Origin of the sequence: Propionispora vibrioides, assembly GCF_900110485.1 — a bacterium.
Taxonomy (GTDB): Bacteria; Bacillota; Negativicutes; order Propionisporales; family Propionisporaceae; genus Propionispora; species Propionispora vibrioides.
Genome location: NZ_FODY01000015.1, coordinates 1 through 57,671, shown reverse-complemented (window position 1 = coordinate 57,671; position 57,671 = coordinate 1). Strand labels below are relative to the sequence as shown.

Below are 57,671 nucleotides of genomic sequence, written 5' to 3'. Positions count from 1 at the left end.
AGGAAACCGGTTTAAGCGATTATATCGAATCGGGTATCAAAGTGGATGGCCTGGTATCCAATGAATTTCTGATCAATATTTTTATTCCCAATACCCCGATGCATGATGGCGCCGCTATCTTGCGCGGCGACCGCATCATTGCTGTCGGCTGTCTTTTGCCGCTTACGGAAGACCGCAGCCTCAACAAGGAACTGGGGACACGGCACCGGGCGGCTATCGGCATATCGGAGCAAACCGACGCGGTAGTCATCGTAGTCAGCGAGGAAACGGGCATTATTTCACTGGCCAGAGGCGGCCGGCTGCTGCGCCATCTGGATATGGAGAGCCTGCGGGAGCATTTGCGCCCGCTATTTACCATCAAGAAACATGTTAAGATCACCGATTATTTAAACTGGAGGCAGTCGTCATAATGGATAGAATGCCAGGTAAGCACATTATCCCCAAAATACTGGCCCTGATTATGGCCGCTGTTCTTTGGATTTATGTAATGAACGAGCAAAACCCCCCGATTGAAACCAGCTTGCAAGTGCCGTTGGAAATTCGCAGCCTGAGTACTACACTGGCGGCGATGGATGTTCCCGATGAGGTCAAGGTTAAGGTCCGAGGGTCACGGAGCCTGATTTATGGTTTGCGGCCCCAGGATGTGAAAGCCTATCTGGATCTGAAAAACGCCACCGAAGGTAAATATACCGCCCAGGTCAGCGCTACGCTGCCTAACGGGCTGGAGCTTCTGGAGATTACACCGGATACGGTGACCATCACGCTGGACCCGATTTCCAGCAAAAAGATGCCTGTGGAAATCCGCTTTACCGGCTCGCTGCCGCCTGGTATGGTCGTCGGGAAGGTGACGGCCGATACCGATCTGATCACCATTCAGGGGCCGCGCAGCCTGATTAACGCGGTGGACCGGCTGGTGGCTACAGTGGATGTGGACGGGCAAACGACCGATTTTACTGCCAGCGTTCCGGTAACGCCGCTTAATAAGGAAAGCAAAAAGCAGGAAGGGGTGCTGTTAAACCCCTCCAATGTGACGGTCAATATGAATCTGGTGCAAAATGTAACGAAAAAGATGGTGGATATAAAAACCATTCTGTCCGGAGAACTGGGGCCAGGCATTGTCTTAAAGAGCATTACGAGCGAACCGGATAAAGTGGAAATTTCCGGTGATCCGAAAGAAGTCGGTAAAATTGATGCGGTTTATACCGAGCCGGTCAATTTGTCCGGCATTGATAAAAATGTCGATCGTGAAGTCAAGCTGCAGTTGGGTGAAAATATCACTGCCGCCCGCAGCAGCATCCTCCTTCATATTGAGGTAGGACGCAGCGTTGAGCCGGCCAAGCCGAAGCTTCCCTAAGAAACTGCTGATTAATTTGCATTACGCGGCCTGAATGAACTTTTGTCGTCAGGCCGACAAGCTTATTGTGTCAGCGGTTCCCTAAATACGGATTGACCACAACTAAATAACATACTTTTCCTATAACCGGCGATAGTATATAATAGATGAGGTGCAGTCATGCTATACATGCTATACAGCCGGTTTTTTTCATGTGTTTTGCCAAATCGCCGGTACCCGGTTCACGGGGCCGGCACAACAGTAATACAATACTATTATCCCCTGAAAAACGTGATGAGCTTTGCGAGGCTTTTTTGTTCGCCACAAGGCGGAGGAATGAGGTGTAGTGGTTCCTGCACCGATTGACGACAACGAAGTGGTGAGCAAAAAGACCGCAAAGATGGTCGTGATTTTCATGGAATAATAGTATAAGGTGGTTGAAACCATTTGTTACGTATAACCAATCTCAGGGTGTCCATTGACAGTACCAGGTCATTAGCCGAGCTGGCGGCAAAAAAGCTGCGAATCCCGGTGGAGGCCGTGAGCGAAACGGTCATTAGCCGCCGGGCGCTGGATGCCAGAAGAAAAAATAATATTACCTTTGTCTATTCACTGGAAGTGAAAACCCGTTTGCCCGAAGGACAGGTGCTGTCCCGGCTGCGGGGGGACAAGGACGTTGCTCTGCTGCAGGAAGAGGCTAAAATGCCGCTTGTGTCGGGACCGGAAGTGCTGGCCGCACGTCCTGTCGTTGTGGGACTGGGGCCGGCCGGTATGCTGGCGGCGCTGACCTTAGCCGAATACGGTTACCGCCCGCTGGTTCTGGAACGGGGGCAGGATGTGGAAACCCGTAGCCGCGATGTGGCTCATTTCTGGCAAACCGGTCAGTTTAACGGGCTATCCAATGTACAGTTTGGCGAAGGCGGGGCCGGTACATTTTCCGACGGAAAATTGACGACCCGGGTACAGGACCCGTATATGCGGGAAGTACTCGATATTTTTGTTGAAGCCGGAGCGGACCCGGAGATCCGCTATCTTCATAAGCCCCATATCGGGACAGACAAGCTGCGGCAAATTGTGAAGCATATCCGCCAACGCATTATCGCGCTGGGCGGCGAGGTGGAGTTCGGCGCCTGCGTCACCGACATGGTGATCAAAGACGGCCGTCTGGATGGACTGATGGTAAATGAAACCCGCTTGATTCCCTGTTCGGTAGCGTTGTTTGGCATTGGTCATAGTGCTCGCGACACCTATCATATGCTGTATGGTAAGGGCGTGGCTATGGAGGCGAAACCGTTTGCCATCGGCGTGCGTATTGAACACCCCCAGTTGCTGATCGATCAGGCCCAATATGGGCCTATGGCCGGGCATCCGGCCCTGGGGGCGGCCGACTATGCCTTGGTGTACCACCATAAGGCTATTGGACGTACGGCCTATTCGTTTTGCATGTGCCCCGGCGGATTGGTGGTGGCTGCCGCCTCGGAAGAGGGCGGTGTGGTTACTAACGGCATGAGCCATTACAGCCGTGCTTCGGGGATTGCAAACAGCGCTTTGGTGGTCAATGTCAATCCCGAGGATTGCGGCAGTGAAGTATTGAGCGGGATTGCGTTTCAGCGCCACTATGAGCAATTGGCTTTTCAGTGTGGCGGGGCTAATTACCAGGCTCCTGTTCAAACGGTGGGACATTTCCTGACCGGTATGGCGCCGGCGGCCTATCTGACCGTTCCCAGCTACCGGCCTGGGGTCAGGGACGCCGAGCTTAAGAAATGCCTGCCCGATTTTGTTACCGCTACGCTAGCTCAGGCCCTGCCGGATTTTGACCGGAAGATCAGGGGCTTTGGCCAGCCCGGCGCGGTTATGACCGGTGTGGAGACCAGAACGTCGGCGCCGGTGCGGCTTAAACGGGACGAGAATTACCTGTCTGCCAATGTGGGCGGTTTATACCCTATCGGGGAAGGTGCCGGCTATGCGGGCGGGATTATGAGCGCTGCTTTGGACGGACTGCATGCGGCAGCCGCGGTCATCAGAAAATATACATCACGGTAAAGTGCAGGAAGGGAGAATCATCATTTATGGGGAAACTTTTTGGAACAGACGGTGTGCGCGGGGTTGCCAATACGCAGCTTACGGCAGAGCTGGCATTTAAACTGGGGCGGGCGGCCACGACTCTTTTCGGGCAGGAACATGCCGAGCCTGTCTTCTATATCGGCCGGGATACCCGTATTTCCGGTCAGATGCTGGAAGCGGCCTTGGCGGCGGGAATTTGTTCGGCCGGCGGCAAAGCGGTCCTGCTGGGTGTTGTACCGACACCGGCGGTAGCCTATCTGACCAGCAAATACAGCGGTCAGGCGGGAGTCGTTATTTCTGCCTCGCACAATCCCTATCCCGATAACGGCATCAAATTTTTTGCCGGCACCGGCTATAAACTGCCTGATGCTGTTGAGGAAAAGCTGGAAGAGCTGGTGTTGGCTGAAACCGATACCATGCCGCGCCCGACGGGTGAGGCGATTGGTACCATTCTGCACCATCACGACTTGATTAAAGAATATATTGATTATGTGGTGAGCACGGTCGATTGCCGTTTTGAAGGTCTGAAAATCGTACTTGACTGTGCTGAGGGAGCTGCCTATGAAGTGGCGCCGGTTGCCTTGAAGCGCCTGGGGGCACAGGTTGTCGTGCTGCACAATAAACCGAACGGAACCAATATTAACGCCAACTGCGGTTCGACCCACATGGAAGGACTGCAGCAGGCAGTCAGGGAGCACCAGGCCGATCTGGGCATCGCCCATGACGGTGATGCCGACCGCTGCCTGGCTGTGGATGAGACCGGTACCCTAGTGGACGGTGACCAGATGATGGTTATCTGTGCATTGAAACTGATGAGGCAAGGCAGGCTGAAAGATAATACGCTGGTGGCTACGGTCATGAGCAACATCGGCCTGCACCAGGCCATTAAAAAGGCCGGCGGCAAAGTACTGATCACCCAAGTGGGCGACCGCTATGTGCTGGAAGCTATGCGCGAACAGTGCTATGCGTTAGGCGGCGAACAGTCGGGCCACATTATTTTTGGTGATCACAGTACCACCGGTGACGGTGTGCTGACGGCGCTGCAACTGATCAGTGCCCTGACGGAAAGCGGCAAGAAGATGTCTGAACTGGCTAAGGTGATGACCCGGTTCCCGCAGATGCTGGTCAATATCCGGGTAGCGACCAAAGACGGCTGGCAGGACAATGCCAGGATTGCCGGTGCCATTGCTGACGGTGAGCAGGAACTGGGGGAAGACGGCCGGATTCTGGTTCGCCCCTCCGGTACGGAGCCTTTGATCCGGGTTATGGCGGAAGGACCGGTCTTGCCTGAACTGGAACGTATTGTAAAGCAAATTGCTGATGTAGTGAAGAAAGAACAGGGTTGATATCCCGGAATGATCGGTAGTATTGGTTGACCGCTGAGAAAAATTATATTACAATGTATATGCAAAAGGAGCACTGCGGTGCTCCTTTGCATATACATTGATAAGGGGAGGTGAGATATGGATAGTGTAAAATCATTTGGTTAAAACTAAACAAGAGCGCTGGTGCTTGCCGAAGATGCGGAATGATCAGGCAAGCAGACGAGGTAGAGGTTTATCGATATTGTCAGCGGATGCCTCTCGGCCACTGCAGGTCGTTATGTAATCTACAAAACCATAAGGCAACTTGTGGGACAAAAAGATTCGTGCAGGGACAACTGAATACAATTATTATGTCTATTTGCGTATGTAGGAGGATAAATATACATGTGTGGTATTGTTGGATATATAGGCCCTAAACAGGCGGCACCTTTTTTGATTGAAGGGCTGACCAAACTGGAGTATCGCGGTTACGATTCGGCCGGCATTGCGGTATTTGACGGTAAGGAAATCAATGTGGAAAAAAGTGTTGGCCGGTTAGGCGTCCTCAAGAAGAAGGTAGAAAGTGATTCTCCTATCGGTTGCATCGGCATTGGGCATACCCGTTGGGCGACACATGGGCGTCCTTCCGATGTAAATTCCCATCCCCACACCGATTGCTCGGGGAAATTCGTGGTGGTTCACAACGGGATTATTGAGAACTACCTGCATCTCAAAGAGAAGCTGATCACCAAAGGCCATGTGTTTAGCTCGGAAACCGACACCGAAGTCGTGGCTCATCTGGTAGAAGAGTACTATGAGGGCGATTTTGAAGCTGCCGTACGGAAAGTTCTGACCGAGATTGAAGGCTCCTATGCGCTGGTATTCATGACGGAACATGAACCGGACAAAATTATCTGCACCAAGCAGGATAATCCGCTGGTTATTGGTCTCGGCAACGGGGAGAATTTTGTGGCCTCCGATATTCCGGCCATCATTAGCCGTACCCGCAAGACCTATATCCTGAGCGATGGTGAAATGGCCATTGTGACCAAGGATTCGGTCTGGGTCATGAACCGTCAGGGCGTACCGATTACCAAGAAAGTATTTGAAGTTAACTGGGATGCCGAAGCAGCCGAAAAGGGCGGCTACGAACATTTCATGATCAAGGAAATATATGAACAGCCGAAAGCTGTACGCGAAACCATGTCGGGACGTCTGGCAAAAGACGATAGCCACATTATCTTTGACGAGCTGAAATGGACACCGGAAGAAGTGGCCGGTATTAACAAGATTGCTATTGTTGCCTGCGGTACGGCCTATCATGCCGGCATTGTCGGTAAATATTATCTGGAAAACCTGGCGCGTATTCCGGTCGAGGTGGATGTGGCCTCTGAGTTTCGCTACCGTTCGCCACTGGTGGATGATAAAACCCTGGTTATTGTCATCAGTCAGTCCGGCGAAACGCTGGATACGCTGGCCGGCTTGAAAGAAGCTAAACGGCTGGGTGCCAGAACACTGGCTATTACCAACGTTGTCGGTTCTTCTATTGCCCGTGAAGCCGATCATGTGATCTACACCTGGGCCGGTCCGGAAATCGCTGTGGCCTCCACGAAAGCCTATACCACCCAGTTGGTAACCTTATGCATGCTGTCCATTTATGTTGCTGCTTTACGCGAAACCTTGGCGGCGGCAAAGGTGAAGGAACTGATTCAAGGTTTGCGCGATCTGCCGGCACAGGCCCATGAAATTCTCGAGGATGTGGAACCAATCAAAACCTTTGCCCAGCAGTACGGCTTTAACGAAGATGTATTCTTTATTGGCCGCGCCCTGGACTATTGTGTGGCGCTGGAAGGTTCCCTGAAACTTAAGGAAATATCATACATTCACGCTGAAGCTTATGCGGCCGGTGAACTGAAACACGGCACCCTGGCGCTGATTATTGAAGGCGTACCGGTCATTGCGCTGGCGACACAGCCGGATGTGTATGAAAAGATGCTCAGTAACATCAAGGAAGTTAAGGCACGCGATGCGGTGGTTATCGGGATTGCCATGAAAGGCGACGACCATATCAGAAATTATGTGGATCATGCCATCTATATCCCGGATGCCCACAAGTACCTGGCACCGCTGCTGGCCGTTATCCCGCTGCAGCTTCTCGCCTACTATGCCGCCATTACCCGTGGCTGCGATGTAGATAAACCGAGAAATCTGGCCAAGAGCGTAACGGTAGAATAATTCAGTAATGAAATAAAAGCACACAATCACTGCAGCTTTATGCTGCGGGGTTGTGTGCTTTTTTTGCTAAAGTATCAGCCAACTCAATATCTTCTGGCCTGCCTGATTCCGGCGGATAAGAATGGAATATAGGTAAATACCTGATACTGCTATTTTGTTTAATTAGATTTTTCTGCAGTTGGATATCAACAATCAGCAGCGTTGACGTACTTTACTGCATCAAAACAGAGCTTAGTGACAGCGTGGAAAATCCGGGATAATATCAACAAGAAAGAAGTAAAACAGTTAATAGTCTAAAATTGCAACGGGACATATCTCCTTAGTTTTGCTCCTATCTCGGTTAATAGCCGGGTAGGAGCTTTTTCTTGTAACAATATGTTTTTAGTTTACATAATATAAGAATGGTGAAAAGGAAGCCCGTTTAATATTACGCGCTGCGTGAATGTATCCCCATGAAAGCCGACGTACAGGAAACACAGAGTAGGGCACAAGAGTTCCTTGGCTATGTTGACTTTCAAAATATAAATTAATTGGAGGAATTGTGAAATGGCTTATGAAGTGGATCAGAATACAGTTTCCCTGCTTCATTTTGATGATGGAATTAATGATGCATGCGGAAATACATGGACCGCGTATGGCGGCGCTGCAATTAGCAACTTGAAAAGTGAATTTGGAAACAGCTCATTATATTTAAGTGGTTCAGGGCAATATTTAACTACACCGTCTTTAACAGGTTTTGGAACTGATGACTGGACCATTGATTTCTGGGTGTACCCTATAACAAATAGTAGCTCAAATGGATTATTTTGTTCGGGAGGGAAAAGTTCTCCTAACTGGACATCTACTCTCTACACTTTTCAGATAAATTGTCCCAATAGCACTCACATGCGTTTAGTGTATACAAGCACACTAAATCAAACCCCTATACTCTTATTGGAATTTTCCATTACTCAGAATGTAATGCAGCATGTTGCTTTTGCTAGAAATGGAACAAATCTATTAGCATTTGTTAATGGAAAACTAGTAGCAAGTAAGACTATTGCTGCAACTATGCAGTTTATTTCTGACGGGGTATATGTGTTAGGAAAACAGGATATTCGGAATATGTATTACTTCAACGGCTATGTTGACGAATTTCGTATTTCTAATGTAGCCCGATGGACATCTGATTTTACACCGCCAGGAACCGTTGCAGTGCCTAATGCACCAGCCAATCTTACCGCCAACCCAGGTGATTCTCAAGTAACTCTCAACTGGGATGCAGTTACCGACGTTACTAGCTACAATGTAAAACGCTCAACGACAGCAGGCGGTCCCTATGAAACGATTGCAACTACCATATCGGGGACCTCATATGTGGATACCAACGTAACAAATGGCACGACCTATTATTATGTGGTTGCCGCTGTAAATGGGGATGGCGAAGGTGTAATTTCTAATGAGGCTTCGGCTACCCCCCAGGCGGCACCTGTAGAAGAGGGCCAGGGCCTGCTCAGGGTTACGATGATTGATTCCAGTGAACGGGAGTATAAGTTGCCTATGAGAGAGATTAACGGGTTTATAGAGTGGCTGAACTCGCATAGTAACAGTGATACTTTTAGTTATCAGCTTACAACGGCATTTGGCAGTAAGGAATATTTATTGTTTGACAAAATCATCAGCTTTGAAGTGATTTCACTGCCGGCAGAATAACATTAATCCCTTCATTCTGGTTGATCGCCAGGGTGAAGGGATTCTTTGTTTTGTGGCTATAATTCTGACTGCTGCATAAACTAACTTATCATAACATTATTACGAAGGCGGTGCGGCGGGTGCTTACCTTAATTTATTTTATGATATTTTGCGGCGTTATGACGATAGGGATATTATCCTATAAGTTTTTTAAGTTGCCGTGAAAACACCTCTAACTTCGGTTAGAGGTGTTTTATTATAGACTTTAGTCGGTTGAGTGAGCGAAACAAAAACCATCCGGTCAGGTGCAAATAAAAGTTATATAAAGCCAGCGTCTTAAGCTGCCGCCTAGTAACAGAGGCTTATAACTTCAGTGTAAACCACCAATTTGACGGGTGGTTTTGATTATTTTGTGGTTAATTTTCGTCTGTCTGATTTTTTAAAATGAGTTTTTTGTAACAAAATTGTAATATTTAACTGGTATTATTTTCTTAAGAAAAATATGGGAGTGATTGAAATGAATGACATTGTAAGAAAGACTATTATTTATTCGTTGGCCGGTATCATGCAAATCGGCTTAGGTATTGCGGTAACCGAGGCATCGCCGGTGCCTGCCGGCAATTGGCAGCAGCAGACCATTCGGATGGACCAACCGCAGAATCAGCAGGGGGACCATGATAAGCGATTGCGTGAAGAGAAGCAACGGCATGAAAACGAAATGAAGAGACGTCCCAATGAAGGCGAAAAAGAATGGCACGAAAGACAGGAACGGGAAAACCAACGTCATGAACAGACGTTAAGGGAGATGCAGTAAGTGCAGACTTCTTAGACCGGAGGAAGTTTTATGGGAAGAAAGATTGAGGTTTTCACAATAGGATTAATCCTAGGGTCTATACTTGGGGTTATTATTAGTATCTGTTTCTTCTTATGGCCAACAAGCCGTCAGATACTCCTTAGCAATGGATGATGGTAATCAGCATTTGATAGTTTATCTTCAAGGGAGAATAGGTTAGAATTCTTCTATTTTGGTGATAGCCAGAGTAAGGAGATTTTAACTTTGCCTGGTGGGATTAGCTGTTGAACTATTGTAGATAGAACCCGCAACAAAAGGAAAACCGTAGAGAATTAAGGTCGCATATACTGTAATAGACCGAAAGAGAAGCTTGTCAAATGATAAATCAAAAGGGAAAGGCGGTCGAAACCAATGCCTAAGTATTTATTAAAGAAAGATTCTCCGGATTTACGGGATTATATTTTTTATTCATCAAAATATAAACTCATTGAGCATTTACCTGCTAAAATTGATTTGCGGTCTAATTGCAGTCCTGTTGTTGATCAGGGAGAATTGGGCTCCTGTACGGCGAATGCCATTGCTTCCGGTTTGCGGGAATATTGGGAATTGAAAAGTACCCAGTCTTTAATCACACTGTCAAGGTTGTTCCTATATTATAAAGAACGAGAGTTAGAAGGCCAGGTTAATGAGGACTCAGGTGCCGAAATCAGGGATGGTATGAAAGTTTTAAGCCAAATCGGTGTATGTCCTGAGACCGACTGGCCTTATGATATAGCAACCTTTAAGAATGCGCCGACAGATAAACAAACAACCGATGCCGCTATATACAAAGTCAATGAATATCACCGTATTATTTTATTCTCCCAGATAAAAGCAGCGCTTGCCGAAGAATTGCCGGTAGTGATAGGGATTAAGGTATATGATTCCTTTGAAAGTGATGAGGTAGCTCAGACTGGGTTGGTTCCTATGCCGAATCCGGGCAAAGAACAATATCTGGGTGGTCATGCTGTACTTATTGTGGGATACGATGATAGTAGTAAAGTGTTTATCGTCCGCAATAGCTGGGGCACATCCTGGGGAGATAAAGGGTACTGTTATTTGCCTTATCAATATTATACGCAAGGATATATCAGTGATTGCTGGACAAGCAAAGGTTAATAACGGCACAATCCTATAGCAATGTAAATTCCTCCGTTCTGGTTAAGCGTCAGGGGAGGGATTTACTTTTTACTGGGAGTCGGTTTTGATCAGACTATTTTGTAACGTAACCTATGCTTTGCCTACTTTAAGCAAAGTCATACCATACAAATAAAAATAGTCGCGATCCAATCATGGTCGCGACTATTTTTTTGTGGTTAACGCGTTAAGCTGTTGCTAGAGTTTGTGCAGGAATAGGCACCGGATGTGTTCAGCAGGCATACGCATAGGGAATCTCCCCAGTTGTGCTGAGCTGATACAACTGCTATACTAATCATAAAAGGGATGAAGTTCCCCTGCGGAATAATCCGGAATGCTGAAATCAGCTGATGACTTCTACTGTTGTAGGAATTGTCGGTTGTTTTTTTTATTTTCCTTTTTAAGTGTCTAATTGAAAAGATGCTTGTCATGAGTTTCTGCAGCGTAGCGCTTTTTTCAATAAGCAGATGTGTTAGGGATAAAAAGGAGCTGAAAAATGGAGTGCTTTTCGGGATTTGAATTTGTCCCCCAGCATGGTGAGAATTGTTGTTCCCGACAGCTAAGCCGGCAAATCAGTGACAACAGAATGACGAGAGGAGTGGTGAATGTGTTCGAACAAGAGTTGGATAAATCCAAAGCGCTAAAGTTTGTTTTGCTGATGGGAATTGTTAGCTTGTTTGCCGACATGACTCACGAAGGTGCCCGCAGCATTACGGGGCCTTTCCTGAGCAGCCTGGGAGCCAGCGCAGCAAATGTTGGCATCATTGCCGGTTTAGGAGAATTTGTCGGGTATGGCGTTCGGCTTTTTTCTGGTAAATTGAGTGATAAGACAGGGCAATACTGGCTGATTACCATATGGGGCTATATCATCAATCTGGTGGCAGTACCACTGCTTGCTTTGGCTGATAACTGGATGGCTGCAGCCGTATTAATGGTTTTGGAACGGATGGGCCGGGCCATTCGCAATCCAGCGCGTGATGTCATGCTATCCAACGTAGCAAAGCATATTGGCCGTGGTTGGGCTTTTGGCATGCACGAAGCGCTGGATCAAGTTGGTGCGATGACCGGTCCGCTGCTCGTTGCAGGCATTATGTACTTACGGGGTGATTACCGGCTGAGCTTTGCCTGGCTGGCGTTTCCGATGCTACTTTGCTTGCTGACGTTGGCCTATGCCCGGCTTACCTATCCCAAGCCCTATGTAGTTTTCGAACAAAGGGATGAATCTTCGCAAAAGCTATCCGCTAAGTTTTGGCTCTATCTCGCCGCCACTTCGCTGGTTGCTGTTGGTTATACTGATTTTCCTTTGGTTGCATATCATTTCGGGGTGACCTCTTCTGTGCCGGCTGTGGGCATTCCTATTTTTTATTCGGTGTCAATGGGGGTAGCCGCTCTGTCGGCTCTGATTTTCGGACGCTATTTCGACCGGAATGGGTTGAGCGTTCTTGCTTTTGCAACAGTATTGTCGGCTTTCTTTGCTCCTTGCGTATTTGGTGTCAATATTTATTTGGCCTTTGCCGGCATGATTTTCTGGGGAATTGGTATGGGAGCCCATGAGTCCATCATGCGTGCCGCCATAGCGGAAATGGTACCGATGGATCACCGCGGCTTTGCTTACGGCCTTTTCAATAGCATTTATGGCTTTGCCTGGTTTTTAGGCAGTGCGGGCATGGGGTATTTGTACGACCTGTCGGTGGGGATGTTGATTGTTTTTTCTGTTGCCGTTCAGCTAGTGTCTGTACCCTTGTTTATTATCGTAGGGAAAATGCGCTAACCGTTATGGTTAAGTCCGGATAAAGTCTCCTATTTGAAAAAACGGCTTGAAGACGGTTTTATGAACCTGGAGTCGCGGCAACTAAAAGGATTTTTCTTGCAGCAAAAGACTGTGGCGCCATAGCGGTCGGAGGTGCCCTTCCAGGCTATAATGCCTTTTATTTCGGTTGAAGTCTATCTTTAGATAATCGCTTGTACAAAAATAACTTGTGCGAAAGAAAAGATTGGAATTGACGTTTCTGCTAGATTAACAGTATAATTTTTACGTAACTAATACATAGTTTGGCGATGGAGTTCGCCATGAACTGCGCAGTTTCGAGTGCGCCGATGACTCCTACCTCTACGGTAGGAGTCTATTTTTATGGCCGAGGCTTAGCATGAAAGGAGAAGAGAGATGAAGTATTCAACAGAAGTCGAAGAAATGACCTGTGTAGCCAAAGGCGTCAATCATGGGGCGGCGCCGATCCCGCAAGAGGGTAAATGGGTAAAGGCCCGGGAGGTCAAGGATATTTGCGGTCTGACTCATGGTGTAGGTTGGTGTGCGCCGCAGCAGGGTGCCTGTAAGCTGACGCTTAACGTGAAAGAAGGTGTCATTGAGGAAGCGCTGGTCGAAACGATTGGCTGTTCCGGCATGACTCATTCGGCAGCAATGGCTTCGGAAATCCTGCCAGGCAAAACCATCCTGGAGGCGCTTAATACCGACCTTGTTTGCGACGCAATCAATACTGCTATGCGTGAACTTTTCCTGCAAATTGTTTATGGCCGCAGTCAGACTGCATTTTCCGAAGGCGGTTTGCCGATTGGCGCCGGACTGGAGGACCTTGGTAAAGGGCTGCGCAGTCAGACGGGTACCATGTATGGCACGTTGGCCAAAGGCCCGCGTTATATGGAGTTGGCGGAGGGGTATGTTACTTCGCTGGCGCTGGATGCTGACAACGAAATTATTGGCTATCGTTTTGTCCATTTAGGAAAAATGATGGAAATGATCAAGAAAGGCACCGACGCAAACGAAGCGTTGAAAAAGGCAACCGGTCAATATGGACGCTACGACGAAGGGGTCAAACACATCGACCCCCGGCATGAATAAGCGAGGGGGTAGACAAGGATGGCAAAATTTGAAGGATATGAACGGCGAATCGCCAAAATAGAAGCTTTCTTACAAGAACAGGGAATTGAGTCGTTGGAAGCGGCGAAAGAAATGTGTGAGCAAAAAGGGATGGATGTGCCCGGTATGGTCAGGGGAATTCAGCCAATTTGCTTTGAAAATGCCTGTTGGGCCTATACCTTGGGGGCTGCGGTCGCGCTGAAACGGGGCTGTACCAAGGCTGCCGATGCGGCAGAGGCAATCGGTGAAGGGCTTCAGGCGTTTTGTATTCCCGGCTCGGTAGCCGACGGCCGCAAGGTTGGACTGGGGCATGGCAATCTGGCCGCTATGCTGCTGCGGGAAGAAACGAAATGCTTTGCCTTTCTGGCCGGTCATGAATCGTTTGCCGCTGCTGAAGGGGCGATCGGCATTGCTAAATCGGCCAATAAAGTACGTAAGGAGCCATTGCGGGTCATTTTAAATGGTCTGGGTAAAGATGCGGCACAGATCATTTCAAGGGTCAACGGTTTCACTTATGTGCAGACTGTTTTTGACTATTACAGCAGTAAGCTGTCGATTGTCAGGGAGAAGGCCTATTCCCAATCGGAACGGGCTAATGTGCGCTGCTACGGGGCTGACGATGTAATGGAAGGTGTGGCGATCATGACGCTGGAAGGGGTCGATATCTCGATTACCGGCAACTCCACCAATCCCACGCGGTTCCAGCACCCGGTAGCCGGCACGTATAAAAAAGAATGCACCGAAAAAGGACGGCGTTATTTTTCCGTTGCCTCCGGCGGCGGTACGGGACGTACGCTGCACCCGGACAACATGGCGGCCGGTCCGGCTTCTTACGGTATGACCGATACCATGGGACGGATGCATTCCGATGCCCAGTTCGCCGGTTCGTCGTCAGTGCCGGCTCATGTGGAAATGATGGGCCTCATAGGCATGGGCAACAATCCAATGGTTGGTGCTACCGTCGCCGTTGCCGTTGCGATTGAGGAAGCGAGTAAATAAATCGGCTGACTCTTCTTTTGAATGCCCTGGCAGATATAAACAAGTGTACTATCGGCAGGTAAAATAAGAACCCTGTCTAGTACGTGATGGGCAGAGAATAAGTATATGGTTCAATAACAAAAGTACCCGGTCCTTACAGTAATAAGCTGCAGGGGCTGGGTACTTTCTATTTAGGCTCGATGCAGGCGATAGAGAAAAAGTAACCTGACACCGTACGAAAAGCGATCGGGCACAGCCGGTAACTAAAAGAATGTAAATCTTTTTCCAAATTGCTTTTGAAGGATTAATTTGTTAGGTAGAGAATTAGAAAAATAAACTTAGTATGTAGTTGCTCAAAGGGTACAAATTGGGCGGGAATTTCTGTTTGCCTGGGAACTGAGATAATAACATTAAGAAAAAGAAAGAAGGAATACTGTGAAAAAGTTACACTTATTATCTTTTTATCTGGTCATAGGGTTAATTTTTAGTATGACAAGTATAGCTTTTGCCAATAGTCCGGATGTTTTGGCTAATGGCGAGGACAGTCACGTAATTCCTTATCCTTCCAGCTATATTACCTCTTCGGAAGGTGCCTCTTCCTATCATGGTATAGGCAATGTTAAACAATCGCCTTATTTTGCCGCTCCGGATTTTTATAATCTACAATCAACAAATACCTTAACGATTCTGCCTCATTATAAGACCTATCAGCAAACCACCGAAATCACCTGTGGTCCTGCGGCTGCGTTAACCGTTCTTGTGCACTTTGGCAATACAAAATGGACGGAAAAGGCAATTGCTAATATTATGAATACCAAACCGATTGTAGGAACGGATACAAAAGGGATGGTGAACTTTTTTAAAGGCATTGGCTGGGATGTTACGTCCAGCTTAGACAAGGCTGATAAAAATGGCTCTACCTTTGCAAACGTAAATGATTTTAAAAATTTTGTCATAGCCAATTTAAAAGATAATACTCCTGTACTGGTAGAGAATATTGACTGGGGCGGACATTGGCGGGCTATTATCGGGTATGATACCATGGGAACAGATACGACGGCTGATGATGTTTTGATTTTAGCAGATTCTTACGATACGTCGGATCATTTACAGGATGGTTACAATGTGAATTCGGTCGAAAGGTTTTATTACATGTGGTTTGATGCTCATATGCTCCCCAAAGGGCAGCAAAATCAACAATGGCTGGTAGCAAAACCACCTTCAATTTAAAAAAATATGTTTTAAAGGGTAAATAGGAGCGGTATTCTATTTACCCTTTAAATATTTTAGGACGATGAAAGTCCTTTACAGCGTACATCGTATAAAAGGGCTGGTGGCTTTCTCCAGCGAAATCATTCTTTCTTTTTCCAGGCAGGGATAACGGAGATATATGGAGAAATGCTTATCCAGTAAGGAATGACGGGGATTTTCTCGATTATAGTAACAGGATGAATTTCCAGGTTCTGCCTGATATACGGGAGGCTGGGCTTAGTGCACCGTCCTCTTGTCCGGAAGAGAGTGAGTATAGTGGACGATAAGCTTTATCAATTTGTTTGTATAAAATGCAAGCGGGAACTGGCCTGGGTGCTCAGCGCCAGCAGCGTATACTGCCCTGACTGCCGGAGATGGACAGGCTTTCAGGATATAAAGAACCCGAAGTTTGAGGAGATAGCCAAGCCCGAGCTGCGGGATGATGAAATCCATGAGCAAATGGCCATGTTTTGAGCAAGCCGGGGTGAAGGAAGCCTGGCTTGTCATGGCATAGAGTTTGCCGGCATAAATTTTTATAGCAAAGCAGACCGGAGAAAGGGCAATGTTTTTATAAAAAATACCGGCGGTAGGTATTTTTATTCCGGTAGGCAAGAAGGGAAGCGATCATAGTGACTAAAAAAGCTCCGAAGGAACAACGCAGGGAAGATATTTTGGAAGCGGCAGTCACGGAGTTTCTGGCAAAAGGATACGAAGGGGCTTCCATGGAGGTGATTGCCGCCCGGGCGGGTCTGACCAAGGGCGGCTTATATTACCATTACAAAAGCAAAGACGAGATTTTACTGGCGGCTAACGGGAAGTATTTTGAGCCGGTCCGGGAACTGATCTATCAAGCGGAGAACCTTTCCTGTCCGGTGGAAGGATTACGCTTTTTCATAGTGGTCTATTTGCAATATTGGGCGCAGCATCCCCGGGAAATGACGTTTATTTTATTGTCCTTGTCCAAGATTTTGGCCTGCTCCGCTATGTGGTCGCTTATTAATGCTTATAGCGGCGATATGATTGCTTTTTATGAGCGGCTGTTTACCAAAGGTCTGGAGCAGGGAAAGTTTCGCGACCATTCGCCGCGTAGTCAGGCTACTGCCCTGTTTGCCGCTTTGGACGGAGCCACACCTTACCTGCTGATCAGCCGGCAACTGACGGCTGAACGGGTGGCTGAGAATCTGGAGGCGGCCTTGGTCACGCCATTGCTAGTGCTTCACCAGCTTTAAAAGTGTAAATTGAATTTGCGGGAATTTTTTCGCAAGGCAAGGTGGCGGCGCGCCTGAGAATTTACGAGCCTAGGAAAAGACGGAGGAAGTTATGATTGCAAAATGGCTGTCAGGATTAATGGAAGCTAAATTGCCGCAACCCCGGGCCGGGATGGCGGCAGTGGAAATGACAAAAGTGAGCAAGACGTATTTTACCGGAGCCGGTGAGTTTGAAGCGCTAAAAGGCATCCAATTGTCGGTAAAGGCGGGGGAGTTTGTCGCCGTGGTGGGAAAATCGGGCAGCGGCAAATCGACCTTAATTAATATGATTACCGGTATTGACCGGCCCACCGGCGGTGAAGTCTGGATTAGCGGCATGCCTGTGCATACACTGAATGAAAATCAGATTGCTGTTTGGCGGGGGCGGACGGTAGGTGTGGTCTTTCAATTTTTTCAGCTTCTACCCACCCTGACGGTAATGGAAAACGTTATGCTGCCCATGGATTTTTGCGGCATGTACAGCCGGACGGAAAGACCGGCAAGGGCTTTAGCATTGCTGGAACTGGTAGGTGTGCGGGAACAGGCTCATAAACTGCCGGCCAACTTGTCCGGCGGTCAGCAGCAGAGGGTGGCTATTGCCCGGTCTTTGGCCAATGATCCGCCGCTGTTGGTGGCCGATGAACCGACAGGCAATCTGGACAGCCGCACGGCTACCAGTGTGATTGACTTTTTCCAGGAGCTGGCTGCCGGGGGCAAAACCATTCTTATGGTCACTCACGACAATGACTTGGCCCGTCGCAGCGGCCGGATTGTGACGGTTTATGATGGCCAGATACTGCCGGACGGGGATAGGGAGTGTGCCAGCCGTGATTAGCTATACCTTGTGGGGGCCACGGTGGCGTAAAGTGCTGGCCGATTTGTGGGGAAACAAGCTGCGGACCTTGCTGGTGGTACTGTCTATCACAGTTGGCGTATTTGCCGTCGGCATGGTCTATAGTGCGTATTTAATGTTTGAACGGGACCTGGATGCAAGCTGGAGGTCGGCGGTGCCGGCCAGCGCCAGTCTGTATGCCGATCCCTTTGACCAGGAACTGGTTGACAGCGTGCGCAGCCTGCGCGGCGTAAAGGAGGCTGAAGGACGGCGTAATGTTGATCTGCGGGTGAGGACGGCCGGCGGCGAGTGGCGGCAGATGTTTTTGACCGCTATCCCCGACTACAGCAGGCAGAAGGTGAACCGGATTAAGAGTCAGACAGGCGCCTGGCCGCCGGGGGACGGGGATGTTTTGCTGGAACGTTCTTCTCTGGCCGAACTGGGAGTAGCGCAAGGCGGCAACATTCAGGTGGAAACCTCGGACGGACACAAGCGTACGTTAAAAATTACCGGTACGGTCTATGATCCCAGTCAGATTCCCAGCATGTTCAGCGGCCGTTCCTATGGCTATATCAGTATGGATACACTGGAAAAACTGGACGAAGAACGCCGGTTGGACCAGGTGAACTTTGTTGTGGAGCCCTGGGTGCTTAAGGGGAAGGATACGGCGCCGATTGAAGCGGTGGGGCGGCGGGCCTGGAGCAAGCTGGAGCAAGGCGATACCACGGTGTTCTGGCTACAGGTAAACAAACCGGGTGAACATCAGTTGCAAAGCATTATGAATGCGTTAATCCTGCTGCTGACCGTGCTGGGCATCTTGTCGTTACTGTTAGGGACTTTTTTGCTGGTAAATACGATAGCGGCTATTTTGACACAACAAATCAGGCAAGTCGGAATTATGAAGGCCATCGGTGCCAGGCGGGATCAAATTCTAAGAATGTATTTGACCATGGTTGGCGTCTATGGCGTATTGGCGTTGGTGATTGCCGCACCGTTAGGAGCGCTGGCCGCCAGTATGGTAACCGGTTTTATGGCCCAGGTCTTTAATTTTGACTCCGGGGGGCTGGAACTGCCCGGCAAAGTACTGCTGCTGGAAGCGGTGGCAGCGCTGGGAGTACCGGCGTTAGCCGCTGTTTGGCCGGTGTGGCGGGGGACGGGAATTACAGTCCGGGAAGCTATCAGCGATTATGGTATTGGCAGTGCAGACACTCAAGGTCGCCTGGACCGCTGGATTGACCGGCTGCTGGAACGGTTGAAGAACGTATCCCGGCCCGCGCTGCTTTCGTTAAGGAATACTTTTCGTAAAAAAGGGCGTCTGGCACTTACCTTATTGACACTGACGATAGCCGGAACGGTATTCATGGCGGTGTTTACCGTTCGTTCCTCACTGTATTCTACTTTGGATGAAGCGCTTGACTATTTCCGGTATGATATTTCAGTGGGATTTACCGAGAACTACCGGGCAGCCCGGATAGAGCATGAGGTGCTGCGTGTACCCGGTGTAAAAGCGGCGGAGGCCTGGGGGTTTACTTCCGGGCGGATCTTGCAGAGCGAGCGTAAGGAAGCGGAAGACGATGCCAGTAAGAATGTCATTATTTTAGCGCCACCGGTGGGCAGTAAAATGATTCAGCCCCAACTGATTGCAGGTCGCTGGCTGGTGCCTGAGGATGAGAGCGCTCTTGTGGTGAATACGGAAACGCTAAAAGACAGTCCCCGGCTTACTGTCGGCAGCCCGGCAATCATCAAGATTGGCACCCGCAAGCTTACCTTTACCGTAGTCGGTATTGCCAAAAGTACGATGACCGGGCCGCTGGCCTATGCTCCCTATTCATGGTTTAGCGGTGCCATCCAGGAGGCGGGTGGCGCCAGATCCGTTCAGATTACAGCCGCAGCGGCCAATCCGCAAGAGCAGACCGAACTGGGGAGAAGGCTGGAGGAGCATCTGAAGAAAAATAATTTGCGGGTACAAAATGTTGATATTACCTGGGAACAGAAACAACGCATCCGTTCTCAGTTTGACATACTGATTGTATTTTTGCTGCTGATGGCTATTCTGTTGGCGATTGTAGGCGCCTTGGGCCTGATGGGCACTATGGGAATTAACGTATTGGAACGAACCAGGGAGATTGGCATTATGCGGGCGATTGGCGCTTCCAGCAGTACCATTGGCAGAATCTTTGTCGTAGAAGCCCTGTGCATCGGCGTCTTAAGCTGGCTGTTCAGCCTGGTATTGGCCCTGCCGGTAGCCGCATTGCTCAGCTATGAGGTGGGAGTTATGTTTATGCAAAGTCCGCTGACATTTTCATTTAGCTTTTGGGGCGTGGGAATCTGGCTGGTAGTTTCGGTGCTGCTTTCGGTAGCGGCCAGTCTGATTCCGGCCCGTAATGCAGCCAGACTTAGTGTGCGGGAGGTATTAGGTTATGAATAAGGGAAATGAACTGGATGGTGTGAAAAACAGCGGGAGCCGGACAGGCGTGAACTGGTTTAAACGGCATTGGCTGCTAATCCTGCTCATATTTCTTGTCCTTGCTGGCGGTGGCTGGTGGTTTACAGCCGGGCGGCAGACGGATAAGAACGAACTGGCGCCGGTAAAGGCGGACAACCGGGTGCTGGCAGAAGGCATTGTCTTTCCTGTCCGGTACGCGCAAATGGTCATGCCGGTGGAGGGCACTATCGGTGAAATACTGGTGCAGGAAGGCGATCTGGTAAAAGCCGGACAGCCGATCCTCCGCCTGGTCCGGCAGGATTATCAGGCCCGGGTTGGCAGTACCCGGGCCGATATCAGCCGGGCCGCGGCGGCGGTGGAGCAAGCCCGGGTAAACCTGGCTGATGCCGAACGGGAGCTTGCCAGACAGCAGCGGCTGGAAGCGGCTGGGGCAACATCACGGCAGCAGCTTGATCAGGCAGTTTCGGCTGTGGACCGCAACAGGGCGGCTTTGACGCAGGCTCAGGCTGAACTGGAAACGCAGCAAGCCCGGCTTGTGGAAGCCCAGGGACTGCTTGATAAAACCGAGATTAAAGCAGCCATCGACGGCAAGGTGGCATTTTTGGATAGCAAGGTCGGCGAGTATGCCGCTGCCGGTACTGTACTGGTACGGGTTGCCGATGAGAGTGCCTGGGAAATTCGCAGTGATGATCTGACGGAACTGACGGTTGCCAGAATAAAACTGGGCGATCCGGTTACCGTAACCTTTGATGGCATCCCGGACCTTACTCTTGCCGGGACAGTCAAAAGTATCAGACCTTACGGTGAGAAAAAGCGCGGCGATATTACCTACACCGTTACGGTAGCACCGGATTACTGGGACGAACGGGTACGCTGGAATATGACGGCCCAGCTTGCTGTTGCGCCTTCCGGCGTATAGTTTGTCGTTTGGTTGAAGGCATACGGTTGTATAAATAGAAGGCAGGTAGCGGACTTTTTGTTGCATACCATGGCAATGTGGCAGCTAAGTAACCACTGATTAATTCACACTGCGCGACCAGACGGATCTTTTTCCGTCTGACTGCGTCAGCAAAACCTTGAAATAGCGGCACTATTCCTGCGGTTTTACTTCCTTGTTAGACGAAAAAATCTCTCGCCAGGCCGACAGGCTCATTTAATCAGTGGTTACTAAAGCCCGGAAAGAGCAGGTGAATAAGGTGAATGAAAAATGGTCTATCGGTGAAGTGGCCAAGCTGTTCGATGTATCGACCGATACCCTGCGGTATTATGAAAAAGCAGATCTGTTGCCGGTGCATAAGCAACACCATAACGGATACCGCTATTATTCCTATGAGGAAATCGTTTTGCTGATGGATATTTTGTTTTTCCGGAACATGGAGATACCGGTCAAAGAAATTAAGCAGATGATAACCCAAATGGATATTGGCGATATCAAACATATTCTGAACCGGAACCAAAGCGTTGTCGAGAGCCGGATACAGGAATTATTGAAACTGAAGCAGTCGATTAATCAGGCGGCCAACCAGTACAAGCTGTGCGAAGCCTGGCTGGGCAAGTATGCTTTTGTTGCCGCGCCGGGCTTTAGCTATAAGCTGGTCAGCGGTCAGACGGAGGATTTGGTGGACATGCTTCGCAAATACAGGAAGGAAGACTGGCTGGCCGACCGGGTGCAGTACACTCTTTTCGTTTCACAGGAAGCGCTGCTCAGACAGCCTGCTTTCTGCTCGGCCCAAATCGGGATCAGCGTGGAGGCGGCGAACCTGGATGTTTTGACGGCGGCGGAGCAACAGGAGCTTGCCGCTTTTCCCGCCGGGGAATATCTGTATACCGTGCTGGGTACGAATTATGAGGAACCCAGGCATGCAGGGCTGGAGCAGACACTCCGGCATCTGCAGGCGACGGGAAGAAAGGCCGGCGGACCTTTGATCGGCCGGTATATAGCCAGCGTACACCGGGATGGTCTTGATTATTATGAAGTGTGGCTGCCGACAGATAAAACTTGACCTTTGAGCTGCTCCAAGGTTTATCATCGTAGATGAGGTGATAACCATGCAGCAAAACAGGCTGGAACAGGAAAAAATAACAACTTTATTTTTAAAATACACGATTCCTTCGGTGGCCGGCATGGTATTTCTGGGAATCAATACGATCATTGACGGCTTTTTTGTCGGCCACTATATCGGCGTGGAGGGGTTAGCCGCTGTAACGCTGGCTATGCCCTTTTTGAGTATAAGCATTGCGGTTGGGGTGGTTATCGGTATTGGCGCGCAAAGTCTGATCGGCCGGCAATTGGGCGAGGGAAACAGCCGGGCGGTGGCGGATACCTTTAAGACGGCTGTCTGCTTGATGCTGGGCGTCATGGGGCTGCTGGCCGCCGGTGCCGTCGGTTTTACCAAGCCCATAGCGGCCTTGTTGGGAGCCAGCGAATCCCTGCTGATGCCGGCAGCCACCTACATCCACTACACCGGCTGGTTTTTGCCCTGTCTGGGCGTTATGTTTGTTTTGGACTATGTATTGAAGGTCATGGGCAAACCGCTTTATTCGATGCAGGTGTTGACTACGGCGGTGCTTAGCCATATGACCTGTAATTACCTGTTCATTGTACAGGCCGGTTGGGGCATTCGGGGCGCCGCCCTGGCTATGGGAGTGGGCTATAGTGTGGCTCTGCTGCTGGCGTTACTGCCCTTTGTACTGGGGAAGACCGCGGTGAATTTCCGTCAGGGCAGGGTCAGTAAAGCCCTGGCTTATCAGATTCTTGCCACCGGTTCACCGGAGGGCTTGACGGAAATCGGTACAGGCGTAACCACCTTTCTGTTCAACCTTACGCTGCTGCGTTATGTGGGGGAAATGGGCATTGCCGCCTTTACGGCCATCAGCTACTTATCGTTTATGGCCAATAATATTTTGCTGGGCTTGGCGGACGGAGTTGGCGCGATATTTAGCTATAACTACGGCCGGGGCAGTATGGAGCGGGTGAAACAAGCGTTAAAGCTGGCCGCCCTGGCGGCATTTCTGATTGGCGTCGGAATGTTTGCGGTTATTTCCACTTTTGCCGGAGATATTATCGTGCTTTTTCTTGATGCGAAGCATGAGCAGGTGTTTTCCTTTGCCGTGTATGGCGCTGAGCTATACGCTTTCGCTTTCCTGGTGAACGGTTTGAACATTGTTGCTTCCGGCTATTTTACAGCAATCTGTCAGCCCCGGAACGCCATTGTCATTGCGGTCAGTAAGGGAATGGCGGGAATCGGTGTGTGCCTGCTGCTGCTGCCGCTTATCTGGGGCACGGCAGGTATATGGCTGACGGTGCCTGTGGCGGAGTTGGGTACTTTGTTCCTATCCGCGCTGTTTATCTATAATCATGGCAAGGAGCACCTTCAGCGGGACCTGCGCTAGTATTCGTGTTTAGGGGAGTTTGGGGCGTGTCTTCAAATTATCCGATTATCCGATATTTTGAAGACATATCTTAGGGAGGTTTATTGTGAGAAGAGTAAAGAGCCTGTGGAACGGATTAACCATTTTTGCTTTTTTGGCAGGGCTGCTGGCAGCCTTGGTCGCCAGCGTTGCATTTCCCAGCCAAATGGCAGCGGCGGCAGACTTGCCAAGCCATATTACGCTTACCTGGGCCGGTGATCCACGCACAACCCAGACGATTGCCTGGAAAACCGATGCCCTGACACAGGACGGGCAGGTGCAGTACTGGGCCGTCCTGCCGGGAAAAACGGAAGAACGGCAGACACTGCCGGCCCAGGTGGAGCGGGTGGACAGTAATTGGGGAACGCTTACCATCCATACGGTCACGCTTACCGGACTGGACCCGGGCAGCAGTTATGCCTATCGCGTAGGCCGTGAAGGAGCCTGGAGTGAACCGTATCAGTTTACTACGGCACCGGACAGGCCTCAGCGGCTGAAGTTTATGATCTTCGGCGACTCCCAAAGCATTAACTACAATACCTGGCGCACCACCCTGCAGCAGGCCTATCAGGCGAATCAGGACGCTGCCTTTTTTATCAATATGGGCGATCTGGTTGATGTGGGGCAAGATTATGGCCAGTGGGATGCCTGGTTCAACGCGAGCCAGGGAGTGTTAGAGAATATACCCTGCATGCCGCTGGTGGGCAATCACGAAACCTATGGACCGGGGGGAAAGCTTGCCATGCCGGCTTTGTTTACCGCCCAGTTCAAGCTGCCGTTAAATGGACCGGCGGGACTGAAGGGACAGGTGTATTCCTTTGACTACGGTGATATCCATTTTGTGATGCTGGATACCCAGATTGGCGAGGAAGGACGTTTTGTGCCGGACATGCTGGAGCAGCAGAAGCGATGGCTGGAACAGGATCTGGCTGCTGCACAGCAAAAATGGAAACTGGTCTTTTTGCACCGGGCGCCTTATAACAATAAAGCAGCAGGCAATGAGGCCATAAAAGCAGCCTTTGCCCCGATTATCGAGCAATACCATGCCGATCTGGTTTTTACCGCCCATGATCATGTGTATGCTCATACGCCGCCGCTGTTTGGCGGTACACCGGCGGACAGTCCGTCCCAGGGCACCATCTATGTTGCCACCGGCCGCAGCGGCAGTAAAACCTATGCTGATTCCATCGCCCGCGAGTGGAACGATTTTTTCTACAACCCCCAGGACGAGCCTAACTATTTAACCGTGGAAGAAGAGAGCAATTCCCTGACAGTCAAAGCGTTTAAGCAAAGCGGCAGCCTGATTGATACGTGGCGTATCACCAAAGGCCAACTGGCAGAAGTATCTAACTAAGTACAGGACGAATCCCCCAGCCATAGCTGCTATGACTGAGGGATTCGTTGTTACAGACCTGCCGCGTCTTTTAATAGCCGGCGGTAAAGCGCTGACGGATAAATTGCGGCGTTTCTATTTCATCCAGGATGGCGACAGCCAAATCACCTACCGAAATATGGCTTTCCCCTTTTTCATCGGTGACCGGATTGTCTTTACCAAGCCGGAAGTGTCCGGTCTTGTCGCCGGCGGTCAAATTGGGCGCCGGGCTGATAAAGGTCCAGTTCAGTTCCTTTTCCTGACGCAGTTCTTCCAGCAGTTCCATTGGGCCCCGGACCGCTGTTTTAAAGTCTTCCGGGATATGTACGTCATATACCTTCTCGCCGGAGGGAAGGATCAAGCTTGCCGCGCCGCCCACAATCAGAATGCGCTTTACTCCGGAGCTTTTGGCCGCCGCCAGAATGGACGCGTAGCCTTTCTTATAATCCTCATACAGATGGGGGTTTTTCCAGCCCGAGTTAAACGCGCTGATGACAGCATCCTGCTGCTTGAATAAAGCGGTCAGCGCGCCGGTATCGTTGATATCCAGCGAGACGGGGATCAGTTTTTCGTCCTGGCGGGTCAATTTGCTGGTGTCCCGGCTGATGGCCGTCACCTGATGGCCTCGGGCGAGCGCTTCACCGACCAGTTTAGAACCGACAAAGCCTGTGGCTCCGATTAACGCAATTTTCATAATAACCAACTCCTCCTATTTACAATATATGTCTAATTGGCTATAATACTAGCATGGCACTAAGAAATAAACAAGTACTAAAGTTTTTATTACATACTTAATAAAAACTTACTGTAGATTATTGAGCGGAGGTTATTATGAAAAGACGTGAACTCTCGTCGATACCCTGTCCCATTGAATATACCATCGAATTATTAAGTGGAAAATGGAAGATGCATGTCATCTGGCAAGTAGCCAAACAGGAGGTGGTCCGGTTCAATGAGCTGCGGCGTCAGCTAAACGGTATCTCCAATGTTATGCTGGCTCAGACCTTGCAGGAACTGGAGGAAGCCGGTGTTATTAACAGGCATCAGTACAACGAAATACCGCCAAGGGTTGAATACTCGTTGACCGAGCTGGGCAAGGGACTGCTGCCGGTGTTTGACGTTTTGGAAACCTGGGGCAAACAATGCGGCTGGACCTATCCGGAGCGGTTTGTACAGGCAGAATAGGTATCGGGGAAATAACTCCTGCTGGACTTTAAAAAATCCGGCGGGAGTTATTTGATTTTATTGGTGGGCAGGAATCAGATCCTTGTCCTTAGGGGCGGAGCGGCTAAAAATAGTACGGTGCGGGGGTTCCTGTAATAGGGTTAAATATTTTTCCTTAAACTGCACATAATGACCAGTAGCAAAGGCTGTCTTGCGCAAAAAAAGATAGTCCGGCGCAATAGTAATGGATTTCCGGTTTATTCCCAGACCGTGTTACGCAGGAGTTTTTTGTTTGGCCGTGCTAAAACTGTTGACTCACTTTGAGTGAACGAAGAAGGGAAGGATGAAGCTTGTACTATAGCAGTGGAAATTATGAGGCTTTTGCCCGGCCGCAGAAACCGGTGGGTGTGGACAATAAGTCGGCCTATCTTGTCGGTTCCGGGTTGGCTTCTTTGGCGGCCGCCTGCTTTTTGATTCGGGACGGACAGATGCAGGGGGATCGTATTCATATTCTGGAAGAGCTTCCGATTGCCGGCGGTGCCTGTGACGGAATTCATGACAGCCAGAAAGGGTTTATCATCCGCGGCGGCCGTGAGATGGAGAATCATTTTGAATGCCTGTGGGACCTGTTCCGGTCGGTCCCCTCGCTGGAGACGGAAGGCATATCGGTGTTGGATGAGTTTTATTGGCTGAATAAGCGAGACCCTAATTATTCGCTCATGCGAGTGACGGAAAAACGCGGACAGGATGCTCATACGGACGGGAAATTCGGCTTAAGTGAAAAGGCTGCTCTGGAAATTATGAAAGTCTTTATGACCAGCGACGAGGATTTGTACGATTTGAAGATATGCGACGTTTTTACGGACGAATTCTTTAGCTCTCATTTCTGGCTCTATTGGCGGACCATGTTTGCTTTTGAAGAGTGGCACAGTGCCTTGGAAATGAAGCTATACCTCCAGCGTTTTATTCATCATATCGGTGGCCTTCCCGACTTCTCGGCCTTGAAGTTCACGAAATACAACCAGTATGAATCGTTAATCCGCCCGTTGGTTTCCTATCTTACCGCTCATGGGGTGCAGTTTCACTATAACAGCAGAGTCATCAATGTAATTTTTGATATTCGCGGCAGCAAAAAGACGGCCGGTAAAATTCTCTACCAGCGTGATGACCGGGAAGAAGTCATCGAATTGACGGAAAATGATCTGGTCTTTATTACTAACGGGAGCTGTACGGAAAACTCCACCTATGGTGATGATCACTATGCGCCCAGGTTGAATACAGACACCGGCGGCTGTTGGGAACTTTGGCGCCGTATTGCCCGGCAAGACCCGGCGTTTGGAAACCCCGATACCTTTTGCACCGATATAAAAGCCACCAACTGGGAATCGGCCACCATTACCACTCTCGATGACCGGATTCCTCCGTATATTCAGAAAATCGCTAAGCGTGATCCTTTTAGCGGCAGGGTTGTTACCGGCGGGATTATTACCGTAAAGGACTCAAACTGGCTGATGAGCTATACCTTAAACCGCCAGCCCCACTTTAAGGAGCAGCCTAAAGAACAACTGGTTATCTGGCTTTATGGCTTATTTACCGATGTTCCCGGCAATTACATCAAAAAACCGATGAGCGAATGTACCGGCAGGGAGATTGTAGAGGAATGGCTGTACCACCTGGGAGTACCGGAACAGCAGATTGCCGATTTGGCAGCCCGTTCGGCCCATTGTATTCCCTGTATGATGCCGTACATTACTGCCTTTTTCATGCCCCGGAAGGCGGGGGACCGGCCGAAGGTGGTACCGGAGGGCAGTGTGAATTTTGCCTTTATCGGACAGTTTGCCGATACGGTGCGCGATACCGTGTTTACCACCGAGTATTCTGTACGGACGGCCATGGAGGCAGTGTATACGCTGCTGGATGTGGATAGGGGTGTACCGGAGGTTTTTGGTTCCTGCTACGATATCCGGGTCTTGCTGGACGCGATGTCTAAGATGATGGACGGCAAAAAGCTGACTGACATAAAGCTGCCTTTCTTATTGCACGTAATGGAGAAAAAAATGCTGCGAAAAATCTCGGGTACGGTGCTGGAAGAACTGCTTAGAAAATACCGTTTGATCTAGCTGGTGGTTCAACCCTGCCGGTATAACATGGGATTTCTTCGTCGGGTAAGAAAGCAAAAACACAGGAATAATGGTACAACCAATGCCGTCACCGCTGCCCTGAGCTCAGGTGACGGCATTCTTGCTGGAAAGAAGAGGGATACTTGTCAGCTAAATAACATCTTGACATTTTATTAAGGTACCTGTACTATATAGATAAGGTACCTTAATAAAATTTGAAAAGGATGAGTACAATGGAAGAAACAAGCTATAATTTGACGGAAAAGTTTATCCTGCTTAGCCGCCTGTTTATGCAGAAGCATCATCAAATGGGAGCCAGTCAGCAGCATGACCCGTTTCGTGGCCAGGGCAGAATTTTGGCGTTGCTTAAGCTGCAGCCGGAAATGAGTCAAAAGAAACTTTCTTATTTGCTTGGTATAAGACCGCAATCGATGGGAGAGCTGCTGGCTAAGTTGGAGTCGAATGGTTATATTAGACGGACACCTTCCGCTGAAGACCGGCGGGCCATGGAAATTCAGTTAACCGCCGAAGGAGCGGCAGCCGCTGCGGCGAGCGAGGAACGACGGGCCAGAGAGCTTGCTGCCGACGATATGTTTCAGTGCTTAAACCAGGAGGAACAGGAAGTACTGGCCGGTTATCTGGAGCGTGTCATTGCTGCGCTGCAAAAAACAGTTGCCGGTGAGCCAGGGGACTTCTTTGGGCATCGGCCACACCCTCATGAGTGGGATAGCCGCCATAGAAGGCCCGGTGAATGGCCGGGAGAACGGTTTTAACAGACTGATTTATTTTTCTTTCAGCAATTACTTTGTGAAGGAGTGAAGAAAGTATGAAATACGATCCGGCGTCAATGAAAAACTATAGTTCAGCCCATGAAGGCTTTGTGGAACACTATCAGGCGGCTCCTCCCTGGGACATTGGCAGACCCCAGACGCCTTTTTTAACGGTGAGCGACCAAATCGAAAGCCCGGTGCTTGATGTTGGCTGCGGTACTGGCAGTACGTCAATCTTCTTTGCAGCTAAGGGACATGATGTTACCGGGATTGATTTTGTGGAAAAAGCGATTCAACTGGCTCAGGCAAAGGCTGCCGGCAAGGATTTGTCCGTACGCTTTCTGGTGAAAGACGCAATGACTCTGGTCAGTTGGGACGAACGTTTTTCCAGCGTGATTGACAGTGGCCTGTTTCATGTATATACGGGAGCAGAACAGAAGCAGGAGCAAAAACTGTATGTGCAGGGATTGGCCCATGTGTTAAAGCCGGGCGGAAGACTTTTCTTATTGAGCTTTACGGAAGAGGCTCCGGAAGGGGGCATTTCCAGGCAGGCGTTGTCCGATGTTTTTGCGGATGGCTGGGAGGTTGAGTCGATACGGCAAGTCGTTGGCGAAATCAATCCGGCATTTCTGGCTGAACATTCCGAAGCCTTTCCGGCAGGGGGACCCAAAATGTGGTTTGCCGTGATTCGTCGTCTACCCTGTTAGCAGTGACCAATAACCGTTGATCATGCTGTATCAGCGGTTATTTTTTGTGTTGTATTACCATTCTTTACCACCTGTGCGCTGACAGGGATATGGGAAATCAGAGCGAAATAGAATGGAATAAAGTAACATAGAATTGGTGGTTTATTAGATGAATCGGAGAAGTTTTCTGCAAAGTACTTTTGGTGCATGTTCGGCCCTTTGGTTCGGACAAAATTTGTTGGATATATACTCGGTTCTGGCTAAAGAACAGCCGGCTAAGCTGTTAAGTGTCCAGGCTGAGCTGGAGAACCCGGCGGGCAGCAACCAGAATTATTTCCGGTTTGAGCTGTTGATCTCGAGTATTCCCGAAATTATTCCGCAGCAGGCTTCCGTTGGCTTCCTGTTTTTGATAAAAAACTGCCGGCCCGGTGATTTAGCCGGGGCAATGAAGTATGACAATCCATACATTAAGCAGGTGGAAGTAAAAGCAGTCAATTCGCAGGATTGCTCTGTCCGGTTGATTGCCAGGAACCAAGCTGTTTTGCCGGAACTGCGGTATTCCCTGATTCCGTCGGTGCTTCGCGCCGGCAGGAGCCGGCTGCGGATTGACGCGGGAAACTTCAGTGGTCCGACGGCTATTAAAGAAAGAGATTTAGACATTCAGGAAGCTAATCTGGCCTTTGGTCCTCTGGCGACCCGGGAAGTCACTGATTTGATTGTGATTCACCATGTTGGCATGGGCACCGCCGCCGAGTCGGCGGCAGAAATCCACCGCTTTCACTTGCGCAACGGCTGGTCGGGGATTGGTTACCATTACGTCGTCCACCAAGACGGCACGATAGAGCGGGGGCGGCCCAGAGATACCGTAGGGGCCCATACCTATGGCTTTAACCAATCCTCTATTGGCATCGTGCTGGACGGCAACTTTGAAGAAATTGTACCTACCGATGTTCAGCTTGACCGGGCGGCCAGGCTGATAGCAGCTTTAAGCCACATCTATCAGCTTTCCCCGGATAATCGCAGTGTGCGTGGCCACCGGGACTTGAACGCAACTTTATGTCCCGGCAAAAACTTATATTGCGAATTGTCTCAAGTGCGCACCAAAGCGCTTTCCTATATGGAGCAATAGAAAAAAAGAGCGGTTCTTATGAATGAAAAGAGAAATCAGTGTTATGTAATATGAAACCCGGTTTCCAGCCTTCGAGGCTGGAAACCGGGTTTGTCTTACCTCTGGGAGCCAAATATATGGCTGCTCCCAAAGGTAATTATTGCCTAATTAGTATATGCTATTTATTATTCATCTTCCGAAGATACATGACAGCCTTTTCCAGTTTATACCGCATGTCTAATTGTTCCTGATTAATGTATATATCGGTGAATGGACCCAGATTTTTTTGACACTTGGGGCAAACGAAAAGATGTGTTTGGTTATTGCCCATATTGATCATTTCTATATCGCATACGGAACATAACGCGGAAAGTGCTTTTCTCACTATAATCATCGTCCTCAGTTCTAGGCATTACTTTAATATAAGTATATAGCTTGACAATATGTTAAGTAAACTAAAACAATTAAAAAAAGACTATTCTTTGCAATCATTAAAATATTATCTTAATCGGTATTAAATAATTCGACAAACATGTCTATCACCTGAGGCGGATAGTCAATTCCTTGGGCAAGCACGATTTGTTTGATTGCTTCATCAGGCGAGAGAACATTCCGGTGGAAAATAGCCGAGGTTAATCGGTCGAATGTGTCTGCAACAGCTACAATAGCTGCATTAAGATGAATGTCATTTCCCTTAATGCCGTTAGGATATCCATTTCCGGAATGTTTTTCATGATGCTGCCGTGCGATTAAATAGACACCTTCCGGAAGCTTATTGGCAGCCAATAAATCGCTGCCCAGTACCGTGTGCTGCTGATAAATTAATGTTTGTCCGTCACACACGCCGGCAATATCATCCAATACCGATTTAGGCAATAATATTTTTCCGATATCATGATAGAGGGAACCTAGAGCAAGCTCATGCAGTGATATTTTATTGTATTTTAGTTTACGCGCGATGGCAACGGAGATTAAGGCCACATTAATCGAGTGTGAATAATTGGCTTTATGGCCCTGAGCCAGTATTTTTATATTATTGTTTAAAAATACGTCCTCATGTATTTGACGTAGAATCCAGTTCATATACTTCGCTGCATGACTGATACTTTCTCCATTCAGTCTTTCAAACTTCTTATCCAGTCTTTGGGGTACTCTAAACGGTTTTGTCGTTTTGGCTTGCAGCGAAACGGGCTTTGACTTAGCGGGATTATGCCCCAGAGGTACTGCTGAGATCCGGAAGCTAAGTTTTCTTTCTTCCAGTTTTTGAACAACTTTTAGGGTGAGAGGGGTACCTTCCGTCAGTAGCAGCCTTCCGGATTTATCGAATACATTATGAGTTACATATCCCAGAATATTTTCTTTATTTTGTTTCTTATTATCCATACTATCTCTCCTTTGCATTGACTAAGGAAAGGCGATTGTTTCTGATAGTTCTGGGAGCGGGTGCCTTCTACCCGGGATGTTTAGTTTTTTGACTTACATAATGGATAGTAGATAAAAACAGAGGCCGGGCGAAATCGGATGACAGCGTTTGCCTTTCTCTTCCTTTTACCATTGCATAATCTCCAGGCAGGACTCGTACGACACTGTAAAGCCTTTTAAAAAGTTGCTTTTGAAGGATTAATTTGTTAAGTAGAGAATAAAAATAAAATAAGGTAGTTGCCTTTCATATCGTCCATTGCGGCCAGATTTCTTTAACTGTGCGGTCGATGCGCTGGGCAATTTCTTTTTGTATCCGTATGCTTTTGAATTTGCCGCTGATCACATTGCTGACTGCGGCGCGGCTAACCTGCAGTTGGTTGGCAATCATAGCGGGGCGGATGCCTTTTAGGAGTAGTTCAGCCCGGATTTCATTAGGTTGCATAAATGTTATACCTCCTTAAATCATTACTTTAAATTTAAGTTAAAAGACCGATTTTCTTATTATGCATGGAGCTGGTTTTCTTGGGGAATCCTTCTTGGAGAGAATCTTTTTAATGCCAGTTGCTACAATGGTAGCGATCATCTGTCGGAGCTAAATTGACTTTCGTCTTACCTTTTTGCTGCGTTCATTAAACGTGGTATTTTTTGAATACAGTAAATTAACAAGTTTTTCTTTATAGACTATTATAATCTAAAATTAGATTATTCTCAAGGGTATTGATCTAATTTTAGATTAATTTTAAGGTGATGATACGGTGCAAGCGTCGCAAGAATCCCGCGAGATACAAGCAATTGTAGAAAGACTAAAAGCCATAAGAAAAGAGGCGGGCCTTTCACAGGCTGATTTTGCTAAAGAACTTGGTGTTTCTCAGGGAAATGTTGGTACTTGGGAAACAGGAAAATCATTGCCTGGGGCACTTGCTTTAAAAGCTATCAATCAAAAATTTGATTATTCGGTTGACTGGATACTAGCTGGGAATGAACAGGATCTGACAACACAAAAAGTCGAGGCTATTTTCGACCCCGACTTAAAAATGATGATTGATGTATTAAAGAATTTGCTGGAAAGTAATGATCCGGACTTGCGTGGCTGGACTAAAATCCAATTTAAAGAAGCTTTTAAGCAGCATTGCGCCGCGTATGATGAAAAAAAAATTAATGCGTAGCCGCCCCAAGGATAACAAAAACTGGCGAGAAATTGCTGCTCGCCTGGGAATTGAAATAATTACAGTGATGTTCTATGTTGTAATTGGTTAATATCGGTAGCTATTTCAGTTTCATTTTTCAAATGAGATTGATAATCACAATAACATATAATACAGGAATTGCATTATTTCAGCAAATATGCAAATGCCGCTATTTGGAGCAATAGATAGTCCCACGGCCGCTATACAGTCCTTGAAGGGGTATTGTGTCAGTTTTTGTAGAATTTTCGTGATGCTTGAACGTGCCAGTAAGTGCGTTTTTTAAGGGAAAGGTCAATTCCCCGTGCTTTCCTGACGGTGGAAGCGATGGCTATGATAATAAGAGAATCGTTTAGTTGCCCTGTTGGCTTAGACTGACAGGGCGTTTTTTTGTAATAAAACATTTGATTTTTGTGAAGATTTTTCATATGCCTTTTGGGCATAATAAATGTAGTATTTAAAGAGGAGGTGCGATATGCCTAAGAGCCATATGGAAGAATGGACAGAGGTTAATCCCGATGTCTTGAAGTTAACGGAGGAGCAACGGGAAACTCTGTACCAAGAATTGAAGCGTTCCGGACAAGTTGAACTCCCTGCTAAATATACCGAAACGCACCTGACCGGCGGGGATGCACACAGAGTGAAATAGAAAATTGGATTAGCGATAAAAAGAAAAGAAGAGGGATCGCAAGAGACTTTTTGAAAAAAGTGTCTGCGATCCCTCTTCTTTTGTAGCGGTAGGCAAAAATATAGATAGAAAAAGATAAAAAAGAAACTTTCAAGTCGCAATTTCAAGAGTAAGTATTGCAATCGCTTTTTGTCTAAATTTCTTGGATGGGACCAAACTTTCAAGCAAATGCAGCTTTTTTGTCCGAAGTGTCGCTCAAGTTACTCTTTTAATAATAAGGCCAGATCGCTATCAATGACCAAGGTATTGATGTAATTTCCCCGTAGTGCGCCTAAAAGGGCTTCCTTTTTTTGAATACCATAAGCAATACCCACTACATTGGGAATTTGCCTTAATTTATTCAGGCTGATGCCTACCACTTTTTTATTAAAATCGGAATCAATTTCATTTCCGTCTTTATCATAATACATGCAGCCTATATCACCTACGGCTCCCACTTTTTTTAAATATAATAGTTCCGTTTCTTTTAGGTACCCTAACTTGCGTAAGGTGCCGGAAGGAGTCATGTCACCTACGCCGACAACCGCTAAATCGACTTTTGAACCTTTGTCCAAAATTGTGGAAATAACACTCATCTTTGACAATTGTTGTTTTAGCTCAAAACTACGGGTGATTGCCGGAGCGTACAATTGCAAATATTCGCAGGAAAAGTGTTGGGCCATTTCAAAAACCACTGCATTGGAGTGGATTTCGAGACTGGAGGAGCCGATTCCGCCACAAAGCGGCACAATCGACAAATGGCTGTGCATTTGGAAAGGCAGTTCTTTCGTGAAGCGCCATAACGCTTTTCCCCAGGTTAAACCGATTGAATGAATCGCTTTTATATTGTTCAAGAGATAATAAACGGCGGCTTTGGAAATTTCATATTCAATCATATCGAAATCTTTGCCTACCGTTGGAACAATGATCACTTCGTTTAGTTTATATTGTTTTTCCAGTAAGCGTTCCAAATTTACGGTGAATGAAGTTTCATCCTTGAAAAAATAATCAATTAAGTTATTATCCCGGGCTTTATTTATTTTACGGGAAATGATGGTGTTTGAGACCTGAAAAGCTTTGGCAATCTGAGATTGAGTCAACCCCTCGATAAAATGCATATTTAATATTTTAATAAGCTCTGCCTTTTCTTCAGCCTCTAGCAATGTTCTTACTCCTTTATTCCAAATTTAGCTATTAAAGCTATCATAACATAGATTTGATTTTTCTAAAAATTTTTTCATTTCAAGTTATTGACATTGAAATTATAACATGCTATTCTTTTGGTTTAAATTGTTCGATATAAGAACAATTTAAACAATCCGGCCGGATTGAATTCTTACTTGGTTAATTTGTACCGAACGGGATGCTAAAAAACTATTGTGAGGGGGAAAAAGAATGGATTTTCTGGTCATGTTGTCTGCCGGGTTTATTGGAATGTTTCAGGCAGGTGCCAATACCTTCGTCGGGTTGGCAACAGGTATTGTTCCCTTGTTGATTTCATTGATTTTAACGGTAAATGCTCTCATCAAACTAATCAATGAGGAACGGGTCTTCCGGTTTATGCAAAAGTGCACAAGATTTTTTGTTTTGCGCTACACCTTGATCCCTTTTCTTGCCGTATTTTTTCTCACAAACCCTATGTGTTATACCTTCGGGAGATTTTTAAAGGAAGAACATAAAGCATCGTATTATGATTCAACAGTTTCCATGGTCCATCCAATTTTAGGGCTATTCCCTCATGCAAACTCGGCTGAATTATTTGTTTATCTGGGGGTTGCCCAAGGCTTTGCCCAGGTGGGAAATCAAAGTGAACTGGCTGTACGGTATCTTTTGGCCGGATTTATCATCATTTTGATTCGTGGCGTTGTTACGGAAAAAATAAACTATTTCCTCTCCAAAAGAAATGAGGCCAAACAAACGGTAGCTGCGTAACACCTAAACTGATAAAGGGGGGCAATGATCATGAGTAAATATCAAAGCGTTAAAGTATACCAGGGAAAAGGTGGCTGGGGAGGGCCTTTTATCCTTACTCCCGACGATCAGAAGAAATATGTTATTTGCGTTACCGGCGGCGGGATTCATCCGGTTGCTCAAAAAATTGCAGAATTAACCGGAACGACAGCCGTAGACGCTTTTAAGAATCCTGTTGAAAAGGAAGAAACCTTATGTGCTGTTATTGATTGCGGTGGAACGGCAAGATGCGGGACTTATCCCCGGCTGCGGATTCCGACAATCAATGTAAAACTTCAGGCACCGTCAGGCCCTTTGGCTAAATTCATGACAGAAGATATTTTTATTTCCGGCACAACGGTGGATGATATTGAATTATTAGATGCCGCTACAAGCGTCGAATTGGCCGAAAGAAAAACAGTGTCCCACGAAGCGGACAATAGAAAAGAAGCTGCTGCTTCGGCAATAGCCAGTCAAGCTTATTCCGCCGAGGAAAAAAAATCAGGGATTATCGGTTTTATCGATAAGATCGGAAGAGCAGCCGGTTCGTTTATTAACATTATGTATCAAGCCGGCCGGGAGACGATTGATACCGTTATGACCAATATCCTGCCCTTTATGGCTTTCGTGGCTACTTTAATTGGTATCATCAACTACACGGGTTTAGGCAATATCATTGCCACAGGGTTATCGCCCCTGGCCGGTAGTTTGATCGGCCTGGTTATTCTCGGTGTGATTACCAGCCTGCCTTTTTTATCGCCATTGCTTGCGCCTGGGGCAGTCATTGCGGCGGTTATCGGCATCCTGATTGGTTCTGAAATAGCAAAAGGGACCATTCCGGCCCATTATGCCCTGCCTGCGCTATTCGCCATCAACTCTCAGGTTGGATGCGATTTTGCACCGGTGGGAATGACTTTGGGCGAGGCTAAACCCAAAACAATCTCTAACGGTGTCCCGGCGATCTTGTTTTCCCGGGTTATAACCGGTCCGATTGCCGTAATCGTTGCCTATCTGTGTTCCTTCGGACTATAGAAATATTCTTGCTATCTGATCACCATATGGATTGATACGGATAAGTAAGCTGACAAAACTGGAAAAAGAGTAGGGCAAACAGTCTCATATGGTTATAGAGCGCTTTTTCTGTGACCATATGAGACACTTAAAAGAATTTTCTTCTTCTTTTCTTTCCAGCGACAGTACGATATTTTACTGTTTCCATAAGATTAAGCAGGCTGCTTGCCGGTTGGAGAACTAGTTTGATTCTGCAGTTATAATGGCACCGGTTGCATGGGGCAGCGATAATTTTAAAGCCTATCCCTAAGACGAACCGGACTGACGTGTGGTTTCTGTGCCGGGATGTGCCGCCGTAGCCAAATTTATATGAGGGGGAGAATTCGATGATACCAAACAAAATTACATTTGGATGTTTAACGAAGAAAGGAGCCGCCGAAGTCCGGGAAAGAGAACTGCCGGAACTGAAAGCCGACGAGTTATTGGTAAAACAAGAGGCATGTAATATTTGTACGACTGATTACCAGCAATGGCAGGGCCTTAGAGAGCATCAGGGTTATCCGATGGCCGGCGGTCATGAATGCTCCGGAGTTGTCATTGCCAAAGGACAGGAGGTAGGAAACGCTTTTGAGACCGGCGATCGCGTCAGTATTCTGTACGATTACTGCGGTATATGTGATAACTGCAAAGCCGGAGAAATAACCAATTGCCAAAACATCGAAATGTTCGGCAAGAATTATTCAGATGAGTATTACGGCTTGTTTGGTTTTGCTAACTATTTTATCCGTAAAGCCAAAAGCTTTGTAAAAATGAGTCCTGATCTGCCACCGGAAGAAGCGGCTTTCGTTGAACCTTTGGGGTCTGTTTTGCACAATATGAAAAAACTTCGTATTCGTCCGGGAAAAGATACTGTGGTGGTTATCGGTGCCGGGACCATGGGCCTGCTAAATGCCGAGGTCGCCAGAGCCATGGGAGGGCGGGTCATTGTTTCCGAGATGATGGATAAAAAAATAGACATTTCAAAGAGTATGGGCTTTGAAGTCATCGATGCGAAAACGGAAAATCCCGTGCAAAGAGTTATGGAGTTTACCAACGGGCAGGGAGCCGACATTGTCATTTTGGCGGTAGGCGCGACCGCCGCTAATAACCAGGCACTGGAAATGATTAAAAAGCGGGATGCAAAAATTTCCCTGTTTGCTGCAGGCTATCCTGCGCCGCAAATGACAATTGATCCGAATATGATTCATTATAAAAAAATTGAGTTGATTGGAACCTTCGGTTCGGATCTTGACGACTACAACAATGCGGCCCGCATGTTAAATGAAAAGCGGGTCGATGTTTCTAAACTTGTGGAAGAGAAAATTCCTCTGGCTAGAATACAGGAAGCATTTGAAAAGGCCAATCCCGGTAATTACAGGGTTTCGGTTATACTGAACGCGGACTGACTGTTAAATAGAGAGGAGAAAACCCGATGCTGAAATGCTTGGCAATTGCTGATTTATTTATTGACGAAACCATGATGGAAAAAGGCCTTCAAGAGCTAACACAAAAAAATATTGATATTACGGTTAGACAGTGGAAGCATAAGGATTTAGAAGCTTTGCAACAGGATAATATCCGGCTGGAGAAGCAGGGCAGCGAAGCCGTTTTGTTGCCGGAAGAATTGTTGGCCGGCCTTGAAGAATACGATTTGATTATTACTCAATTTGCTCCGGTTGGAAAACAAGTTATCGATAAAGCAAAAAAATTGAAATGTATTGGTGTGCTGAGGGCGGGTATTGAGAATGTGAATAGTGCTTATGCCCGGGAAAAAGGAATAACCGTACTCAATACACCGGGAAGAAGCAATACCAGTGTTTCCGAGTTTACCGTAGGACTCATCCTCAGCGAGATCAGAAATATTGCCCGTGCCAACCAAAAGCTGAAAGAAGGAAAATGGGAAAAACAGTATCCCAATGGAGTGCTTGCTCCGGAGCTTAAGGAATCCATCGTAGGCTTAATCGGCTATGGGGCTATTGGCCAGCGGGTAGCCAGCTTAATCCGGCCATTTGGCGGAACCATCATTTTTTTCGACGACTATTATACAGGTGCGTCACCGGATACCAAGGTATCACTGGATGAATTGGTAAGACAGGCCGATATTATTTCCATGCATTACCGTTTAACGCCGGAGACTAAGAATATGCTCAATAAAGAACATTTTAGCAAAATGAAAAAGAACGCCGTGGTTATTAATAGCGCCCGGTCCGGCTTAATCAATGAGCAGGATTTAATTGAAGCCCTGCAGCAAAAACTCATTGCCGGGGCGGCAGTCGATGTCTTTGAGAAAGAACCGCTGCCTGAGGATCATCCATACCTGACACTGGAAAACGTTACGATAACCCCCCATATTGCGGGGTCAACCGTTGGCAATTTCGGAAATTCCCCCAGTATCCTGGGGAAACGTATAATTAACGAATATCTTTCAAAATAGATAAAAAGCTTGTAATCGTTAGCGGCCCTTTACGGTGCTGCTAACGATTACATTCTAATCAAGGCTGTTTGCGTGCAAGGCAGACAACAATAGGTGTGTAAAAAAAACGAAGGGGATCAGAATATGTTAAATATGAATCAAAAACTAATGAAACGCCAGCAGGATGGTAAGATCATTCGGACAGGCATTGTTGGAGCAGGTCAAATGGGACGCGGTATGGTAACCCAAATGGTCCTGATGCAGGGAATCATGCCGGCCATTGTATCCGATATCAATGTGGAAAATGTGGTTAACGCCTTTCATTACGCCGGAATTACCGACGACCAAATTGCTGTGGTGGATAACCTTGCCGAGGCCAATAAACAAATGGAGGCAGGGAAATATGTGGCTACCACGCAGGCGGACTTTATTTCGCAGGCTAATTTGGTAGAGTGTGCCATTGATGCGACCGGGGTACCGGATGTAGGGGCTAAAATTGCAACAGATGCCATCAGAAACGGCAAACATGTGGTCATGCTGAATGTGGAAACAGACGTAGTGATTGGACCATACCTGAAAAAACTGGCTGATCAACACGGGGTTATCTACACCGGATCTGCCGGTGACGAACCGGGGGCCGTCATGGAGCTGTATTGTTTTGCCAAAGCCATGGGTATGGATGTAAAAGTGATGGGGAAAGGCAAAAACAATAAATTGGACTATGATTGCAACCCCGATACCGTCCTCGAAGAGGCTACCCGCCGGAAAATGAGCCCCAAAATGCTTTGCGCATTTAAAGACGGTACGAAGACCATGGTGGAAATGACGGCTATGTCTAACGCAACCGGCCTGATTCCCGATATAATCGGCGGGCATGGTATTGCGGCGGGACTTAAAGAACTGCCGGATTTATACAGACTGAAAAAAGATGGCGGCATTTTACATCAATATGGGGTCGTCGAATATGTAAATGGCATTGCCCCCGGCGTATTTGTGGCTGTTTCCACCGAGAATGAAGAAATTGCTTACCAGATGCGTTATCATAGCATGGGCAATGGTCCTTTATGGATTTTATACCGTCCTTACCATCTGTGCAATCTGGAAACACCGCTGACTGTTGCCAAGACCGTGATTGACGGAGAATCCACCATTGTGCCGATTGACGGTCTTGTCAGCGAATGCATCACGGTGGCCAAAACCGACTTGCAGGCAGGACAAACGATTGATGGCATTGGCGGTTTCACAACCTATGGTTCCATCGCGACGGCGGTGGAAGCGAAGGCAAAAGGCTATGTACCTTATGGCCTGGTGACCAAGAAAACCCGTATGTTGAAACCTGCTAAAAAAGGCCAGCTTCTGACCAGGGATATGGTGGAACTGGACCAGGATACTCTGATTTACAAACTGCGTAAGGAACAAGATGCTATGTATAATAAGTAATGCTGCGTAAGAAAGCCAAAACGGGCTGCCGAACTTCCCGGTGAAGTTTGACAGCCCGTTTTATTTATGAACTTACTTAAGGCATATTTAACAGGGAAAGCGCAGTGTCCTCGTTGGTGATAAAGCTATTCAGGTACTTATGTTTTAATGAAATATAGGCACTTGCCACCTTTTCTTTTTCATAAGCAATGCCAACCACTTCCGGAATGGCCCGCAATTCTTTCAGGCCAATTCCAATGGTTCGCAAATTAAAGGAACAGGAGATTTCATTTCCCGTTTTGTCAAAAAAACAGGAAGTAATATCACCGGCAACATTTGATTTTTCTAAGGCAAGCACGTCCTCTTCTGACAAGTAGCCTACCTTGCTAAGGGTTGCCGACTTACTGGCAACGCCGATTCCGACTACAGCAAGATCGACCTGTCTGGCTTCCGACAAGGTTTGCGCAATCTCGGGAATCTGCAGGAGTTGTTCTTTCATTTCCAAAGTCGTGGCCAGGAAAGGGGAATAGAGATAGGAATAACTGCACATTAGCTTTTTGGCTAGTTGTGTTACCAGGTCATTCGAGTGAATTTTTTTAGTTGAGGCACTAATTCCGCCAATCAAGGGGACGATATGTAAGCTGGCAAAAGGACGGTAGGGAAACTCAGCAACCAAATCAAACATAGTATTTCCCCAGCCGATTCCCAGCGAGGCAATGTGGGGTAGCCGTGTAGTAAGGTATTGTACGGCGGCCTTCATAATATGGGCTTTTAAGGAACTCAGGTTTGTATTATTGGGAATAACCTTAATATAAGTTAGCTCAAATTTCTTTTTTAGCTTATTTTCCAAACTCAGTGTTGTTTCCGTTTCACTTTCGATATAAAAGTCAATAATTCCGAGGTCTCTTGCTTTCTGTAGCTGCTTCGAGACAACCGGACGGGAAACACCCAGTTTGGCGGCAATTTGTTCATGGGTCCATCCGTCTATATAATACCAGGCGGCAAGCTTAGTCAATTGCCTTTTTTCATTCCAGGTTAGCACGATATCATCTCCATCAAAACACGGTCAAAGTTTTCGATAGTATAGGTTTTCCCCATAACTTCCCTTGCTATTGGTATCAAGACCTTAAAGAACTTATTATCTATCATATATTCGGCAATTAGGAATATTTTCCTGCGTGGATTATATTCCCTCACCGTCCAGGCCGGAAAACGGGCAGCCAGTGCTGGGGGAGGGCCGGTGTGCGGGTTTGGGTGTTTTGGTAATTAAGATGACGGCCAGTACGATTATGCCGGCGGCCAGGGCGATATGTGCCGTGAGTGGCTCGTCGGCAAAAACATAGCCCAGAAATACAGCCACTAAGGGATTGACGTAGGCATAGGTGGAAACGAGGGAAGGTTCGGCCTTTTTCAGTACCCAGATATAGGCGCTAAAGCCGATCAGTGAACCGATGAAAATTAAATAGGCTAAAGCCAGCAGAGAAGAAACTGAAAGACTGGCCAACTGCAATTTTGCCGGTTCACCGGCCAACAGGCCAACCAGCAGGCATAAGCCGCCGCCGGCAATATTCTGAAGTGCTATCGACATAAAGGAAGAAGCCGGCAACTGGGCCTTGCGGGAATAGACGGAGCCTGCCGCCCAGAACAGTGCGGCCAAAGTCAAAACAAGATAGCCGGTAAGCGGCGCAGTGTGATAGCCGGCACTATTCCACGAGTTGCTTATCAGCAGGATTTGTCCCAGAAAACCCAGTCCCAAGCCGGCAAGAATATGCAGAGTCGGCTTGGACTCTCCGTACCGCAACCAGGCGAATAAGGTCATCCATAAAGGTACGGTGGCCACGATGAGCGCGGCAATGCCGGAGGAAACCGTTTGTTCAGCCCAGGCGACCAAGGCATTGCCGCCTAGCAGCATCATGCCGCCACTGATCGCAGCGTTGCGCCAGTGGTATTTTGTTGGCGTTTTGGTGCCTTTGAGCATTTCCCATAGATATAGCAACAGCCCGGCTGTGATGAAGCGGATGCCTGCCAACAGAAAGGGAGGCATGGTTTCCACCGCAATACGCATGGCCAGATAGGTTCCGCCCCAGGCAAAGTAAACTGCCAGTAAAGCCAATAGAATGGGATAGGAAAGTGATCTAAAAACATTCATGGTTGTAATCTCCTAACTATCATTTATAAGACAAGCTGACCGGTTTCCTTTAAGGTAGCAAGTACAATAATTGTCTTGGTGGATATGGACTCGCCCCGTACCTTTTCTTTTAATAATTTACTCAGGGCCTCGGTATTTTTCGTCCGGATTTTAAGCAAATAGCAATCGTCGCCGGCAATATTATGTATTTCCTGCGCGCCGGGGATAGCTGCCAGGTCAGCTTCGATATCTTTGTCGCCGGTTACTTTGACCAAAACAAAAGCAAGCATGTCGGCTCCCAGTACATGAGGATTGAGCCGCGCCTCATAGCCGAGGATGACACCTTCTTCTTCCAGCTTGCGTATGCGGGACAGCGTTGCCGAAGGCGCCAGTTTAATTTCTCGGGCAATGTCCGCATTCGACATTCTGGCATTGGACTGTAGTAAGGAAAGAATTTTTTTGTCTATCGTATCCAAGAATATCACCGCCTTGGATTAATTATAATTCTGATGTTAAAAGAAAGTAAAGAATGAAATTCTATGTATTGATATAAAATGAGAATAATATTCTTTATATTACTATAAATAAAGAATATTATTCTAAAAATATAAAAGAGATAAAAATTAATTTTAATCTAATCCGGGTTACCTGAAAATTGGTACAGATGAAAGAATATTTAAGAATTCTTTAGAAACTACGATAAATAAATTAGAATGTAAAAATCAGGGAGAAGTGTGAGAGCGATATGGACATACAGGGTATTTCGGCATTAACCCAAAATCAGGCTAATTATGGGAACCAAAGCCAGTCGTCGGCGACAGACAGCAGTTCTTCCGGCGGCTGGAAGTATCTTACCGTTAAAGAGGGCGGCCGGGTATACACTTATTTAGTAATCGGGAAAAATATGAAAATTTTAATTGGTGAGAGTTCGGAAGAAAAAACAGATAAGAAAGACAAGCAAGCAGCGGATGGCACCAAGGAATCCAATCAGGAGACCGGCCAGGTTGGAACAACGGCAAGTGATGGTTCTACCGGTGGTGTGGGAAAGGCGACAAACGGACAAAAGGAGAAACAAGTGGATTTCCTTATGAATACCGAGATGCTGGCCTTGACAGGGTATTACCAGGAACAGATGCGGCGAACGATCAAGAAATTTGCGGACTCTGTTGGCAATTCTTCAGACAAGGTTGAAACGGTTGAGAACGGACAGCCTCACTCGTCCGATCATCGCTAATCCGGGTTAACGCAAAGGGAGACCTGAACCAATTGCAGTATGGTTTAGGTCTCTTCGCTATTTCCGGCATTTCGGGTGAGACTGTCAGTTGCTTTAGCGGCCGAAGGCTTGGATACAAATAAATTAGTCAGGGGAACGAGATACAGGTAGAACGCATAGAGTATGAAGCCGGCATCCGCCGATAATGCTGCCGCAGGAAAGGCTCCGGCAATATTCCACGGAATTAAAACAGAGATTAAAATAACTGTATTCTCCAGGTCAACCGCCAGTCGATATCTGCTCAAGCGCCTGACTTCATAGCTTTTACTGGAAAACTGATGGGTAAGCATAACTGCCAAGGTTTGATTGCAACTGAAAGCGGCCGCTGCCAGGCTGGACAGAATAAGCGACGGGTATACCTGTAATTTTTTGCTAAGTTTCTCAAAAAGCTCTTCCAGGTCATTCAAGAGGCCAGTCCCCTTAAAAATGCCTGAGTAAGCGGAAGAAATCAGCACAATGAGAGAAACTTTCAGCATGGAAACTAGGCCGCCGCCTTGTATGATATCAGCAAAGAAGCCGTTTTTCTCCATACTGTAACCCCAGATTATATATTTCAGCATAGGGAAAAAAGAAATACCCTGAACAAAGTAGCCAATTAAGATACCGGCTATAATGCTGATGGCCATGGACCGTTTCACATCAACCCGCCAAAGGGCCAGGAGAAGGATAATGATGGCGGGAAACAGTACAATCATGTTCAAATTAAAAGATGTGAATATCTCCTGGGCCATTGTATTATCGTAAACAGTGAGGGGGTTAAAACTAGCTAAATACAGATAGCCAATGACGGATAGCGCAAAGGGCAGCCACGAGGTTTTTAGCATGTTTTTTACGTTTATGTACAGGTCGGTATTGGTTAATAGGGCTATCAGATTGGCGCTTGAGGACATGGGAGAACAACGATCACCAAAATAAGCGCCGGCAATGATAGCTCCTGCCGTCATGTTGACATCCACCTGGCCGCTTTTAGCTAAAACCATAAGCACAATACCGATCGTTCCCACTGTACCGAAGGAGGTTCCCAACAGGAATGAAACCAGGCAGCACAACAGAAAAGCAGATAATAGAAAGTACTTTGCGCTGATAAAAGCTATTCCATAATAGACGATGAATGAAATGGTTCCGCAAGCTCTCCAGACAGCAGTCAGGGCACCAATCAGTACAAAGATTTTGATTACAAGTAAGGACTTCTTCGAGCCGTCCAGCATCATGGCCAGCAAATGGGAAATGGGATATCCCCGGCGGCGGGAGAGTAGCAGGAAGCAGATGAGTCCCAGGAGAAGCGGATAAAGTATAGCGATTCCCTGGTAAACGCTAAAGAGCAGGGAAGTAAAGAAGAGGATAAATACGATGGCTAGGTCCACAATAATCAGCTCTTTCTGTTATGAACAATTTATGACTCCACATGATGAGTATCATTTATATATTCCCGCTACACCGTTTAGTCTTCCTGCCGATGGAAAATTTAGTTCAACAATATTGCTGTTTTGGGTGGTGGATATGTTACTTTTGAAAATATGCCGAGCTAATGGGAATGAGAAGCCGGTTCGCCGGTGTAGTACGAAATTGTAGTAAAAAAGTTGTTTTGATTTTTTTATGTGTGAAGAATGCAAGCTTGACAATAAGTAAGGACAGAATTATATTAGTTGTATAAAACTAACTAATCAAGAGGTATCCCTATGCAGCAAGAGGAAGTCATTGTTAAAGCAATCAACATCATATCGGAATCAATGCGGGAGAGCATGCGCCGCTATAAGGAAGATACGCCGGACTCGAAAGAGCTGTTCAATTTGTCAATAACCCAATTGCATTATCTGCATGTAATCAGCGAACGGGCTAATGTCACAATTACGGAGCTGGCCGAGCTGTTTGGTGTACAAAAATCTACAGTTACCGTAACGGTTAATAAGCTTTTACAGTGTGGCTATATTGAAAAAGTCATATCCAAGGACGATTTACGTGTTGTGTATGTCAGTCTGACGGAAAAGGGTAAGGCAGTGATTGAACTGGAAGACAAGGGCTATCGTCAGTTTGCCGCTTCTATTTTAGCCATGCTGGATGAGAGAGAACAAAGCACCTTTACTTTTCTTTTAAATAAAGTGATAAATCAGATGACCCGCGGCTAAGCGGGTTTATATAAAATAAATAGTTAGTTTATTGAAACTAATTATATAAAAGTGTATAAAACTTATGCTGCGGTCCGGCTAACGATCAGGATGAACAAAGCAGTAAAAAAGCAATCAAAGCGGGGACGAGGACACTGCATAGGCATTCCCCGGTTAGGAGGCAGACTTATGAACAGAAGGCAGTTTATTGCCTACAGCGGGAGTGCCCTTGCCATAGCAGGAGGGCTTTCCCTATATAATTCACTGGAACAGTTGCAGCCAATTGAACGGGAGAAACCTGTTAATTATCCAGAGGGACTGGAACCGGAGCTGGCTGATTTGTTATATTACGCTGCATTGGCGCCCAGCGGGCATAATACACAACCCTGGACAGTAAGGGTAATTAGCAGCTATCACTGGATAATCGGTACCGCTGCTTCCTGCTGGCTGCCTGTTGTTGATCCGGAAAACCGGGAAATGATGATCTCCATCGGGGCCTTTCTGGAAAACCTGGTAACGGCGGCAAGCTGCAAAGGCTATGAAACAGAAATTGAAATGATCGCCAAAACCACAAAGGACCCGGAGATTGCTGCTGTAACCTTGCATAAGGCCGGCTATTTTGGTGAGTCTCGTCTTTCACAGATTGAATCACGCAGGACGATGCGAAGTCATTTTTTAACAAAAGAGCTAAGTAGTGAGGATATTAAGTTAATGACCGGAGCGTATCAAGGTAAGGCAATTTATTATCCAAGAAACACAAAGGAAGGTAAGGCGCTGGCGGAGGGGACTGCCCTGGCGAATGAACTGCAGGCCTACCGTGATCCCGCTCAACAGGAATTGGCAGAATGGATTCGCTGGTCCAGCCAAGACAGCCGGCGCTATAGAAATGGGCTGACTCCGGAGACGATGGAAATTGAAGGGGTGTCACGCTGGTATGTGAAAAATTTTTATACGCGCCAATCGGTACTGGAAAAGGAGTTCCGCGAAGCAACCGTCAGAAAAATAAAAGAACAAGTGGCAACCGGCAGTGGATGGTTGGTCCTTACAAGTAAAGATACCACCATTCCTGAGTTGATTCAGACCGGACGGGAGCTGCAACGAATCTGGCTTACCACGAGGGAAAGGAACGTGGCACTTCATCCCATGACCCAGGCGTTAGAGGAGGCAGCTACCGCGAAAGAACTGCCGACGACATTAGGCATTAACGGCGCGGTACAAGTATTGCTGCGTGTCGGGTATGTTGATCAATATCCCCGTCCGGTAAGCCTGCGCATGCCGGTGCAAAAGATTATTCTGTAACTGGCGGAGTCCGGTACATTTGCCGTGACGCTGGCAATTTAAAAGTGAATATATATGGAATCCTTAAGACGTTTTATATCGAGCAGAGGAGGTAAGCCGAACATGCGGGCATATTCACGACTAAATTGAGACGGACTTTCATATCCTACTCTATAGCCTGCATCTGCGGCAGACAAGGTTTCGGCAAGTAAAAGCCGCCTTGCTTCCTGCAAGCGGATTTGCTTTTGATATTGCAGGGGGCTCATGGCAGTTACTTTTTTGAAGTGATGGTGCAAGGAGGACGGACTCAGATTGATTTCCTTTGCTAAGACGTCAATTCGCAGCGGCTTTGCAAAATCGTTGTTAATGAGAGTAATGACTTTGGCGATGGATTGTGCATGGCTGCCGATTACGGCGAAGGGCTTGATGATATAGCCAGGCTCGTCCTGCAAAACCCGGTAGAGAATTTCTTTAATAATTAAAGGGGCAAGGATGGGAATCTCATTGGGGGTTTCTAAAAGCCGGGCAAGTCTTAACAACGCATCAAGTAATGTCGTATTGGCCCTGGTAACGGTCAAGCCTCTGCCCAATCCGGGCTTTGAGCGGAGCTCTTGCTGGGAAGCTTTGATAATATCAAGAATTTGGTCGGAACCAAAGCCAAGTCTTATGCCCAAATAGGGAGATTCAGGCGTGGCTTCCATGATGTGACCGATAATAGGCAAATGGACCGAAGCCACTAAATAGGAGTTCGCGTCATATTTATAACTTTCTTTCCCGAGGATCACCATTTTTGCCCCTTGCACTATGACACATAAAGAGGGCGTATACAGCGTGTGCAAAGGCTCTGATGGATTGGAAGCCCGTATAAAATCCAATGAGGGGATGGCTGTTGTCTGAAATCCATCCCGATCGGTAAAGCGCTCAACCAATGCGGCTAATTGTTTTTGTTGACTGGCTAAGATATCATTTTTAAAATTGCAAATGGTAACCATCTCCTTGGGTTGATAAATAAATTATAAGTTGCATTGCAGGATTAGGCAATGATTTGCTATGACTAGGCTACCTGTTTGAATGATGTTTATCATATAATCAAATCATCAAAAAGTTAATTAATGCCCTATAGTATACATTTGGAAAGGGATGATCGAAATGAAAAGTTTAGCCGGCAAAGTAGCCATCGTAACAGGTGCGTCCAGAGGAATAGGCAGTGAAATTGCTAAGCAATTAGCCGGTCTGGGAGCCAAGGTGACCGTGAATTATGCTAACAGTCCCGAAAAAGCGGCCAAGGTGGTTGAAGAAATTAACCAAGCAGGCGGGACTGCTGTTGCTATACAAGCGGATGTGAGTCATGTCAAAGATGTTGAACGGTTGTTTTCCGAAACCATTACTCAATTTGGCAAAGTGGATATACTGATTAATAATGCAGGAGTCATTTTATATAAATTACTGTCAGAGGTGACAGAAGAAGAGTTTGACAGGCTTTTTGCAATCAATGTAAAAGGTACCTATTTTGCATGCCAGCAAGCCATGAAATTCATGGAAGACAAGGGGAGAATCGTAAATTTCTCAACTTCGGTGGCTGGAGTCATGTTCCCTACCTATAGTGTTTATGCGGCGACGAAAGGAGCCGTTGAACAAATCACACGGCAGTTGGCCAAGGAATTTGGGCCTAAAAAAATTACCATTAACGCAGTTGCGCCCGGTCCGGTTAATACAGAACTCTTTACTGTGGGAAAAACCACGCAGCAAATTGAAACCCTGAAACAAATGAATGCTTTTGGCCGATTGGGTGAGCCGGAGGATATTGCCAATGTTATTGAGTTTTTAGTAAGTGATGAAGCGCAATGGGTAACTGGTCAAACATTGCGGGTCAACGGTGGTTTTATCTGAATTGCAGACCTAAGACGTAAAAAAAAAACGGAGCAGCATGAGTGCTCCGTTTTTTTTATTTTGATTAAGAAAATGGGGCTGCCAATCATTTGTTACAATTGGATTTCACATTACCTATAAAAACTATTTCATCGATTTGCATGTGGCACAGAAGGTTGCACCGGTCTTATCCTCTTGCATATGGTCTGTACCCCATTCGGCCAGCTTTACCAAGGGGGGAAGAATGCTTTTTCCCTTCTCGGTCAAGGTGTACTCGACTCTGGGGGGAACTTCATTATACTGTTCACGGTGAACAATACCGGAGGCTTCTAATTCTTTTAGTGATTGAGCCAGCATCATATTTGTAACCCCCGTCAGTTTACGTTTGATAGTACTGTATCTTATCGGCAGTCCGCTCGCGAGCATACAGATGATCGGCAGCTTCCACTTACCGCCTACAATATCTATAGTATAGCGAATCGGGCAAAGTAGATTCTCTTCGTTATGGGTTTCATCGATGACTTTCTTGCTCATGCCTGGTCTCCTTTTTTTGGTATGATTTTCATACTTAGTCATTATAATCTGCGTACTTGTATTAAACTGATTTCATAATAAAATAATACCATAGGACCAAGCAAGAAACAAAAGAAAATATAAAGGAGTGATTCACAATGAAAGAGGTTCTGGAATTCTTAAAGGAAAACAAGGTGTTTTATTTGTCAACAACAAGTAAAGACCAGCCTCATGTCCGGCCCATGGGTTTTGTCATGGAATATGACGGGAAACTGACTTTTTGTACTTCCAATCAAAAAGACATGTACAAGCAGCTTGTTGATAACTCTAAAGTGGAAATCTGTTGCGTTGGTGCCAACTACGACACTCTGCGCATCTGTGGCAAAGCGGTGCTATGCACTACGGAAGGAACACAGCGGAAGGCTCTTGAGGTAATGCCTGCTCTTGGTAAGATGTACGCTGTAGGCGATGGTAAGTTTGAACTATTTTGCTTGAACGAGGTTCAGGCAGTATGTCAAACCATGTCAGGGGAAAAGAAAATATTGACAGTTTAGGCAATAGGACGTATCCATATGCTTCTGTATCCTTTGTTTTTACTAACATTCAAAAAAACAACCTGAAGATAGGTAAGTTGATTCTCAAATTATAGAAGGACGCAGGATCAAGTAAGATATTCAATATGTACTGTGAGGAGAATTTCTGTGATTGGCAAATTACTGGCTGAAGGTGCAGGTAAATTGAAGGAATTGGGCCTTGGCAATTTAAAAGAAAATGGGGCCGAAACCGGCAGTTCTTCCCGGATAACCCATCAATACATAGATTCACTGACAATAGAGATACGGGCGATTGACTCAGTGGAAGCTGCTACTCAAATGAGCTTGTTTGGTGATGTCTTTGATACCCCTGTCATGACGGCGGCTCTTTCAGGACTGGGGGCGATCTGTCCCAATCCCATGGTGGAAGTAGCAAAAGGAGCGAAAGCGGCCGGCGCGGTGATGTGGGTCGGTATCGGGGAAGGGGAAGAACTTAAGGCGATCATTGAGACAGGTGCCAGGACAGTCAAGATAGTCAAACCGTATCGGGATAAAGACTTAATCTTTGCCAAACTTGCCGAGGCTGAAAAATACGGAGCCTTTGCCGTCGGAATGGATACGATCTTTGGGTTTGGCGGTAAATCAAAAGACAGCCTGATTCGTCCCGATCTTATGAGTCCCAAAACATTGGCGGACATTCAAAGTTTTGTGAAAGCGACCAAGCTTCCGTTTATACTCAAGGGAATACTGAGTGAGCAAGATGCCTATAAAGCACTGGAGGCTGGAGCGTCAGCCATTGTAGTTTCCCACCACGGAGGAAATATCATTGATTACGCTGTTCCGCCACTTAAGATACTTCCGCTCATTGCCAAAGTAGTTGACGGAAAGATTCCAATTTTCGTAGACGGCGGCATTGAAAGGGGCGTAGACGTCTTTAAGGCCCTTGCTTTAGGGGCGAATGGCGTTCTGATCGGGAGATCGGTGATGGCCGGATTAGCGGCAAATGGTTCCGAGGGGGTCCGAAAGCTTATCGCCGGTACTAACGAGGAATTGCGCCGGGTGATGAGTCTGACGAATTGTGCTAAGCTGGATAAGATCAACTCCGAATTAATTTGGCATTTATAGGAAGATTCGTAGTAAGTGTACTCTAACAGAAAGAGGGGATATAAATGCCTTATGTAAATATCAGGATAACCCGGGAAGGGGCGACGAAAGAACAAAAGGAACAGCTGATAAAAGGAACAACGCAGCTTTTACAGGATGTATTGGGCAAGCATCCAATGACTACAGTTGTTGTCATTGACGAAGTGGATGTGGATAATTGGGGCATTGGTGGAGAATCCATCATGCTTTTTAGGCAAAAGTACCTAAAAGACTAGCGTTTAAGAATAAAATTGCATAAAAAAATCGGAGCAGAAGACGCTCCGGTTTTTTATTTTCTGTGTAAGTCAATTCTTATTCCTGAATGACTAACCACAATCCATTTCTCCATGTACCTGTTCTAAAAATTCGGCAGGATTGCAAAGGATGATTCCCCGATCCTCCGATTGTTCATAAATGGAACGGCATAGCTCGATATTGGAATAGTCTTTTAAGCCGTACAATTTAAAAACCATAGGCAGATTCATACCGCAAATAATTAAGGCCTGTTTCTGTATGCCCAGTTCGTGCAATAGTAGAATCGTTTCGTTGAAAGCCGTATTGCCAAACATGTCACAGAGAATAATGAACGACTTGTCTTTGGTGGTCAAGCGTTCTGAAAAATACTGCTTCAGCTCAGTCCTGGCAGCACCGGTATTGCCATATTGGAAACATATCGAGCGGATGTCCGGTTTCGAAAAGAAGTTATGCATAGATTCTATGAGTGATTCAGCTAATGTCCCATTAGAAACTAACAGCATATTCATTTTCCTTACTCCCCAGATGAATGATGCGCACCATTCATAATGATGTTAAAAGAAATTTCTTTTACACTTTCATTTTATAAAAGAGAAAAATCGAGATCAATTCCATAAGCGTAAATTCAGTAGGCAAAAGATAGGTATTTCCTGCTTTTTGATATTTGTATATAATAAAGTAGTCAAGTTATCAGGTGAAACAACATTTATCAGAATATTCAAACTGGATGGTGCCCGTCATGCAAACGAAAAACAGGCGGAAAAGTGTGTTAGAAGAGCTTCAAAAGAATAAATCCGTAAGTATTTCTAAATTAGCCGCGCAATTGGATGTTTCTTCGGTCACGATAAGACGGGATTTGAATCGGCTGGCAGAGCAAGGCATCGTAACCTTGCTGCACGGCGGTGCGGTTCTCAACGAAGGAACAGCCGCCATAACTTCTGTCATGGTGCGGGAAAAAAGATTGCTAACGGAGAAAAGCCACATTGCGGCTTTTTGTGCCGAACTTATCAAAGAAGGCAATTCGGTTTATATCGATTGCGGCTCAACTCCCAAGAGCATCGCTGAAGCGGTGATGGATAAGAAGAATATTGTGGTATTGTCCCATTCACTGGCAGTCATGAATGTGCTGGCCAATGCGAAAGACATTCAATTGATTTCTGTACCCGGCGTATATATCGCCGCTAAAAAAGGATTTTATGGCCAACTGGCCTTAGAATTTATCAGTAATTTCCAATTGGATATCGCCTTTTTGGGGGTAGGCGGATTAAATTTGGAAAGTGGATTAACCGGACCTGATATCGATGATGCCCAAATTAAAAAAGTATTGATAAAAAAGGCCAAAAAGAAAGTAATCGCTGTAGATCACACGAAGATTGGCAAGGAATATTTTGTCAAGGCCTGTGATATTAGTGATGTAGACATGCTGGTTACGGATAAGCAGGCTGATTTACATATGATTGAAAAAATACGCCGGATGGGCGTGGAGGTATTTTTAGTTTAAAAGGTGCAATAGATTGGATACTAATATGTTGTTTGTTCACATACCACTATAAAATTGATCCTACCCTAGTCTTACTCATGGGTAGGATCAATTGTTATAATTGGTTTAATGAGACGGATTATTTGCTATAACCGGCAATATCAGCCTGATATTTCGACTCCTTTAAAAGGAGCAAGGAAAGCAGAAAATTACATAAAAATACATGGTAAGGAAGGATTACGGCAATTTGGCTTTGAAATTAGATTAAAAGATGTACTACGGTGTATGTAGCTAAGTTACGGGAGCAGGATAAACTGCGGCGAAGGTTGTTCGCTTTATTGCAGTACCGGAGGGATTGAAATCATGACGGGGGATTTCGTTGCAAGAAATGTTTTATCTGAAAAAGAGAGTTTAATTTTGGAGGCTTTACCTTACGGAATTGGTATTATAGATGAAAACGGCTATATTGTGTATGTAAATTCGTGTCAGTTGGAGACGATGAACCTCAGCCATATGATCGGACAAAATATTGACAAGTTTTTACCACGGGGTGTCAATTTCACGGCAATCCTTTCTACCAGGCTGTCATTTAGTTATAGCAACAATCCCAGAACGAATGGCGGCTGTACGGTAATTGACATTATACCTTTGCACCCGGAAAAGGGAGTGGGCGGCGCTGTTCTGCTGGTGAGAGATGAGCAGGATATAAGCACGGTAAAAGAACAGTTGCAGTGGGCCATGGATAAGGTCAAGTATTTGGAACAACGGTTAAGCGAGAAAAAAGAGTCTGGCTGGTACTCGGAGCGGATGCGGAGTGAATCAATTGAACAGAAGAAGATTCGATCCATAAAGCATGGCAAAGCTTTTGAAAGGTTTATTGGGATGAGTCCCAAAGTGCTGGACTCACTGGAAGTAGCTGCCAAGGCGGCTAATGTTCAATCGACAGTACTTATCTGTGGCAAAAGCGGTACCGGCAAGGAACTGGTCGCCGAAGGTATTCATCAGGCCAGTTCCCGGGCGCAGGGAGCCTTTGTGCGGATAAACTGTGCCGCTATTCCGGAAACCTTAATAGAAAGTGAAATGTTTGGACATGAAAAGGGAGCCTTTACCGGTGCCGTAAAACGGAAGCTTGGCAAGTTTGAGCAGGCACACAACGGAACGATATTTTTGGATGAAATCGGTGAGATGGAATTAAGTATGCAAACAAAGCTGTTAAGGGTACTGCAAAACGGCTGCTTTGAAAGGGTAGGCGGCGAGGAAACAATTCGCGTTGATGCAAGGATTATTGCCGCTACCAATCGAGATCTGGGACAAATCGTCAAAGAGGGATTGTTTAGGGAGGATTTGTATTACCGGTTGAATGTCATTCCCATACACTTACCGTCGCTTAACGAAAGAAAAGAGGATATCCCCCTTTTAGTGGATCATTTTCTGAAAAAATTTAATCGGGAATTTGGCAAGCAGGTTATTGGCATTAAGAAAGCTGCCATGGATGCTCTTATCTGTTATGATTGGCCGGGAAATGTTCGGGAACTGCAAAATATTATGGAAAGAATGGTAGCGTTGACCGACAGTCTCTATATTGAGCTGGATGACATACCAGAGTGCTGTTATTGCAAGGAAATGTCCAGCATGAATGTTGAGGCCGACGATCTCTATGGGGCAATCATGCAGGGAGAATTATTTTCCTTGGCCGACTACGAAAAACATATCATTAAAGCTGCTTTGGAACGATATGGAAGCTATACCGCGGTCGGAAAAGCCTTGGGAATTACCCGTAAAACAGTGGCGGCTAAGGTCCAAAAATATGGAGTTGATAAATGACAATAGCTGCTAAGAGGGCTACTTGAAAGGGGAATTTTAAAATATGACGGAATATTTTGGTGAGTTTTTTGGTACGATGATCATGATTATATTAGGAAATGGTGTTATAGCTAATGTCGTTTTGCGCCGGACGAAAGCGGAAGGCAGCGGTTGGATGGTGATTACTGCCGGCTGGGCTTTTGCCGTAATGATCGGTATATTTTGCGCAATTGCCACCGGTTCTTCCCAGGCGGATATCAATCCGGCCGTAACGCTGGCGAAACTGCTGATGGGTATTTATCAGCCTGCTCAGGCTATGGTAATTATGCTTTGCCAAATTGCCGGAGGGTTTGTCGGAGCCTGCTTGATTTGGCTTCATTTCTGGCCTCATTGGGCAGAAACAGAAGATAGTTTGATTTTGGTGGTATTTTCAACGGGGCCGGCCATTCGCCAAACGGCAGCCAACCTATTTTCGGAAATTATGGGCACGATTATGTTGATTGTACCGGTGTTTGCCATGTTCTCAAGAAATGTGGGGAGCTTTCCGCCGGGAATAGGCGCTTATTTAGCCGGAATTTTAGTATGGTCTATTGGGCTAAGTTTAGGTGGTACGACTGGTTATGCTATTAATCCAGCCCGCGATTTGGGGCCGCGGCTGGCCCATGCTATTTTGCCTATTCCGGGCAAAGGTGATTCAGATTGGAGCTATGCCTGGATTCCCGTAGTAGGTCCGTTCATCGGCGCACTGTTGTCCTACGGGATTGCCCGGGCTGTTGGCATCATTTAATATAGATAGGCGGCAATGTTGCGGTGATTTAACGGCCTCCGCATCTTTACTTGGGAAGTTGTGTGTTGGTGTTTGGGTTTTGTTTTCCGAAAGATAGCAGATAGGTAATTACATATTCGGCAATTAAGAAACATAGGAGCACTGTGACAAGCGATACACCGAGGTATTTTACCCAGACATTGATTTGCATTTTTTGCACGGCGCAGCCGATGGGGATAATTACACATTGGTGAATAAAAAAGATAATATAAGAATTAGCGGCAAGCCTGCGCCATAAGTAGGCATTACTATCAAAAAAACGTTGGAATAAGGCAATTAAAGCAAATGTGGCTGTTAGAGAAAAGGTAGCATGGGTAAGGGCATGACCAACTTTAGCGACTACCGGGACATCAGGCATAAGTGTAAAGGTAACGCGGTATGCCAGAAAAACAAACAACATAATAAGTGCGGACATGCACCAGGGGAGTAAACGGGGGTTATAACCACCGGGGGTAAACCAGGAATGCTTCCACGCATATACGCCTAACCCAAAATAACATAAATGCAATATAAAGCGTACTGGCTGAAGCATGAATAAAAATTGGACATTCACCCAGGCATCATTCCAAAAGAACAGATTAGCAATAAAAAAGGATGCCGCAGTAAACAAAGCAAAAGCCGGGAAAAACCAGAACGAAGGAGTAGCTAGTTGATTCGACTTTTTAAAATAGGCAGGATTGATTTGATAGGCAATTGTTAGTAATAAAAAGAACAGGGCTAACACGCCGAGAAACCAGTATTGTGCCTGTTGGTAATAGGGTCCCCAGAAGCCGGTTGCCCAGAAGGAAAAATAGTTGGGCGGTGTATCCATTCGGCTGTAAAAAGTACTATAGGCAACAAAGGGAGCAATGAATAGCACTCCGCCAACCCAGGGAATAACAATACGTTTAAGTTTACCCTGCCAAAATCCCGATACTCCTCTTTTCAACAAAACCATAGGGGCGAAATAGCCCGCAACCAGGAACATGATAGGCATAATATATACATCTGTTTCTAATATAAATAAATCAAAGAACGAGTGCTTTTGGACATCGTTTACAGTCCACCATTTAAGATCCCACGTGGTATATCCCATAGCAACATGAAACACAACCATTAAAAGAATAATAAAAGCTTTTAGGTTATCAAGAAAATACACACGTTGTTTATTTACGACTGGCAGATTCATCAGTATCCTCCTAGTATATTGATATTAGACAATCCAATATAAACTGTTCACGTATCCTCCAAGTTTTGAGATAATATTCTCGTGTGAGTCGGAGTGCTACGAAATCCTCCTTGAGACTTTGTTCTCGGTATAAAGAGTGTAGCCCCGACTTTGCGAGAGTTTACGAATGAGCTGGATGTTGAAGGGCATCGCCCGATCTTCGTATGTCAAACTAGGTTGTATATCGCAAAGGTATGCGGGAACCGACCACTTGGAGGTATGTGATATGTTTTTTGTTGGTATCGATGTCGGCAAACGACATCATGAAGCTTGTGTTATTGATTCCATAGGCCAGAGTATCGGTAAAACACTTCGTT

54 protein-coding genes and 2 riboswitches (1 of these 56 running past the window's edge) are annotated in these 57,671 nt (G+C 46.7%); of the genes, 42 read left to right on the top strand and 12 right to left on the bottom strand.

The genetic code is table 11. From position 1 onward, the window contains the following. The 20 genes from cdaA to BMW43_RS12505 all read left to right on the top strand — a co-directional run. Positions 1-410, top strand: partial view of a diadenylate cyclase CdaA gene (gene cdaA / locus BMW43_RS12600; RefSeq protein ID WP_091747996.1) — the final stretch only. Its footprint begins 412 nt before the window's first position; 410 of the gene's 822 nt are visible here — the last part of the coding sequence; its start codon lies off the left edge, out of view; the stop codon is at positions 408-410. Next, entirely contained in the window at positions 410-1,354 is a 945-nt protein-coding gene (locus BMW43_RS12595) for a CdaR family protein (protein WP_091747993.1), read from the top strand. Before cdaA ends, BMW43_RS12595 begins: the two co-directional genes overlap by 1 nt. Before the next feature lie 426 nt (positions 1,355-1,780). Then, positions 1,781-3,376, top strand: a complete 1,596-nt coding sequence (locus BMW43_RS12590; RefSeq protein ID WP_091747990.1) for an NAD(P)/FAD-dependent oxidoreductase — start codon at positions 1,781-1,783, stop codon at positions 3,374-3,376. Positions 3,377-3,402: 26 nt separating this feature from the next. After that, on the top strand, positions 3,403-4,743 hold the full coding sequence (gene glmM, locus BMW43_RS12585) for a phosphoglucosamine mutase (protein WP_091747988.1): 1,341 nt from the start codon (positions 3,403-3,405) through the stop codon (positions 4,741-4,743). A 363-nt stretch (positions 4,744-5,106) separates the two neighbouring features. Then, positions 5,107-6,936: a glutamine--fructose-6-phosphate transaminase (isomerizing) gene (gene glmS / locus BMW43_RS12580; RefSeq protein ID WP_091747985.1), complete on the top strand. Its 1,830-nt coding sequence runs from the start codon at positions 5,107-5,109 to the stop codon at positions 6,934-6,936. A gap of 546 nt (positions 6,937-7,482) precedes the next feature. Then, positions 7,483-8,628, top strand: a complete 1,146-nt coding sequence (locus BMW43_RS21365) for a LamG-like jellyroll fold domain-containing protein (RefSeq protein ID WP_218140676.1) — start codon at positions 7,483-7,485, stop codon at positions 8,626-8,628. Positions 8,629-9,124: 496 nt separating this feature from the next. After that, a complete protein-coding gene (locus tag BMW43_RS12570; RefSeq protein WP_091747983.1) occupies positions 9,125-9,421 on the top strand; it encodes a hypothetical protein in 297 nt (98 codons plus the stop codon). A 390-nt stretch (positions 9,422-9,811) separates the two neighbouring features. Further along, positions 9,812-10,558, top strand: a complete 747-nt coding sequence (locus BMW43_RS12565; protein ID WP_091747981.1) for a C1 family peptidase — start codon at positions 9,812-9,814, stop codon at positions 10,556-10,558. A gap of 311 nt (positions 10,559-10,869) precedes the next feature. Continuing rightward, positions 10,870-10,943: riboswitch (Fluoride riboswitch) on the top strand. 240 nt (positions 10,944-11,183) lie between these two features. Beyond that, on the top strand, positions 11,184-12,347 hold the full coding sequence (locus BMW43_RS12560; protein WP_218140675.1) for an MFS transporter: 1,164 nt from the start codon (positions 11,184-11,186) through the stop codon (positions 12,345-12,347). A gap of 274 nt (positions 12,348-12,621) precedes the next feature. Further along, a riboswitch (Fluoride riboswitch) is annotated at positions 12,622-12,690 on the top strand. A gap of 50 nt (positions 12,691-12,740) precedes the next feature. Further along, positions 12,741-13,433: an iron-sulfur cluster assembly scaffold protein gene (locus BMW43_RS12555; RefSeq protein ID WP_091747979.1), complete on the top strand. Its 693-nt coding sequence runs from the start codon at positions 12,741-12,743 to the stop codon at positions 13,431-13,433. 18 nt (positions 13,434-13,451) lie between these two features. Continuing rightward, entirely contained in the window at positions 13,452-14,450 is a 999-nt protein-coding gene (locus BMW43_RS12550) for a GGGtGRT protein (protein ID WP_091747975.1), read from the top strand. A 414-nt stretch (positions 14,451-14,864) separates the two neighbouring features. After that, on the top strand, positions 14,865-15,659 hold the full coding sequence (locus tag BMW43_RS12545) for a C39 family peptidase (protein WP_245732428.1): 795 nt from the start codon (positions 14,865-14,867) through the stop codon (positions 15,657-15,659). 297 nt (positions 15,660-15,956) lie between these two features. After that, on the top strand, positions 15,957-16,154 hold the full coding sequence (locus BMW43_RS12540; RefSeq protein ID WP_091747972.1) for a hypothetical protein: 198 nt from the start codon (positions 15,957-15,959) through the stop codon (positions 16,152-16,154). A gap of 155 nt (positions 16,155-16,309) precedes the next feature. Then, the gene (locus BMW43_RS12535) at positions 16,310-16,909 is read left to right on the top strand and encodes a TetR/AcrR family transcriptional regulator (protein WP_177173588.1); all 600 of its coding nucleotides are present in this window, start codon (positions 16,310-16,312) and stop codon (positions 16,907-16,909) included. A gap of 91 nt (positions 16,910-17,000) precedes the next feature. Then, positions 17,001-17,762 carry an ABC transporter ATP-binding protein gene (locus BMW43_RS12530; RefSeq protein WP_091747966.1) on the top strand — a complete coding sequence of 254 codons (762 nt, stop codon included), beginning with the start codon at positions 17,001-17,003 and terminating at the stop codon, positions 17,760-17,762. Then, positions 17,755-20,187, top strand: coding sequence for an ABC transporter permease (locus BMW43_RS12525; RefSeq protein WP_091747963.1), 2,433 nt, complete (start codon positions 17,755-17,757; stop codon positions 20,185-20,187). Before BMW43_RS12530 ends, BMW43_RS12525 begins: the two co-directional genes overlap by 8 nt. Beyond that, complete coding sequence (locus BMW43_RS12520; protein WP_091747959.1) at positions 20,180-21,124, top strand: efflux RND transporter periplasmic adaptor subunit; 945 nt, start codon at positions 20,180-20,182, stop codon at positions 21,122-21,124. Before BMW43_RS12525 ends, BMW43_RS12520 begins: the two co-directional genes overlap by 8 nt. A 277-nt stretch (positions 21,125-21,401) precedes the next feature. Beyond that, the gene (locus BMW43_RS12515; protein ID WP_091747956.1) at positions 21,402-22,208 is read left to right on the top strand and encodes a MerR family DNA-binding transcriptional regulator; all 807 of its coding nucleotides are present in this window, start codon (positions 21,402-21,404) and stop codon (positions 22,206-22,208) included. A gap of 46 nt (positions 22,209-22,254) precedes the next feature. Continuing rightward, positions 22,255-23,598, top strand: a complete 1,344-nt coding sequence (locus BMW43_RS12510) for an MATE family efflux transporter (RefSeq protein ID WP_091747953.1) — start codon at positions 22,255-22,257, stop codon at positions 23,596-23,598. A gap of 85 nt (positions 23,599-23,683) precedes the next feature. Beyond that, complete coding sequence (locus BMW43_RS12505) at positions 23,684-24,970, top strand: purple acid phosphatase family protein (protein ID WP_091747950.1); 1,287 nt, start codon at positions 23,684-23,686, stop codon at positions 24,968-24,970. 70 nt (positions 24,971-25,040) lie between these two features. On the opposite strand, the gene BMW43_RS12500 is transcribed toward BMW43_RS12505, so the two are convergent. Next, the gene (locus BMW43_RS12500; protein WP_091747947.1) at positions 25,041-25,682 is read right to left on the bottom strand and encodes an NAD(P)-dependent oxidoreductase; all 642 of its coding nucleotides are present in this window, start codon (positions 25,680-25,682) and stop codon (positions 25,041-25,043) included. Positions 25,683-25,819: 137 nt separating this feature from the next. Here BMW43_RS12500 and BMW43_RS12495 point away from each other — a divergent pair, with 137 nt between their 5' ends. From BMW43_RS12495 to BMW43_RS12475, 5 genes are all read left to right on the top strand, one after another. After that, entirely contained in the window at positions 25,820-26,173 is a 354-nt protein-coding gene (locus BMW43_RS12495) for a winged helix-turn-helix transcriptional regulator (RefSeq protein WP_091747944.1), read from the top strand. Between the two features lie 329 nt (positions 26,174-26,502). Then, positions 26,503-28,272, top strand: a complete 1,770-nt coding sequence (locus tag BMW43_RS12490) for an oleate hydratase (protein ID WP_091747940.1) — start codon at positions 26,503-26,505, stop codon at positions 28,270-28,272. Between the two features lie 233 nt (positions 28,273-28,505). Continuing rightward, positions 28,506-29,045 carry a MarR family winged helix-turn-helix transcriptional regulator gene (locus BMW43_RS12485; RefSeq protein ID WP_091747937.1) on the top strand — a complete coding sequence of 180 codons (540 nt, stop codon included), beginning with the start codon at positions 28,506-28,508 and terminating at the stop codon, positions 29,043-29,045. A gap of 53 nt (positions 29,046-29,098) precedes the next feature. Continuing rightward, entirely contained in the window at positions 29,099-29,749 is a 651-nt protein-coding gene (locus BMW43_RS12480) for a class I SAM-dependent methyltransferase (RefSeq protein WP_091747934.1), read from the top strand. Between the two features lie 148 nt (positions 29,750-29,897). Beyond that, positions 29,898-30,857 (top strand): peptidoglycan recognition protein family protein, encoded by a 960-nt coding sequence (locus BMW43_RS12475; RefSeq protein WP_245732426.1) that lies wholly within the window; start codon positions 29,898-29,900, stop codon positions 30,855-30,857. Positions 30,858-31,340: 483 nt separating this feature from the next. On the opposite strand, the gene BMW43_RS12470 is transcribed toward BMW43_RS12475, so the two are convergent. Then, a complete protein-coding gene (locus BMW43_RS12470; RefSeq protein WP_091747931.1) occupies positions 31,341-32,219 on the bottom strand; it encodes an HD-GYP domain-containing protein in 879 nt (292 codons plus the stop codon). Positions 32,220-32,502: 283 nt separating this feature from the next. Beyond that, entirely contained in the window at positions 32,503-32,700 is a 198-nt protein-coding gene (locus BMW43_RS12465; protein ID WP_091747928.1) for a hypothetical protein, read from the bottom strand. Positions 32,701-33,013: 313 nt separating this feature from the next. On the opposite strand from BMW43_RS12465, the gene BMW43_RS12460 reads away from it, so the two are divergent. Together BMW43_RS12460 and BMW43_RS21175 are read left to right on the top strand one after the other, a co-directional pair. Then, on the top strand, positions 33,014-33,424 hold the full coding sequence (locus BMW43_RS12460) for a helix-turn-helix domain-containing protein (RefSeq protein ID WP_143050618.1): 411 nt from the start codon (positions 33,014-33,016) through the stop codon (positions 33,422-33,424). A gap of 493 nt (positions 33,425-33,917) precedes the next feature. Continuing rightward, the gene (locus BMW43_RS21175) at positions 33,918-34,091 is read left to right on the top strand and encodes a hypothetical protein (RefSeq protein WP_177173587.1); all 174 of its coding nucleotides are present in this window, start codon (positions 33,918-33,920) and stop codon (positions 34,089-34,091) included. Between the two features lie 239 nt (positions 34,092-34,330). Here the strand turns inward: BMW43_RS21175 and BMW43_RS12455 are convergent, their stop codons facing one another. Beyond that, on the bottom strand, positions 34,331-35,272 hold the full coding sequence (locus BMW43_RS12455) for a sugar-binding transcriptional regulator (protein ID WP_091747925.1): 942 nt from the start codon (positions 35,270-35,272) through the stop codon (positions 34,331-34,333). 232 nt (positions 35,273-35,504) lie between these two features. On the opposite strand from BMW43_RS12455, the gene srlA reads away from it, so the two are divergent. The 5 genes from srlA to BMW43_RS12430 all read left to right on the top strand — a co-directional run bounded on the left by srlA (position 35,505) and on the right by BMW43_RS12430 (position 40,962). Then, positions 35,505-36,041 (top strand): PTS glucitol/sorbitol transporter subunit IIC, encoded by a 537-nt coding sequence (srlA, locus tag BMW43_RS12450; protein ID WP_091747922.1) that lies wholly within the window; start codon positions 35,505-35,507, stop codon positions 36,039-36,041. Between the two features lie 30 nt (positions 36,042-36,071). After that, the gene (srlE, locus tag BMW43_RS12445; RefSeq protein WP_091747919.1) at positions 36,072-37,091 is read left to right on the top strand and encodes a PTS glucitol/sorbitol transporter subunit IIB; all 1,020 of its coding nucleotides are present in this window, start codon (positions 36,072-36,074) and stop codon (positions 37,089-37,091) included. 365 nt (positions 37,092-37,456) lie between these two features. Further along, the gene (locus BMW43_RS12440) at positions 37,457-38,515 is read left to right on the top strand and encodes a zinc-dependent alcohol dehydrogenase (RefSeq protein WP_091747916.1); all 1,059 of its coding nucleotides are present in this window, start codon (positions 37,457-37,459) and stop codon (positions 38,513-38,515) included. 26 nt (positions 38,516-38,541) lie between these two features. Further along, positions 38,542-39,543: a 2-hydroxyacid dehydrogenase gene (locus BMW43_RS12435; RefSeq protein ID WP_091747914.1), complete on the top strand. Its 1,002-nt coding sequence runs from the start codon at positions 38,542-38,544 to the stop codon at positions 39,541-39,543. A 123-nt stretch (positions 39,544-39,666) separates the two neighbouring features. Then, the gene (locus BMW43_RS12430) at positions 39,667-40,962 is read left to right on the top strand and encodes an NAD(P)H-dependent oxidoreductase (protein WP_091747911.1); all 1,296 of its coding nucleotides are present in this window, start codon (positions 39,667-39,669) and stop codon (positions 40,960-40,962) included. A gap of 76 nt (positions 40,963-41,038) precedes the next feature. On the opposite strand, the gene BMW43_RS12425 is transcribed toward BMW43_RS12430, so the two are convergent. From BMW43_RS12425 to BMW43_RS12415, 3 genes are all read right to left on the bottom strand, one after another. Beyond that, a complete protein-coding gene (locus BMW43_RS12425) occupies positions 41,039-41,983 on the bottom strand; it encodes a sugar-binding transcriptional regulator (protein WP_177173586.1) in 945 nt (314 codons plus the stop codon). Between the two features lie 141 nt (positions 41,984-42,124). Further along, positions 42,125-43,090 (bottom strand): EamA family transporter, encoded by a 966-nt coding sequence (locus BMW43_RS12420; RefSeq protein ID WP_091747905.1) that lies wholly within the window; start codon positions 43,088-43,090, stop codon positions 42,125-42,127. A gap of 23 nt (positions 43,091-43,113) precedes the next feature. Then, positions 43,114-43,545 carry an Lrp/AsnC family transcriptional regulator gene (locus BMW43_RS12415; protein WP_218140674.1) on the bottom strand — a complete coding sequence of 144 codons (432 nt, stop codon included), beginning with the start codon at positions 43,543-43,545 and terminating at the stop codon, positions 43,114-43,116. A 269-nt stretch (positions 43,546-43,814) separates the two neighbouring features. Here BMW43_RS12415 and BMW43_RS12410 point away from each other — a divergent pair, with 269 nt between their 5' ends. Further along, positions 43,815-44,303 carry a hypothetical protein gene (locus tag BMW43_RS12410; RefSeq protein ID WP_091747899.1) on the top strand — a complete coding sequence of 163 codons (489 nt, stop codon included), beginning with the start codon at positions 43,815-43,817 and terminating at the stop codon, positions 44,301-44,303. A gap of 44 nt (positions 44,304-44,347) precedes the next feature. On the opposite strand, the gene BMW43_RS12405 is transcribed toward BMW43_RS12410, so the two are convergent. Then, complete coding sequence (locus BMW43_RS12405) at positions 44,348-45,706, bottom strand: Na+/H+ antiporter NhaC family protein (protein WP_091747896.1); 1,359 nt, start codon at positions 45,704-45,706, stop codon at positions 44,348-44,350. A gap of 315 nt (positions 45,707-46,021) precedes the next feature. Here BMW43_RS12405 and BMW43_RS12400 point away from each other — a divergent pair, with 315 nt between their 5' ends. Next, entirely contained in the window at positions 46,022-46,468 is a 447-nt protein-coding gene (locus tag BMW43_RS12400; protein ID WP_091747893.1) for a MarR family winged helix-turn-helix transcriptional regulator, read from the top strand. Positions 46,469-46,636: 168 nt separating this feature from the next. Next, entirely contained in the window at positions 46,637-47,746 is a 1,110-nt protein-coding gene (locus BMW43_RS12395; protein ID WP_091747891.1) for an Acg family FMN-binding oxidoreductase, read from the top strand. A 38-nt stretch (positions 47,747-47,784) separates the two neighbouring features. On the opposite strand, the gene BMW43_RS12390 is transcribed toward BMW43_RS12395, so the two are convergent. Further along, complete coding sequence (locus BMW43_RS12390) at positions 47,785-48,717, bottom strand: AraC family transcriptional regulator (RefSeq protein WP_091747888.1); 933 nt, start codon at positions 48,715-48,717, stop codon at positions 47,785-47,787. Between the two features lie 157 nt (positions 48,718-48,874). Here BMW43_RS12390 and BMW43_RS12385 point away from each other — a divergent pair, with 157 nt between their 5' ends. Further along, a complete protein-coding gene (locus BMW43_RS12385; protein ID WP_091747885.1) occupies positions 48,875-49,615 on the top strand; it encodes an SDR family oxidoreductase in 741 nt (246 codons plus the stop codon). A 123-nt stretch (positions 49,616-49,738) separates the two neighbouring features. Here BMW43_RS12385 and BMW43_RS12380 read toward each other — a convergent pair whose 3' ends face one another. Continuing rightward, complete coding sequence (locus BMW43_RS12380) at positions 49,739-50,128, bottom strand: winged helix-turn-helix transcriptional regulator (protein ID WP_091747882.1); 390 nt, start codon at positions 50,126-50,128, stop codon at positions 49,739-49,741. 137 nt (positions 50,129-50,265) lie between these two features. On the opposite strand from BMW43_RS12380, the gene BMW43_RS12375 reads away from it, so the two are divergent. From BMW43_RS12375 to BMW43_RS12365, 3 genes are all read left to right on the top strand, one after another. Further along, positions 50,266-50,661, top strand: a complete 396-nt coding sequence (locus tag BMW43_RS12375) for a pyridoxamine 5'-phosphate oxidase family protein (RefSeq protein ID WP_091747879.1) — start codon at positions 50,266-50,268, stop codon at positions 50,659-50,661. Positions 50,662-50,808: 147 nt separating this feature from the next. Continuing rightward, entirely contained in the window at positions 50,809-51,765 is a 957-nt protein-coding gene (locus BMW43_RS12370; protein WP_218140673.1) for an alpha-hydroxy acid oxidase, read from the top strand. 44 nt (positions 51,766-51,809) lie between these two features. Continuing rightward, a complete protein-coding gene (locus BMW43_RS12365; protein WP_091747876.1) occupies positions 51,810-52,019 on the top strand; it encodes a 2-hydroxymuconate tautomerase family protein in 210 nt (69 codons plus the stop codon). 90 nt (positions 52,020-52,109) lie between these two features. Here BMW43_RS12365 and BMW43_RS12360 read toward each other — a convergent pair whose 3' ends face one another. Continuing rightward, positions 52,110-52,547 carry a PTS sugar transporter subunit IIA gene (locus BMW43_RS12360; protein WP_091747872.1) on the bottom strand — a complete coding sequence of 146 codons (438 nt, stop codon included), beginning with the start codon at positions 52,545-52,547 and terminating at the stop codon, positions 52,110-52,112. 257 nt (positions 52,548-52,804) lie between these two features. On the opposite strand from BMW43_RS12360, the gene BMW43_RS12355 reads away from it, so the two are divergent. The 3 genes from BMW43_RS12355 (at position 52,805) to BMW43_RS12345 (ending at position 56,108) form a co-directional block, all read left to right on the top strand. Next, positions 52,805-53,539, top strand: a complete 735-nt coding sequence (locus BMW43_RS12355) for a DeoR/GlpR family DNA-binding transcription regulator (protein ID WP_245732424.1) — start codon at positions 52,805-52,807, stop codon at positions 53,537-53,539. A gap of 342 nt (positions 53,540-53,881) precedes the next feature. Next, entirely contained in the window at positions 53,882-55,342 is a 1,461-nt protein-coding gene (locus BMW43_RS12350) for a sigma-54 interaction domain-containing protein (protein WP_091747866.1), read from the top strand. A 43-nt stretch (positions 55,343-55,385) separates the two neighbouring features. Continuing rightward, positions 55,386-56,108: an MIP/aquaporin family protein gene (locus BMW43_RS12345; RefSeq protein ID WP_091747863.1), complete on the top strand. Its 723-nt coding sequence runs from the start codon at positions 55,386-55,388 to the stop codon at positions 56,106-56,108. A gap of 46 nt (positions 56,109-56,154) precedes the next feature. Here BMW43_RS12345 and BMW43_RS12340 read toward each other — a convergent pair whose 3' ends face one another. After that, complete coding sequence (locus tag BMW43_RS12340) at positions 56,155-57,315, bottom strand: acyltransferase family protein (RefSeq protein ID WP_091747860.1); 1,161 nt, start codon at positions 57,313-57,315, stop codon at positions 56,155-56,157. Between the last annotated feature and the right edge of the window lie 356 nt (positions 57,316-57,671).

Bases quoted from the DNA above. Each gene is read 5' to 3' on its own strand.
- BMW43_RS12595 (WP_091747993.1), top strand. From the start codon at position 410: ATGGATAGAATGCCAGGTAAGCACATTATCCCCAAAATACTGGCCCTG.
- glmM (WP_091747988.1), top strand. From the start codon at position 3,403: ATGGGGAAACTTTTTGGAACAGACGGTGTGCGCGGGGTTGCCAATACG.
- glmS (WP_091747985.1), top strand. From the start codon at position 5,107: ATGTGTGGTATTGTTGGATATATAGGCCCTAAACAGGCGGCACCTTTT.
- BMW43_RS21365 (WP_218140676.1), top strand. From the start codon at position 7,483: ATGGCTTATGAAGTGGATCAGAATACAGTTTCCCTGCTTCATTTTGAT.
- BMW43_RS12570 (WP_091747983.1), top strand. From the start codon at position 9,125: ATGAATGACATTGTAAGAAAGACTATTATTTATTCGTTGGCCGGTATC.
- BMW43_RS12565 (WP_091747981.1), top strand. From the start codon at position 9,812: ATGCCTAAGTATTTATTAAAGAAAGATTCTCCGGATTTACGGGATTAT.
- BMW43_RS12555 (WP_091747979.1), top strand. From the start codon at position 12,741: ATGAAGTATTCAACAGAAGTCGAAGAAATGACCTGTGTAGCCAAAGGC.
- BMW43_RS12550 (WP_091747975.1), top strand. From the start codon at position 13,452: ATGGCAAAATTTGAAGGATATGAACGGCGAATCGCCAAAATAGAAGCT.
- BMW43_RS12530 (WP_091747966.1), top strand. From the start codon at position 17,001: ATGATTGCAAAATGGCTGTCAGGATTAATGGAAGCTAAATTGCCGCAA.
- BMW43_RS12520 (WP_091747959.1), top strand. From the start codon at position 20,180: ATGAATAAGGGAAATGAACTGGATGGTGTGAAAAACAGCGGGAGCCGG.
- BMW43_RS12510 (WP_091747953.1), top strand. From the start codon at position 22,255: ATGCAGCAAAACAGGCTGGAACAGGAAAAAATAACAACTTTATTTTTA.
- BMW43_RS12500 (WP_091747947.1), bottom strand. From the start codon at position 25,682: ATGAAAATTGCGTTAATCGGAGCCACAGGCTTTGTCGGTTCTAAACTG.
- BMW43_RS12495 (WP_091747944.1), top strand. From the start codon at position 25,820: ATGAAAAGACGTGAACTCTCGTCGATACCCTGTCCCATTGAATATACC.
- BMW43_RS12485 (WP_091747937.1), top strand. From the start codon at position 28,506: ATGGAAGAAACAAGCTATAATTTGACGGAAAAGTTTATCCTGCTTAGC.
- BMW43_RS12480 (WP_091747934.1), top strand. From the start codon at position 29,099: ATGAAATACGATCCGGCGTCAATGAAAAACTATAGTTCAGCCCATGAA.
- BMW43_RS12475 (WP_245732426.1), top strand. From the start codon at position 29,898: ATGAATCGGAGAAGTTTTCTGCAAAGTACTTTTGGTGCATGTTCGGCC.
- BMW43_RS12470 (WP_091747931.1), bottom strand. From the start codon at position 32,219: ATGGATAATAAGAAACAAAATAAAGAAAATATTCTGGGATATGTAACT.
- BMW43_RS12465 (WP_091747928.1), bottom strand. From the start codon at position 32,700: ATGCAACCTAATGAAATCCGGGCTGAACTACTCCTAAAAGGCATCCGC.
- BMW43_RS21175 (WP_177173587.1), top strand. From the start codon at position 33,918: ATGCCTAAGAGCCATATGGAAGAATGGACAGAGGTTAATCCCGATGTC.
- srlA (WP_091747922.1), top strand. From the start codon at position 35,505: ATGGATTTTCTGGTCATGTTGTCTGCCGGGTTTATTGGAATGTTTCAG.
- srlE (WP_091747919.1), top strand. From the start codon at position 36,072: ATGAGTAAATATCAAAGCGTTAAAGTATACCAGGGAAAAGGTGGCTGG.
- BMW43_RS12440 (WP_091747916.1), top strand. From the start codon at position 37,457: ATGATACCAAACAAAATTACATTTGGATGTTTAACGAAGAAAGGAGCC.
- BMW43_RS12435 (WP_091747914.1), top strand. From the start codon at position 38,542: ATGCTGAAATGCTTGGCAATTGCTGATTTATTTATTGACGAAACCATG.
- BMW43_RS12430 (WP_091747911.1), top strand. From the start codon at position 39,667: ATGTTAAATATGAATCAAAAACTAATGAAACGCCAGCAGGATGGTAAG.
- BMW43_RS12420 (WP_091747905.1), bottom strand. From the start codon at position 43,090: ATGAATGTTTTTAGATCACTTTCCTATCCCATTCTATTGGCTTTACTG.
- BMW43_RS12410 (WP_091747899.1), top strand. From the start codon at position 43,815: ATGGACATACAGGGTATTTCGGCATTAACCCAAAATCAGGCTAATTAT.
- BMW43_RS12400 (WP_091747893.1), top strand. From the start codon at position 46,022: ATGCAGCAAGAGGAAGTCATTGTTAAAGCAATCAACATCATATCGGAA.
- BMW43_RS12395 (WP_091747891.1), top strand. From the start codon at position 46,637: ATGAACAGAAGGCAGTTTATTGCCTACAGCGGGAGTGCCCTTGCCATA.
- BMW43_RS12390 (WP_091747888.1), bottom strand. From the start codon at position 48,717: ATGGTTACCATTTGCAATTTTAAAAATGATATCTTAGCCAGTCAACAA.
- BMW43_RS12385 (WP_091747885.1), top strand. From the start codon at position 48,875: ATGAAAAGTTTAGCCGGCAAAGTAGCCATCGTAACAGGTGCGTCCAGA.
- BMW43_RS12380 (WP_091747882.1), bottom strand. From the start codon at position 50,128: ATGAGCAAGAAAGTCATCGATGAAACCCATAACGAAGAGAATCTACTT.
- BMW43_RS12375 (WP_091747879.1), top strand. From the start codon at position 50,266: ATGAAAGAGGTTCTGGAATTCTTAAAGGAAAACAAGGTGTTTTATTTG.
- BMW43_RS12365 (WP_091747876.1), top strand. From the start codon at position 51,810: ATGCCTTATGTAAATATCAGGATAACCCGGGAAGGGGCGACGAAAGAA.
- BMW43_RS12360 (WP_091747872.1), bottom strand. From the start codon at position 52,547: ATGAATATGCTGTTAGTTTCTAATGGGACATTAGCTGAATCACTCATA.
- BMW43_RS12350 (WP_091747866.1), top strand. From the start codon at position 53,882: ATGACGGGGGATTTCGTTGCAAGAAATGTTTTATCTGAAAAAGAGAGT.
- BMW43_RS12345 (WP_091747863.1), top strand. From the start codon at position 55,386: ATGACGGAATATTTTGGTGAGTTTTTTGGTACGATGATCATGATTATA.
- BMW43_RS12340 (WP_091747860.1), bottom strand. From the start codon at position 57,315: ATGAATCTGCCAGTCGTAAATAAACAACGTGTGTATTTTCTTGATAAC.